The sequence below is a fragment of the Xanthomonas sp. genome (assembly GCF_017163755.1).
Lineage (GTDB): Bacteria > Pseudomonadota > Gammaproteobacteria > Xanthomonadales > Xanthomonadaceae > Xanthomonas_A.
The window spans coordinates 1-56,526 of sequence record NZ_JAFIWC010000030.1; the positions used below are offsets into that span (position 1 = coordinate 1).

Sequence of the window (56,526 nt, forward strand, 5' to 3'; positions counted from 1 at the left end):
CCGTAGCTCAGTTGGATAGAGTACCTGGCTACGAACCAGGCGGTCGGGAGTTCGAATCTCTCCGGGCGCACCAGTCAGATGAAAAACGACAAGCTCGGCTTGTCGTTTTTTTTTGCGTCTGCGCATGCGCGCCAGCACCGCGCGTTCGACCGGCGACGTTCGGCTGGCGATACGCATCGCCGCCGCTTCGCGCTGGACGAAACCGCGCGACTCGGGAATAATCGCGCCCCTGACGACGCGCCCGTAGCTCAGTTGGATAGAGTACCTGGCTACGAACCAGGCGGTCGGGAGTTCGAATCTCTCCGGGCGCACCAGTCACGAAGAACGACAAGCCCTGGCTTGTCGTTTTTTTTTGCCCATCGCTTGCGGCACGCGCTTTGCGGCCTCCGCGCGGCAGCGCCTGCGCATGCCGCCGGCGCACGCACTTGCGCTCACGCGGCGACGTTGCCGCCCGTCGCCGCATCGGCCGGCGACCGCTCGCCCCCGTCCAGCGTCATCACCGCGTAGCCGGCCGCACGCCAGGCCTCCAGCCCGCCGCGCAGCGGCACCACGTCGTCGTAGTGGTGCTGGCGCAGGCGCATGGCCAGCACCGCCGCGGAAACCTCGTTCGGGCAGGCGCAATAGATCACGATCTTGCGGTCGCGCGGCAACGCCTGGACGATGTCGTCGATACGCCGGTCGTCGACCGCGCGCGCGCCGGGAATCGCGAGCGGCTCCAGCGCGCGATAGCCGCTCGCACGGATATCCAGCACCACGGGCGTCGCCTCGCCCTGCATCAGCGCGTACAGTTCGTCCACGTCGATGCGCATCGCATCGAGCGACTTCAGCAGCGTGTGCCGCCGCCACCAGCGATAGCCCACATAGGCCGCCAGCAACGCGGCGGCCACCAGCATCGCGCGCGTCCCCATCACGCTCAGCAGATCCAGCAGCTGCTCGACCTGATCGGCGAACAGCAGCCCCAGCAGCAGCCCGGTGCCGGCCCACAGCAGCGCGCCCAGCGCGTCGTAGCGCAGGAACTGCGCCGTGCGCACATGCATCGCGCCAGCCATCGGCACCGACACCATCGACAGGCCCGGCACGAACTTGGCCACGGTCAGCACGCGCACGCCCCAGCGTCCGTAGAAGCGCTCGGTCTTCTTCATGCAGGTATCGCGCGACAACGACAACCGGCACAGCGACTGCAAGGTGCGGTTGCCGTAGCGGCGCCCGGCCAGGAACCAGACCAGGTCGCCGATCAGGCTCGCCAGCAGCGACACCGCCAGCGCGCACGACAGCGCCAGCCCGACCGAACCGGCATCGAGCAGCGCGTAGGTCGCGCCGACCAGGACCAGCGTCGGGATCGCCGGCACCGGCAGTCCCAGCGACAGCGCCAACACGTTGACGAACACCAGGCCCAAGCCGTAGCGCTCGATCAGTTCCTGCAAGGCCATGTCCGTGCCGCAAGTGAGGGGATGGCCATTATCCGCCCGCGCGCGGCGCAGCGGACGGCAGACCACGGGCCACCGACGGAACGCAGCCGCCCATCGGCCGCAAGGTTCCGCGCACCGCAAGCCGCCGCGCGCGGCGGTCAGCCCAACGCGGCCAGCAGCCGCGCGATCCAGGCATCGAAGACCCCGGGCCGGCGCATGCGCGCTCGCCACCACGCCAGCGCGGCGCCCTCCTCGCCGCTGCGCCAGGCCAGCTGGAACACCTCGTCGGCCTTCGGCTCCTCGACCGCCTTCTGCACCAGCCTGCCGTCGGCCAGCGCGGCGCGCGCGTACGGCTCGGGCAGGAAGCCGAAGCCCAGCCCGGCCAGCTGCAGGCGGTACTTGTTCGGCATGTCGGGCACGGTCAGGGTGTCCTGGCCGAACAGCAGGCCCACCGTGCGCGGCAGCAGCCGCCGCGCCGAATCGGCGACGGCGATGGCGCGGTGCTCGGCGAGCTGGGCGCGGCCGAGCGGCTCGGCCGCCTGCGCCAGCGGATGCGCGGGCGCGACCACGAACACGAACGGCAACGTGCCGAACGGCTCGGCGACATAGCCGCCACCGCTGGGACCCTCGCCCGCCGCGCCCACCAGCAGGTCCACGCGGCGGTCGAGCAAGGCCTCCCAGGTGCCGGACAGGGACTCCTGCAGCACCCGCAGCCGGGTCTGGTCGGTCACCGCATAGAACGCGGCGATGTCCTCGGCCAGGCAGTCCGGCGCGAACACCGAATCCAGGCCGAGCACGAACTCGGTTTCCCAGCCGGAGGCGACGCGGCGCACGCGCAGTTCCAGGTCGCCGGCGGCGCGAAGCAGGTGCCGCCCTTCGCGCAACAACTCGGCGCCGGCGGCGGTCAGCGCCACCTTCGGCCCCAGCCGCTCGAACAGCTGCACGCCCAGGTCCTGCTCGAGCTTGGCCACGGTGTAGGAGATCGTCGACGGCACCTTGTACAACGCCTTGCCGGCCGCGGAGAAGGAACCGCGGCGGTCGATGGCGTCGATGATCTGCAGCGCGTCGAGACTGATCTTGAGCATTCGATTTTTTCGATGATAGGAGCCGAATCTATCCGTTTTTCAAACCGGCGGCCAGCCTGGATACTTGCCGGCAACAGGAAGGCAGCGGCAAATCGATCGAACACCGCCGCGGCCGACCTTGTCGAAATGTTTGCACATCCATGCCATCACCAGGAGATTCCCATGCTTCAGATCCGCAAGAGCGATACCCGTGGCCGCGCCGAGCACGGCTGGCTGTCCTCGCGCCACACCTTCTCCTTCGGCCACTACCACGATGCTCGGCACATGGGCTTCGGCCCGCTGCGGGTGATCAACGAGGACCGCGTGCAGCCGGGCCAGGGTTTCGGCACCCATGCGCACCGCGACATGGAGATCATCTCCTACGTGCTGGACGGCGCGCTGGAGCACAAGGACAGCATGGGCAACGGCTCGGTGCTGCGCTACGGCGACGTGCAGCGCATGAGCGCCGGCGCCGGCGTCAGCCACAGCGAGTTCAACCATTCGGCCAGCGAGCCGGTGCACTTCCTGCAGATCTGGGTGATGCCGGAGCAGGCCGGTATCGAGCCCAGCTACGAGGAGAAGCATTTCGCCCCGGAAACCAAGCGCGGGCAGCTGCGCCTGATCGCCGCGCCGCGCGGCGAGGACGGCGCGGTGCTGATCCACCAAGACGCGCGCATCTATGCGGCGATCCTCGACGGCGACGCGCCGATCGTGCATGCCTTGGCGAACGGACGCGGCGCGTACGTGCAGGTGATCCGCGGCTCGCTGACGGTCGATGGCCAGGCGCTGCAGACCGGCGATGCGGCACAGATCGTCGACGCGGCGCAGCTCACGCTCGCCGATGCGAAGGATGCGGAGATCCTGCTGTTCGATCTGCCGCGCTGATCCGCCGCCGCGGACGCCGGCTGCAACGGAAAAACCCGCCTTTCCGGCGGGTTTTTCCACATGCACGATGCGGATCGGCCGATGCGACGGCCTGCGCACCAGGTGCGCACTGGCCGCTTCCCACTCGCCAACGCTCGCGCACATGGCATGGATCGACACAATGCAACGGCGCTGCAACGTGCCGGCATCACACTGGGCTGTGTTCTCCTCCTTCCCAGGAACACACGAAACATGATGTCCAAGCGTGTCCGAGCTGCGTCCGGCAAGCCCCTCGTTTCGATGCATCGACCACTGGCGGCCGGCATCGGCATCGCGCTGATGCTGGCGGCGGCCCAGGCCGCCGCGCAGGACGCCTCACCGGCAACGCAAGCCGCTCCCGCGGCGCAAGCGAGCGGTACCGGGCAGGCCGCGACGACGGCATCGGGCCGCAAGAGCGACGACGGCATCTTCTCGATGGACAAGCTCATCGTCACCGGCACCGGACAGGCGCAGAGCCAGTTCGAGGCGTCCTACGCCATCACCTCGATGAGCGCCGAGCAGATCGACAAGCTCGCCCCGCTGAGCCTGGCGAGCCTGGTCGGCTCGATGCCCGGCATCTACGCCGAATCCACCGGCGGCGAAGTGCAGAACGTCTATCGCATCCGCGGCATTCCCGACGAAGGCTCGTTCACCGTGATCCAGGAGGACGGGATTTCGCCGTACCCGGACAACAACGGCTACTTCTACAAGACCGAGGGCCTGGTGCGCCCGGACCTGATGACCGAATCGGTGGAGACGGTGCGCGGCGGGCCCTCGCCGGTGTTCGCCTCCAATGCCGCGGCGATCATCAACTTCGTCACCCGGCAAGGCGGCGACACGCCCGAAGGCGCGGTGCGCACCACCGTCGGCGACACCGGCCTGTACCGGCTGGACGGCTACTGGGCCGGCCCGGTCGGCAAGGACACCTACCTGGCCGCCGGCGGCTTCATCCGCCGCAACGATGGCTATCGCGACGTGGACTTCCCGGCCGACGAAGGCGGGCAGTTCCGCATGAACCTCACGCGCAAATTCGAAAACGGCAAGGTAACGTTCTCTTTCAAGCACCTGGACGACAAGAACGCGTTCTACATGCCGATCCCGCTGTACGACCCGCGCGACACCTCGGTGTCGCTGGACCCGCTGATCGACCGCTTCACCGGCACCCTGAGCACGTCCGCGCTGCGCCATGCGAGCATCGTCGCCAGCGATGCCGCCGGCCAGCCGTTCGCCGAAACCCGCGACCTGTCCGACGGCCGCCACATGAAGTTCAACCACGCCGGGGTGAACCTGGATCTGGCGCTGGACAGCGGCTGGAACCTGTCCAACAAGTTCGTCATCAACCGCCTGGACATGACCTTCGACGCGCTGTATTCCAGCAACGCGCCGCAGGATGCGCAGGCCTACGCCAACAGCCGCTTCGCCGCCGCGTCGCGCGCGTTTGCCGGCACCGCCTCGCTGCGCTACGTCTACACCGACGACGGCAGCGCGTTCGATCCGGCCAGCAGCAACGGCCTGGTCATCCAGGGCCAGTACCGGGCGATGAACGTGCGCGCTGATTCGTTTGCCGACGACCTGCGCATGACCCGCAGCTTCGACTGGGGCGGCGACAAGCACGACGTCACCCTCGGCCTGTACGGCGCGTATTACGCGCGCGCCTACGATTCGCGCTACCAGAGCTACCTGTTCGAGACGCGGCAGAACCCGCGCATGATCGACCTGGTGGCCTACGATGCCGCCGGCAACCGCGTCGGCGGCGTCACCCGGGACGGCGTGGTGATCTACGGCGCCGACCGCACCCAGGGCAAGGCCTATACCAGCATGCTGGCGCCATACATCGCCGACACCTGGCAGGTGACCGACAAGCTGCGCCTGGAAGGCGGCGTGCGCTACGAGCGCTACCGCTTCCGCGCGTGGAGCATGGACCGCGCGACCGGCAATCTCGACATGGCCGATACGCTGGCCGACGACGCCGCACGCGTGTTCACCGGCACGCGCACGCCGACCGCGCTCGATGTCGGCGTGACCAACTGGACCGCGGGGCTGAACTACGACCTCACCGACACCGTCGGCCTGTACGGGCGCGTGTCGCGCGCGCATCGCGCGCCTTCGGAAGGCGCCAACGCCGGCAACGTCAACATTCCGATGGCCGAGCAGTACGAGCTGGGCGCCAAGCTCAACTTCGATACCCTGGACGTGTTCGCCACGGCGTTCTACACCAAGTATTCGCCCTACAACATCAGCACCAGCGCGGTCGACCCGGCCACCGGCGCGGCCCAGTCCAAGGACTACCGCGGCAGCGTGACCAACCCCGGCATCGAACTGGCGGCGGTATGGACGCCGGCGTCCTGGCTGCGTTTCGATGCCAACCTGACCTACAACGACACGCAGGTGTCCAGCCTGTCGGAGGTCGTCAACAACGGCGCGGTGGCCAGGGTCGACGTCGACGGCAACCGCCCCAACCGCCAGCCCAAGCTCTACGGCAACGCCGGGCCGACGCTGTACTTCAGCACCGGCGCGCTGGACTGGGAGGCGTCGCTGCGCTACGCCTACGTCGGCAAGCGCTACGCGGACCTGGAGAACACCACCGAACTGGCCGCCTACCAGACGCTGGCGGCGAACCTGATGGCGCGCACCGGCCCATGGGACTTCCAGCTCGCGGTCGACAACCTGACCAACGAGTTCGCGCTGACCGAAGGCAATCCGCGCACCGACACCATTTCCGGCCAGGGCACCCGCGAGCCGATCTATGGCCGGCCGATCTTCGAGCGCAACACGCGGCTGGTGGTCACCTACCATTTCTGATCGGTCGCGCGGCCACGCCGTGCGCCGGCGTGGCCGCAGCGCCAAGGAGCTTCGATGAAACCGTATCGCCTTGCCTGGGCCGTGCTCGCCGCGGCCTGCTCGATGTCCCCCGACGCCTTGGCCTGGGGCCAGCGCGGACACGCGGCGATCGACCGCGCCGCGGTGCAGGCGTTGCCCGCCGACGGCCCGCTGTTCCTGCAGGCCTATGCCGACGTCATCGCCGACGGCGCCACCCTTCCCGATGGCTGGCGCAGCGAATCCGAGCCGTTCCTCAAGATCGAGGAGGATCCGAACCACGGCTGGTTCCGCGAGCAATTCGCGTTCATGCGGCATCCACCACGCTCGCGCTATGCGTTCGTGATCGCGCTGTACAAGGAACAGCAGCGCATCGCCGCGAGCGACCCGGAACGCGCCAAGCTGATGAACGTGCGTTGGACCGGCACCCTGCCCTACGCGGCGGTGGAAGGCTACGAACGCCTGGTCGCGACCATGCGCCAGATCCGTGCGCTGCGCGAGAAGGGCCAGGACAGCACCGAACTGGAGCGCACCTGCGCGTTCTACGTGAGCTGGTTCGGCCATTACATCGGCGACGGCGCGCAGCCGCAGCACGACAGCATCCATCACGATGGCTGGCAGGGCGACAACCCGCACGGCTACACCCGCGATCCCAAGGTGCATGGCCGCTACGAGTCCGAGTTCGTGGACCGCATCGAACTGGGCGCCGACGACCTGATGCGGCGCATGCCGGCGCTGGCGCGGCAGCAGGGCGACGTGTTCGAGCTGATCCTCGCCTACCTGGATGTCGGCACCAGCCGGGTCGAGAAGCTGTACCAGCTGGAGAAGGCAGGCGCGTTCACCGGCGCCGGCAGCCAGGCAGGCCGCGAGATGGTCTACCTGACCGCCGGAGACGGCGCCGCGATGCTGCGCGACCTGCTCTACCGCGCCTGGCAGGAAAGCGCCCGGCCCAGCCCGAAGGCCGGCTCGCCACGCACCACCGATCCCGGCCACCCCGGCTACGATCGCGAGACCGGCAGCGCCCCGGCCGCACGCTCGCCCGCACCCGCACAACGCTGAAGCCGCCGCGTGCCGCCTCGGCACGGCTGTTCCACGCGTTTCTCCTTACCGCTGGTCGCACCACGTCGCCGACACTGAAGTTGCCCAGCATGTGGGCGCCGGGCGCCGGGCGCCGGCAGCGGGTTGGCTGGAGCTTTCGAAGCCTTGGATCTCTCGTACCAAGGAAGGCCCCGCGCGCAAAACAAAAAGGGAGGCGCCGCGCGCCTCCCCACCATGAATTTATACAACGCAGGGGGACTTGCGGCAAGGCCCCCTGCGTGGCGCAGCATCGCCGGCCTGTCGAAACGGCAGGAACCGGAGCAACGATGATGGACGGGCAAACGTATTACCACGGCACAAAGGCCGACCTGAAGGTCGGCGAGCTGATCGAAGCGGGCTACGCCTCCAACTATGGCAACAGGAAACAGGCGACCTTCGTCTACCTGACCGCCACGCTCGATGCGGCCATCTGGGGCGCCGAGCTGGCCGTTGGCGAAGGTCGCGGCAGGATCTACATCGTGGCCCCTACCGGGCCGATCGAAGACGATCCGAACCTCACGGACAAGCGCTTCCCCGGCAACCCCACCCAGTCGTACCGCTGCCGGCAGCCATTGCGCATCCTGGGCGAGGTCGCCGATTGGAACGGCCACGCCCCTGAGCGGCTCAAGGAGATGCGGGACCATCTCGAGAACCTCGAGCGACTGGGCGTGGAGGCGATCGAATAGCGGCTAAGGTTCGGCCACTGGCACTCATCAAGCCGCGCCCAGGCGAGCAATGCATGGCCTCGACGCAGCGCATCCAGCATCACCGCCGGGGTGCCCGCAGCCATGGCAGCGGTTTTCCATTCGATGGTACGCCCGGCAAGCTCTCCAGGCGCGCCCATCTTCAACCGTCCAACGCTGGCCCTGAAAACGCCTGCGCTGACCGCGCCGCTGTTCCGTTCCACGCCACCGTCACCGTATGGAACCGCCCCAAGCTGGGCCGATGGGCGACGCTGACGACCGCGCAGCCAGGCATGCGCTCGACCAGGAGCGCATACAGCATCGCCTCGGCGTCCAGATCCAGCGCCGAGGTGGTCTCGTCCAGGAAAAGCACATCGGGCTTCCGCAGCAGGATCCGGGCGAATGCCAAGCGCTGCTGCTCGCCCGGAGACAAGCGTCGCATCCAGTGCTCCCGCCGCGGCAGCTCCGCGACCAAGCCTGCCAGCCCGACTGCGGACAAGGCCGCGACGGCATCGGGATACGCCAGCGAATCCTCCACCGCCGGATAGGCCAGGCAGGCGTGCAGCGTCCCGCTCGGCAAGTAGCTGCGCTGGGGCACGAACATCACCTTGCCCTGCGGCAACACGATGTCGCCCCTGCCGTGGCGCCAGAGGCCGGCCACGGCGCTGAGCAGCAGCGACTTCCCCGACCCCGAGGGGCCGTGAACCAGCACACGCTCTCCCGGGGCGATCTGCAGATGGCCGACATGGCCCAGCGGCTCGCCGTCCGGCAACGCGAGCGTGAGGTCGCGGATCTGCAGGGTATCGCCCTCGCCAACGCTGACGCGAATGCCGGTGGGGTCCTGGCCCTGGCTCCCTGTCGCCCGTTCGAACTCGACCAACCGCTGGAACACCGACCGCAGCAGCGCCAGGTCCTTGTAGCGATAGACGAACCAGGACAAGGCGCCGCGGACCCGGTTGAACAGGCTGTTGAGCTGCATCACCGTTCCTACCGTGATCTCGCCGGCGAAATAACGCGGGCCGGTGATGAGATAGGGCAGCACCATCGAGCTTTGCACGTAAAGCGCATTCATGGCCGTGATGCGCTTGGTATAGCCCATCACCCACCGCCAGTTGCTGCGTATCGCCCCGAATGCCTGCTTGAGACCGGCCGACTCCGCGGGCTCGCCGCGCATCATCGCGACCTGGGCGGCATGCTCGCGGACCCGCACCAGCAGGTGCCGGAAATCCGCTTCCCGGCGCTGCTGCTCGTAGTCCACCGCGACCAGCCCACGGCCGATCCACTCGATCAGCACCGACCCGGCGACGGCGTAGAGCACGGCCGCCCACAGCATGTACGCCGGAATATGGACATCGAACCCCGCCAGCGTAAAGGACAGCGCGCCGGACAAGCCCCAGATCATGGCGGCGAACGTAAAGAAGTCGACCGCATAGTGGAGCGCGCCCACCGACAGTCGAAGGGTATCGCTGGCCATGAGCCTGAGATCGTCGGCGATGCGCTGGTCGGGGTTGTCCACCAGGCCTTCGCTTTCGATGCGCCAGTAGGCCGTGCCACCGAGCCAACGATCAAGGTAGACCGTGGTCAGCCAGTGTCGCCAGCGCATCTCCAGGGCCTGCTCGAACCAGACCCTCGCGGTTCCGGCGCCCACGATACCGGCCACGATGAACACCAGTTCCAGCATCTGGCGCCAGAACGCGTCCAGATCCCGCTCCACCAGCGCATCGAAGAAGTTCTTCTGCCAGTACGTCTGCCGGACCCCGACGTAGGTCAGCAAGGCGTCCAGCCCGACGATCGTCGCAAGCAGGCCGTAGGCACGCCAACGGTCGTCGGACACCCAGTACGGTCGGACCAGGCACCAGACGTCCCGGGCGGTCAGCGTCATGGACCGGCAGCCCGGTCAAAAAGCGCTGCGCACGGTGACCATGACGTTCCGCGGCTCTCCCGGCGTGTTGTAGGTGTTCAGCCCGCCAACGCGTTCGTAGTAATGGCGATCGAAAACGTTGTTGACCGCCAGCGTCACCCGCAAGCGGTCGGTGAACCGATACCCGGCATGGGCGCTAGCGACCGCGTACCCGCCCTGCTCCCTCACCCCTTCCACCCCCGTGCCGACGGTGCCGCTGGATACCTGGGCGCCGCCGCCGAGGGACAGCCCGGCCAGCACGCCTTCCTCGAAACGGTAATGGGCGAACAGCTTGAACGAATGCCGCGGCTCGAAGAGGCTGAAGCGCGCGCCCTCCGGGAATGACTGATGCGCCACGTACCGTGTGCGCAGCTGGGTGTAGCCGGCGGTCAGCTGCAGATTGGGCAGCGGGCTGCCGCTCGCATCCAGTTCCCACCCCTTGACCTCCACCTCTCCGGCCTGGAGGAAAAAGCCGGGGTTGGACGGGTCCGGGTAGGAGCGGTTCACGTCCCGGGTCTTGAATACCGCGGCAGACAGGTTCAACGCGCCCCCGCGAAGGCTCGCCTTCGTCCCCAGTTCCATCTGTTTGCCAACGCGCGGATCGATGGCTTCGCCGGACACCTTGCGTTGCGTCTGCGGAATGAAGGTGTCGGCGTAACTGCCATAGGCGGTCAGACGCTCCGTGACGTGATAGACCGCACCCGCGTAAGGCGTGAACTCGCCATCGACCTTGGCGCCGTCGACCCAGCGGGTGAGCGGTTGCGGGGCGACCGACCGGTTCTTCACCGAGAACTCGCTCCACCGTCCTCCGGCCACGCCCGTGAGCCGGTCGGTCAGGGCCAGGCGCAGCTGGCCATAGGCGCCGCCTTGCCGGGTGATGGAGTTGAAGCCGGAGGTGTAAGCGATGGGAATGTTCTCGACGAGATCGGGGTCGGCGATCGGAACATTGCGTATCGGGGCGCCCTGGCCCGAGCGCGTCGTGCTCTCGTATTCCTCGACGTTGGCGCCGACCAGCGCCTGGTGCTCGCGCCCCCACATCATGAAAGGGCCTGCGGCGAATACGTCCAGGCCATGCCGGACTTCGCCGTTGTCGCTTTGTCGGCGCGCATAGCTGGCCACGGTTCCGGTGGCGGGGTTGACGCCGGTGGTCGGGTAGCTGTCCTTGTAGTACCAATCCAGCGTCTGGCGGCTCGCGCGCGCCTTGAGCGACCAGCCGCCCTCGAAGCCATGCTCCAGATCCAGGGACAGCGAATCCTTGTCCCACTTCTGGATGACCCAGTCTGGGTAGACGTAGGTGGAACGGGGCACGTCCAGGAACTGCTGGTTCGTGTACGCCGGCAAGCCCGAATACGGCATGACGTCGTCTTTCTGCTGCGTCGCCGACAGCGACAACGTGGTGTTGGCGCCCAGGTCGTAGTCCAGGGTGCCGTAGAACAGATGTTTGCTCGAATCGGCCTGGTCGTAGAAATATTCGCGACGGTGGGAGGACACGACCACACGGCTTCGCAACGAGCCGCCGTCGTTCAATGGGCCGCCCACGTCCACTTCGCCGCGGTAATTGGACCAGGAGCCCGCCGACACGGCCAACGAGCCGCCGAACGCGTCGCGCCCACGCTTGCGGACGAAATTGGCCACGCCCCCCGGTTGGCTGGAACCTTGGAAGATGCCGCCAGGCCCCCGCAGCACTTCCACCCTGTCGTAGATCGCCAGGTCGAACTGCTGGAACGCGGACAGGGCCCCGTATGCCGGAATGCCGTCATAGGACCCTTCCAGGTTGTAGCCGCGCGAACGGATCTGGCTGGTCGCGCCATCCCAGGGCGTGACCGTGACCCCGGTGACCTCGCGAAGCGCGCTTTCGACCGTGACCAGATTCTGGTCCTCGATACGCTGTCGCGTGATCACGCTGACCGAATTGGGGATGTCCAACACCGCGACGGGCGCTTTGCCGCCCCAGGTGACGACCGGGCTCGTGTAGGAACCGGTTCCCTCCGTGGTGCCCTCGCGCTTGCCGCGCACATTGACCGTGGAAAGCTCCGAGACGTCCCCTTGTTTCTCGTCCGGCTCCGGCTCTTGGGCGCCAACCTCGCCCGCGAATGTGAGCGCGGCGGAAAGCACGCCTAGTTGAAGGACCCCACCCTTTCCGGAGCGAAGGTGGAACCAGCCGATGCCGGAACGAAAACGGGTTTTGATCACGAAGGAGGCCGCAAGTTGGGTGGGTGCGCGAATTGGGTCGTGAGGCACCGCGCTTTGCCCATCCCTTGAGGGAACCCGTCTCAATTGTAACGTTATTTCATAACGTCAATCGACCAGCGTCTGCCTCCGGGACACGGCGTCACTGTTCGTCCGGCTCGTCCCAGGCGCGGATCCCTGCAGCGCTTGCCGTGTCGCGCCGGTGCGGCCGGACAACGCCACGTCAGCGATGGATGGCGTGGCCCGGATACGCACGCATCCGAAGGCTCAGGGCGCCGAGCAACCGACCCCAGGCCAGCAACAGGCGACGTGCACAACGGCGCGCCTCTCGGTTCGCAGTACATGCCCTTGTTTCCGAAACACGCCAAGGACCGAGCATCCGACCCAAGCGACAGCCAACTCCTTTCGAGGCCGCCGGCTGCACCAGCCCTGGCGACCATTATTGTTATGTTATAAAGTTACATAAGCCTGAGGCACTCCTTGCAATCACGGCATGTGCCGAACGCGTTGCAGCGATGCAGCGCGGTGCGCGAAGCGTCCAGGCGCTCGTAGACCCACTCGCCACTGCCGGCCTTTACTGAAGCCATGGAATCCGCATGACGACCAACCGCAACGCCCTCGCCGCCAGCATCGCCACCGCCCTGCTGGCCACCGCTCTGTTCCCGCAGCACGCGCGCGCCGAAACTTCGCCCGCGTCTGCCTCCACCCTGGACACCCTCCACGTCACCGGCATGGCCGAGGACGCCAGCAAGGTCGCCTCGCCGGTCAGCGTCATCGGCGGGGACAGGATCTTCCAGCAAGGTGGCGGCACCCTGGGCGAAGTGCTCGACGGGCTGCCCGGCGTGCGCGCCGACAATTTCGGCGCCGGCGCCGGCCGCCCAGTGATCCGCGGCCAGACCGCCCCGCGCGTCAAGGTGCTGTCGGACAGTTCCGCCGTCCTGGACGCATCGGACATCTCGCCGGACCACGCGGTCACCGTCGATCCGCTGCTGGGCGAACGCATCGAAGTGCTGCGCGGCCCGGCCACCTTGCTCTATGGCGGCGGCGCGATCGGCGGCGTGGTGAACGTGCTGGACAACCGGATCCCGAACCGGCTGCCGGACAACGGCCTGGAGGGACGCCTCCTGATCCGTGGCAACAGCGTGGCCGACGAGCGCGTCGGCGCCGCCGCCGTCACCGGCCAGGCGGGCGCCAACCTGGTGCTGCACGCCGAGGGCTCATACCGCGATACCGACGACTACCGCGCGCCGGACCTGGACGAATCGCGGGTGGACGGCACCTTCAGCCGTTCAAGCAATGGCAGCGTCGGCGCCGCGTGGGTCACCGACAACGGCTATGTCGGCCTGTCGTACTCCTACCGCGACGATCACTACGGCCTGCCCGGCCACAGCCACGAATACGAAGGTTGCCACCCGCACGGCAGCGCCTTGCACTGCGGCTCGCACGACCACGCCGACGGCGACGACCACGACCACGACCACGACCACGAACATGATGATGAGCACGTGGCCGCCATCGACCTGAAGAGCAAGCGCATCGACCTGCGCGGCGAATACCGCGATCCGTTTCCCGGCATCCGCCGCATCCGCTTCCGCGCCAACCACACCGACTACCGCCACGACGAACTGGAAGGCGCAGAGGTCACCACCACGTTCGCCAACAAGGGCTACGACAGCCGCGTCGAGCTCGAGCATGTGCCGCTGGGCGGCTGGACCGGCATCTTCGGCGTGCAGCACGCCGACGCCACGTTCAGCGCCTCCGGCGTGGAGGCGTTCCTGCCGACGGTGGACACCCGCTCCACCGGCCTGTTCCTGGTCGAGCACCTGGAAGTCAACGACCGGTGGCACTTCGAACTGGGCGGCCGCCACGAATGGCTGAGCCACCAGCCGCGCGACGACGCGCGGAATCGGCCGAAGTTCGACGACACCGCCAGTTCGTTCTCCGGCGCGGCGATCTGGTCGTTCCGTCCGGACCTTTCGCTCACCTTCTCGCTGTCCCGCTCCCAGCGCCTGCCGCATGCGCAGGAACTGTATGCGCGCGGCATCCACATGGCGACCAATACCTACGAATGCGGCCTGCTGCGCAGCGCGCTCACGTGCGGGGGCACCGCCAACGACGCCGGCTACGGCGAGGAGACCTCGAAGAATGCCGAGCTGATGCTGCGCAAGACCGAAGGACCGCTGACCTTCAGCCTCGGCGCGTTCGCCAACGACGTGGACGACTACATCTACGCGCGCACGCTGGACCAGTTCGAAGCCTTCCGGCTGATCAAATACACCCAGGCCGACGTGGAGTTCCGCGGCGTGGAAGCCGAACTCGGCTATCAGTTCAACGAGCGGCTGTCCGGCACCTTGTTCGGCGATCGCACGCGCGCACGCTTCGCCGATGGCGGCGGCGACGTGCCGCGCATTCCCGCCGCACGCTTCGGCGGCCGCGCCAACCTGGCCATGGGCCGGTTCGACGGCGAGCTGGAACTGTACCGTGTCAACCGCCAGACCCACATCGCCGACTATGAAACACGAACCCCGGCCTACGACATGCTCAACCTGACCGTGGCCTACGCGTTCGCCGGTGGCAGCAGCCGCGTATTCCTGCGCGGCAGCAACCTGCTGGACGAGCAGGTCTGGAACCATGCCTCGTTCCTGGCCGACACCGTGCCGCAACCGGGGCGCAACGTCAGCGTCGGCTTCAGCTACACGTTCTGAGCGGGGCTCACGGATGACGCTGTACGAGCGCGTCGGAGAACTCCACGGCCACCGGCCGTGGGGCTCCTTCCTGGATGCCGGGACCGGACCGTCTTCGATCCGCTGGCTGGAAACCCTGGCCACCGAACGCTGGACCGCCGTGACCGGCTCGCCGCAGATGCGCGAGAAAACCGCGCAGGCCATGGCCGCACCGCCGCGAGCGCAGGATCGGCTGGTGGTCGGGAACTGGATGGATCCGGAGCTGCTGGGCGGCGAGCGCTTCGACACGGTGCTGGCCGATTACCTGCTGGGCGCCGTCGAGGGCTTCGCGCCCTATTGGCAGGGCCAGCTGTTCGGGCGGCTTCGGCCGCTGGTCGCCAAGCGCCTGTACGTCATCGGCCTGCAGCCGTATATCCACGGGAGGCCCGATACGACTGCCGGGCGCATCGTCAACGAGATCGGTCGCCTGCGCGACGCCTGCCTGCTGCTGGCCGGCGACAGCCCCTACCGCGAATACCCTCTCGACTGGTCGCTGCGAAGCCTGGAGGCAGCCGGCTTCCGCATCGTGGACGCACGGCTGTTGCCGATCACCTACGGCCCGCGTTTCATCCACAGCCAGTTGGCCATGTGCATGCGCGCGATCGACAAGCTCCCCGACCGCGGCCTGGCCGTTGCCCTGCACCGGCATGCGGCCGACGTCCAGGCCCGTGCCCTGGCCACCTGCAAGCAACTCGGCGGGCTGCGTCACGGCGACGACTATCTCATCGTCGCCGAACCGAACTGATTCAGGCCTGCGCAGACGCGGCAAAGGGCTCTTTGCGCCGGCCGCCGCCGGATGCGGCCATTGGCGTCGATCTGCCCTGTCGGTTACTTCGGTGGGGCGACGGTCTGCGCGTAGGTGCCCACCGTTTCGCCTTTCGCCAGAACATGGCCCGCCACAGCGGCAAGCACCTCATCCCGGGTCGCGCCAGGCTTCACATCCAGCATCGTGTCGAGTGCAAGGACCTGGAAGTGATAATGGTGCGGAGGATCGCCCACCGGCGGATGCGGCCCGTAGTAGCCAACGGAACCCCGGCTCGTCACGCCCTGCATCACCCCGTCAGGTTCGGTCAGGCGCATCTGCTCCTGCAGGCCTTCGGGCAGCTGGGTGACCTTCGCGGGAATGTTCCAGGCGACCCAGTGGACGAACGGCGTGATCGGCTTGGCGTCGGGATCTTCCACGATCACGACATAGGACTTGGCGTTGGCAACCGCGTTCCATGACAGTGCCGGCGAGACGCCGTCCGCGTAGTCGCTGAAGCGCTTGTCCATCGCAGCGCCGCTCGCAAAGGCGGCGGCAGTGACGGCGAGCGCGCCCTTGGCGCTCGTTTCAGGGCGAGCCAGGGCAAGCGGCACGCCGTTGCCCTGGTTGACCTGCTTCTCGAGCGAGGCTGCCGGCGCTGGATCGGGTTGCGCAGGCGCAGCGCCTCGCGCAGGCGCGCCCGTCGCCGAGATGCGGTAGATGACGCCATTGGCGTCGTCGGAGACCAGCAGCGCACCGCTGGCCGTTTCTGCCAGACCTACTGGCCGCGCAAAGTGCTTCGTGCCGCCCTCGGTCAGGAATCCCGTAACGAACGGTTCGAACGAGACAGGCTTGCCGTTCTCGAACTTCAGTCGCACCACCTCGTAGCCGGATGCCGGCTTCCGATTCCACGACCCGCGGAAGGTGATGAAGGCATCGCCCCGGTAATCGGCCGGGAAGGACGCGCCACGATAGAAGTGAAACTGCATGGCGGCGGCATGGGCGGTGTAGCCCAGGACCATCGGTTCGCTGATGGCCGCCCACTGCTGCTTCGTCATCTCGCCCTGCGGCGTGCTCTGCGGGTTGGCCCCGTCCTTGCCCCAGATATGGGGCCAGCCGTATTGCTTGCCCTTGACGATGTGGTTGAGTTCCTCGGGCTGGACCTCATCGCCCAGAAAATCCATGCCCTGATCCATGCCCCACAGTTCACCGGTGGTGGGATCCCAGTCGAAGCCGATGGTGTTGCGCAGGCCGTTGGCGAAGATGGTGCGGGACTTGCCGTCCGGGGACATGCGCAGCAGCGTCGCGTGCTCGGGATTGGTTTCATTGCACGCGTTACAGGTCGAGCCGATGCTCAGATAGAGCATGCCGTCAGGACCGAACGCCATCGTCCGGTTCGGGTGCTGCCCGCCATCCGGCAGGTCGCCCACCAGCAGTTTGAGCGGCCCAAGGGTTCCGTCCTTCAGGATCGGGGCGACGAACAGTTCCTTGACCGTGACCAGGTAGAGCTGGCCGTCGCGGACAGCCAGTCCATGTGCACCGGATCTGTTGGCCACCACCTTGGGAGGCGCATCGGGCGTGCCGTCGTCGTTGGCATCCTTCAGGAGCAGGACGTCGCCCTGCTCGCGGCGGGAGACGTAGATATTGCCGCCGGGGGCCACCGCAATGATGCGCGCGTTCTTCAGCCCGGTTGCAAACGTCCTGATTTGAAAGCCTGCCGGAACCTTCAGCCCAGCGATTTGACTGGGCGTGGCGTCCACCTTGCCGGGTTTGAACGTGTGGACCTGCGCCGGCACGTCGGTGCCGTCCCCTTGCTGCGCGTGTGCGTGACCCACTAACAACCCGAGCAGTGCTACGGACAAGATGCTGCGCATGTCGCTCTCCCGATGCGTGAATACAGCTCTCAAGGCTCGCCCTGTTGGATCGTTGGGCGGCAGGAGCTTTTTGCACGAGGCTGCGTGATGGGAACAGCAAGAACGAACGCTGTGCGCCTCCCACCCCCAGCTTTTGCGCTTTGCGTGAACAGGACGTCGGGCAACTTGCGCTACAGCCAAGGGCTGCTCAACCAGTTCAGGAGCTATTCGCTGGATCCCGCCCGGCTTCTCCATACGGAGTTCCCTTCACGAGTTCCGCCCCACGATCACCGCCAAGCGTCACCCACCGCAACGTGCCCAAGAAGGGATCGCCCTCATCACCGCGCATCCGCCGAGCAAGACGTACCGGCCTTGCAGGACCAGTCGGCGGGACTGGACTCCGGTGGCAGGCGCGAAGCGCGTTCGCAGGTCCGCAGGAATGCGCAAACGAACGTACAAGCAGCCGGGCGTGCCGCGGGTGAGTGGTGCGCTACTCGCATGGAAGTGTCCAAGTGAGCGTCCAGGGCCAGGAAAGAAAAACGCCCGCAAATCGTTGATTTGCGGGCGCTTTTTGACAACTGGCGGAGTGAGAGGGACACAATTTAGAATCCTCTAACCCATTGATTCCGATCGTCTTTTCCCACCTGGACACCCGCAATTTGTGCCCAAGGGATGGTCCTGCCTCCGGGATCCTAGCCGAGGCGGCATGCAATGTGGATCCCCGCCGAAGCCGACCCGACGGTTCATGAGTTCGGCCCGACATAGTCCTGTCGCGGATAGCGAGACTGGCGCCTTTCAAAATGAACGGCCCCATTTCTGGACCACCACATGAATGCTCTGAGCTACGTCCCCATTCCCAGCACCTTGGCCTTCCTAGACAAGCTCAAGCGGCCCTCTAGGCCCCCGAGCGTGTTCGACAGGATTCAGCGCGGTGTCTTCAAAGTGACCTTGGTGCCTGCGGGCTTGATGCTCGTCGCGGCAGGTCTGGGCGCCCTCGGCTTGCTTTCTAAGGACGTCACTCGCTTCCTCACGATGTCCCCGCTCATCGCAGTTCTAGCTCTCTTTCTGGTATGGGCTATCAGCCAGATCGTTGAAATGCTGCTGGCACTGCGAACGGGCTACCGCCGTGCAGCCAACAGCGTGGATCAGGACATCGAGCAGGACGACGTCATCGTCCAGGAGCTGACCGGGTGCGATCCGTTCAAGTTGCGCGAGCGGTCCAGGCACATGGAAGCCAAGGCCAAGCGACTGACTCGCCGAGCCGGAATGGGATCTGTGATAGCCACAATCGGAGCACTTGTCATCAATTTCCAAACCTCAGCTGAAAAGGCTGAAATGCTTGCCCAACTAAAAGATTTGCCACCCTTCGTCTACGCTGGAAGCCTCGGCGTCCTGCTGGGAGCCGCAGCGCTGACGTTCTTCGCCTCCAAGTTGGAGCACATCGCTGCGCTCTTGGCCCTCGCAGCGGACAGGATCGACCGGAAATAGCAGCGCTTTCGATAGACCGTGACCGAAGCCTGTTTGCTCCACTGTTCCAGCTCTTCGTTGGCGGTGGTGACCTCAGCCTCACACGCCACCTCCTTCGAAGCCGCCGCCCGCGCAGCTCGCAGTTCCATGGTGAGCTGTCGCGCGTCGCATCGGCCAACAGCTGCGCGATGGACGGCGGTGGGGCCTTCTCCGTCTCGCTGCTCTGGCCTTTGCCAAATAAGCTGAACGGTCCGACCCCGGTCAGCCCATGGATCTCCAGACCCGGCACCGGCGTCACCAGTGCTTTCACCGGTGGCGCCCCCCACGCGGCTCCGGGCGCCCGAGGTCCACCCAATGGGGGCGCGGGAATCTTGCGATTCCGGAGCCCGCCATGACCGACATTTCGTTTCTCCTGTTTTTATCTGCCCCCCCTAGGATCTCGCTCCTGGCAAACCGCTGTGCCTACGGCTAGACACCCAGCTACGACCAAAGCCAACTTGCTCAAACTGATCTTATTCAGCACTTCGTGCTCCTGGCCGTTATGGTTTCAGCGCTAACACCGCTGAGGTGGCACGTCAGTTTTGTCAGACGCTCAGCCCAATCCCGCCAGATGCGCCGTTGCGCATTCTCTATATTTGCGCATGCATTTATGCCAGCACGAGTTGATGCTGATCGGTGGAATATTTATTGACAAACGGCATCGCATTCAAACCAGCATCATTATTTCTAAGTGGCGGCATTGGCATACCATTCTGTGTTTGGGCACGCGAATGAACTGCTCAATGGTGGGGAGAATCACTCGCCCAAAGCTGCGGCCAAGTTATGCATCGCGTCATCGCCTTCTCGGCCCAGACCGGGCTGGTTGACCGAGAAAACATAGTCGTCCTTCTCGCCGACCTTGTCGATGTGACATTGCGCGCATCGCGCAGTTGCATGTGGCGCTGAGAACGGCTTGTAGGGCGGCTCTTGGTGACCATACGAAAAGTATGCCCATCCACCGGCCTCCGCGGGGTAGCGTTTTGTGTCTTTCAACATCACAGCTACGCCAGTGTATCCGTGCTGGAATATGGCTTTACCAAACCATACGTTGCAAATATACGCTGGAGGACCGTCGCAGCTTTTCGGATCTGTACTCGTAAAACTAAATTCTTTAACGATCAAGGTTCCTTCCGGCCATTTTCCAGTTTTCATGAAGGTCCTGTACGCATTGGGTTCAATATAGACGTTGTGATATTCCGGAGTGTCTGTCAGCTTCTCGTCCAAAAGCGATAGGGCAATCGGCTCCCACGCCGTGTAAGCGTGCACCCAGGTTCGGTAGCCCTTGGGGACTGCTGCCTCGCCCTTTTTGTTGAACGACATCTTTGCGACAGGCAATGGTAGGCCGTTGGCATCCAAGTTCGAAGCGGTGGCAGGTGGTGAAGCCACAGCAGGCACTGGGTTCTCAGAACACCCACTCAAGAGCGCGACGCCTAGGAACAAGAGAACTGCGGCTGACATCTTCATAAGGCGTGCGCTCTCTATCGGAAAAGTGGCCCAATGCTCATGCGTTTATTTCAGATCGATCAAATAGCATCTGACACGCTGAGCACGATGGTGCCATTGAATTGCCGAACGTATTCCTTTCGGTTTCGGCATAACGCTATGCGCAATTAACACCAATCAGCTTCAGCGTTTGACGAATACTGTTCCGGCATTGATGCGAAGCGGGTATGGGGTGGATCTGGAAAAGCACCTGTCCTGGCACTCCAAACCGCTTATTCCTAAATTTCATTGCGCTAAGCGTGTATTTTTCCCTGATTCAACATGTGCTTGGCGCACACATTGTCCCCAATAGGAGGTGCTATATGAACGCGCTCTACAACCTGCAGCCTAAACTTGCCAATGTAGGCACGTTTGTTCTTCGTTACAGCCTAGTCCTGATCTTCCTCGGCTTTGGTTTGTTCAAGTTCACCGCCTATGAAGCCGCTGCCATTGCTCCTCTGATCGAAAACAGCCCCTTCTTCTCTTGGATCAATGCTCTGGGCAGGCAGGGCGCATCTAACCTGATTGGCACTATTGAAGTGATTACGGCAATTCTTATTGCCCTTCGCAAGCCGTTTCCCAAGCTATCGGCGGTAGGCAGCTTGATGGCCTCCTTTGCTTTGGTGGGAACCCTGAGCTTTCTCTTCACAACCCCAGGCATTGATCCAAAAACGACCACTGCGGGCTTCTTGTTCAAAGACCTTGTCCTGCTCGGTGCAGCGCTCTGGACAGCTTCCGAGGCCCTGCTCGGCGCCAAGCAGCGCGACAACCCGCTCTAGCCGCTCCCCTGCTCATTGACTGACATCCGGGCGGAGATACGATTCATGCACTATGGCGAATACAAACATCGCGACCCATCGCTGATTAGGGAAATAGTTGAAACTTTCCCGTTTGCGGCAGTAATGGTAAACGGCCCCCTCGGGCCTCGAGTGGCTTTAGCGCCGCTCACCTACCGAACCGGTGAGACTGAGAACGGCGCGATCCAATTTCACTTGGCATTGATCAACCCCATTACGCCTTCGATGACTGAGGGCACTCTCATTACAGTGTTGGTCCAGGGCCCTGGGTCTGGCATTTCGCCCAGCTGGTATGATAAGAGCTTCCCAACTGCGGGATCGGATCGCAGTCAGACGGCACCTACCTATAACTACCTGAGCCTGGTGCTGCAAGGCGAGCTGAGGCACATGGACGATGCGACGCTGCAAGCGCAGATCGCAACCCTTGTGCTGGCGCATGAGCCATCGAGCGGCTGGCAACTCGACGAGCTTGCACCCAATCTGTGGTCCGAATGGCGACGGCAGATACGCGGATTTCATTTTGAGATTGGCCAATTCGATCTCACCGCGAAAATAAGCCAAGGGGATTCCCCTGGAGATCGATCTGGCGTGGCCGCCGGCCTGCGTGATCGCGGCCTGCTAGACGATCAATCAATGGCTCGCATTGTCGAAAGATATGACGGAACGCCCGAATCGCTGAAAGCAGCAATACGTTCCTTGCATGTCAAATAGGTCCTTCTATTTGATAGTTCGGGACGATCGAGTGTTCCTACTCCGACGCAACGCGAAACAAAATCAATGTCTATATGAGCATGGATAGTAACTTCTTCAATCGACCAGATTCATCCCCAGAGGAGCCCGGTCCTCAGGCAGCCCGTGGTAGGGAAGGGCTGCGGAACTGTCGAGTAATCTGGTGATCGCGGTGCTTGCCACGGCCCTTGCTTTTTGGCTCGGCTATTCCGTTAACCAAAGCGGAACCTGTCTCGTTTCGGCGGCGCACGAAGTCGTTCATCATCGCCGCGCGCGACGAGTAGTGGGATTGACCGTTGCCTCCTTGGCAGCCGGGTTAGTTACCGTGCCCTTAGCCTGGTCGCCAGTTGGCACGATGTTGGCGGGCTCCACAGGCATCAGTCTTGCGCTGCTCTCGGGGGCAGTCGCTTTTGGGCTAGGAGCGCTAATCAATGATGCATGCCTACTGGGCTCTTTGGGGCGCTTGGGCAATGGAGAGTCCAGATTGCTAGCCCTGCCGCTAGGTCTAGCGACAGGCTTTCTACTGACGCTTGGCCTCTATAGGCCAAATTTTGAAGTCCAGCCGAGTGTCCTCAGCTCGCCAAGCCCGGTGAACCTCCTCGTTCTGGCAAGCTTTCTACTAGCGCTGGTCGTGCTCATCGCCTTTCTCCGTAGGAGCGCGCAGAAAGCAATGGGTGCGCGCACAGCGGCGATGAGCATGGTCGTTCTTGGCCTCTCCGGTGGCGCGCTCTATGCCCTTATGCCCGCGTGGGCTTATACAGACCTACTGCTTGCCCACCTACCCTTTGGCCTTGGCAAGACCAAGGATGTGGCTTTGGCCACTGTCCTAGCAGCCATCGCCGGCGCCATCTTCTCTGCATATCGCAAACGCACCTGGCGTCCTCGGGGAGCTTCCCTGCGTCAGCTGGGAAAAACGTTCACCGGAGGAGTCCTGATGGGTACCGGCGCCGCCTTGATCCCAGGCGGCAACGACAGCCTCATCCTAGCGGCCATTCCCGCACTTTCCTCCAGCGGCATCATCGCTTATCTAGTGATGTTTCTTGTCATTAGCTTGGCAATGATGTTAGCTCGGCCAAAGTCCGCTTCACACCTGGGTGTGGGCTAACAGACTCTGATAGAGCACCGTCACGGCTTGAGAGGCCGTGAGATGGGATTTCCCCGGCTATGCATAACTTCATGCCAAGCATTTCCCGTAGTGGAACTGGAATAAATAGACATACATTGATGCAAGTTGCGAACCTAATGCGCCGCTCTTTTCTCGCCTATTCGCCCTGCAACTCCGGAGGCAATATGGCGGTCGTTGCCACAAAGACGGCAAACGAATTCGTCAGATCGCACTTGATGAAGTTGTTGCTATGGGCTTGACTAGGACGACCGCAAGGGCCGAAAAAACGCCCGTATCTCTTCGGCCAACAGTTCGGGCTGCTCTAAAGCCGCAAAATGCCCACCCTTGGGCATGGAGGTCCATCGGCGGACTTCGAATACCCGCTCCACCCAGGACCGCGGCGGTGTCGGCAGCTCCTTGGGAAACAGTGCCATGCCCATTGGCGGCGTAACGCGCTCCCTCGCGGCGAACGCCAACGGCTCGGCCCGATTTTCCTTGTAGATCCGCAAGGTGGCATCCACGTTCCCGCTGAACCAATAGATCGAAATCTCGGTAAGAAGCTCGTCCAAGCTGAAAACGAGCTCGACATCGCCCTTGCAATCACTCCAACTGCGAAATTTCTCTGCGATCCACGCTGCTAATCCGACGGGTGAATCTGACAGGGAATACGCCAAGGTCAAAGGCTTGGTGCCCTGCTGGGCGGCGTAGGACCCCTCACTACCCACCCACGCCGCCGCCTTGGCCAGGAAGGCTTCTTCCTCCGCTGACGCCGGTGCGATGCCTACGCCCAGCGCAGGCTTGAAGCTGCCAGGAATGTAGTTCAGTTGTAGACCTATCAGACGCTCCGGATAAAGCCTGGCGAGCCAGGTCGAAACCCCGGCACCAATGTCTCCGCCCTGAGCGGCAAAGTTGTCATACCCAAGTCCGCTCATGAGCTCCGCCCACATCTGCGCTATGCGTTTCGAGCTCATTCCTGGTTGCGTCGGAGCCTGAGAAAACCCAAATCCCGGCAGCGAGGGCACCACGACGTCGAAGGCATCCTCAGCGCTTCCCCCATGCGCCGCCGGATCGGTGAGCAGGGGCAAGATCCTCTCAAACTCAAGGAATGACCCTGGCCACCCGTGAGTCATCACGAGCGGCAGCGGCTCCGGACCGTTGCCCCTTTGATGCACAAAATGCACATCCAGCCCATCAGCGTTTGCCAGAAACTGGGGCATGAGATTCAAACGTGCCTCGTGCTCTCGCCACTCGAAGCGGTGTCGCCAGTGATGCACCAGGCGCTGCATGAAGGCCAAGCTCGCTCCATCTTCCCAACTCGCGGCACTCATCGCATTAGGCAATCGAGTGGCGTCCAAACGCTGGTGCAACTGATGGATCTGCTCGTCAGCGATGGCAATCTTGAACGGTCGGAGATTCATCTCTATTCCTACGGAGGACGCGCAGGCGCTCCCCAATTCTGCGGAGCCATGGACAGCTGCGCCTTGGGAGAAGTGTCCCTTAGCCGCTAACCCAAGCAAGGCTAGCAAAGCTTGTCTCTCGCGCCGCGACAGAACACGTGCCGATCGAACCTCTAACTGGCCTGGGTAGAGCGAGCCCGCCTCGTTTCGGTGCGGAGCCGAACTATCCACATTCGGTATAACACGATTCGTATGAGCATGAATCGACTGGCACCAAGTTACATTCTGTGCTTGGGCCTCACCTACATGGCGCGATGCCGGCAGGTTAGGTTAATATCCACAACCTCGGGACTGACTAACTGTTAGGAAGCTCACGCAGACTGGTCGAGCGATTTCTTGTCGCTGCGGATCCCGAATCGCCGCCTGTATTCGCTCGGGGATAGGCCCACGAGTCGAACGAAGAGCCGCCTGAATGCGGCTACGTCGCTGTAGCCAATCGCCCATGCGATGCGGTCGATCGGGTCATTGGTGAACTGCAAATGCTCTCGCACTTTGCCGATCCTCAGATGCTGGACATACTCTGTGGGTGTCATATCGGTCGCCGCCTTGAAGCGGCGTAGAAATGTGCGCTGCTCCATACTGACTTCCCGTGCCAGATCTGGCACGGTGATAGAGCGGCCGGGGTCTGCCTGTAGCTTGTGCTGCACCTTCAAGATCGCTTCATCACCGTGAGTCAGCCGGGGAGCAAAAGTGCTGTAGTGCCGCTGCTCCCGTCCTGCAGGGTCAATCAGAAAGAACTGTGCTGCTTCGATCATGATGGTTGGACCGAGAATGCGGTCTATCAATCGCAGTCCTAAGTCTGTCCAAGCCATCATGCCGCCGGCGCTGAGTATGTCGCCGTCTTCAATGAGGACCTTTGACGCGTCAACTTTTGCATCCGGAAAACTCGCTTGAAGCTGATCTGCCTTGGACCAATGAGTAGTCATTGAGCGACCCGACATCAGGCCCGTCGCCGCCAACACGAAAGCGCCACAACCTGAGGAGGCTAGCGTCGCACCCTCTGCATGCCGCTCCACCAGCCACTTTGCAAACGGTGCGGCCTCCTCGTCATCCAAAATGCGATGCGTCGGACCCGGCGCTAATGCAGGGGCGATAAGAACGTCGGGGCTGCGGTCCGTTCCAGGGTGCGTGTCGTGGCAGCGAGTGATAGCGCCAGCACTATCCATTTTCCAGTGGGTCAGACGCAGAGGCGGCCCTCCCCGTGCCACCGAGAAGCCGCTGGCGACCCCCAGCAGGTCGGTCATTCCATGAACCATCGCCGGATGGTAACGCGGGTAAAGCAAGAGCCCCACCTCGACCGTATGGGCCGATGATCCCGTTCGGACGGCGTGGCGGCCTCTTGGACCAGCTGTAGTGTTCATGAGCCGATTGTCGTTTTTGGCGCGCATTTTGTCGGATGTAGCAGTTCCAAACCTATATCAACGGCGGCATGCTGAATGCCAGAGGCGCTTGTAATCACCAACGGCCCATCGAGCTGGCAGTAGCCGTTAAGCGGAATAATGATCCTCCTCAAACTATCAAAAAGAGAATTTGGCCGCTATACGAGGCTGTCATCGCAGTGAGTTTTAACCGCCCACTCGTCGCTGACAATTATAGCAGTTTTTGACAGGCACTGAGTAGGTTTATCTACCCTCCACAAAGGGGAGCTGTTCGCACTCAATTGGTGCGCTCCCGCGTGTCAGTAGATCACCTTGACCATTTCTTAGCATACGGAGCGGCAATGACACTGCGGATGGACGACCTGGCCGATTTGATTGCGCTGTCAGCGGTGGCTGAGCTGCGCAGCTTCACCCGCGCCGCTCTCAGACTCTCCATCTCTCAGTCCGCACTAAGCAGGACTATTCGCAGCCTAGAAGAAAGGTATGGAGTAACCCTGCTCGCTCGAACAACCCGTAGCGTGTCCGCCACAGAAGCGGGTCAAGCGCTTTTGGAAGCAGTTCGGCCTTCGCTCGAAGTTATTGAGGATCAGTTGTCGCACTTGGAGAGATGGCGCAAGCGCCCTGTCGGTCGTCTTCGGGTAAGTGCGGCTCGTCAAGCGGCGCTTACCGTGCTTTGGCCAGTTCTACCCAAGTTCCTAGCTGAGAACCCAGAGGTTGAGATCGAAATTTGCGCTGAGGGCGGCGCTGCCGATCTGGTAAGCAACCGTCTCGACGCCGGCATCCAATTCGGCATGGATATAGACAAGGACATGGTGGCAATCCCGATTGGAAGACCGATGCGAGCCGCAGTAGTCGCGGCCCCTTCCTATTTTGCATTGGGATCGATCCCGCTAACCCCATCTGAATTACTGGAACACCGATGCATCAACTATCGAATGACCGATAATGGACCCAGCCGGCCCTGGCGCTTTAGTTCAGATGGAATGCACAGAGACATAAAAGTGAACGGCGGGCTGATTTTCAATGATGATCAGCTTGTCGTGAACGCGGCCCTCGCCGGCATGGGTTTAGCGTATGTATTTGAAGACCAAGTGGCAGACTACATTCGTGAAGGTCGGCTCCAACGCGCACTGGAAGATTGGTGCGCGCCTTTCCCTGGCTACCATCTCTACTATCCCACGCGCCGCCAAGTTCGACCAGCCTTAAGGCGGCTGATTGACGTCCTGAAAGATGCCGAACGCACGAGTTCCGAATCAGACCCTACGCACCTAGTGAACGCTCATCCCATCGACGTGCCCGCCCGCGTCGTGGAGGCCGCAGCGAGCAATTAAAGCAGATCGCCCCAGTCAGGCACTTAGTCGCGATTCCTATACTCTGCCGGCAGCCAATCGTAGCCATCACCGTTACGGCGAAGATGGCCTATTCCCGGGAAAGGCAGATGGCCCACCGCGACCAATTGGCGTTCGTTAGTGGCCTGGGCAAATTGTTGGATGCGCTGATCGCGTGCTGCGTCCTGATCGACATCGAAAGTGATCGTGACGCTTGGTTTAGCGAATTGCACCTTGCCCACGTGCATGATGTCGCCCCAAAATTCGATACTTTCGTCGCCACTCTTGACTAGGTAGAAGCTATGGCCTGGCGTGTGTCCAGGCGTGGGGATCGCGGTGATGCCAGGCAGAATCTCAGTGCGGCCTTTAAAAGTTTTGACCTTTCCAGCGCGTAGGTAAGGGCCCACTGTCGCCAAAGCCTCTTTTACGAACTTTCCGACCGCCTCATTCTGGAGCTTGCTTTTGTCCAAAAAGTAGTCAACATCTTCCTTTGCCACGTGCACAGTTGCATTGGGAAAAAACATGCGCTCGGCACGCACAAGCCCTCCTGAGTGATCGGTATGAATGTGAGTGATCAAGATATCCGTGATTTGTTCCGGCTTATAGCCGGCCGCTTCAAGACTTGCCGGCAGTTTCCCGCCTACCGGGCCAAATAGCTCGCCAGCACCCGTGTCGACCAGCACGACACGCTCACCCGACGCAATTACATAGGTATTGATAGACGTTTCCAGCGGATTCTTCGCAAAGCCATCCTGTAGAAGCGTGTCCACTTCTTCGGGCTTGATGCCGCGTAGGAGCTGATGCAGATCCAGAGGCACCGTCCCGTCGCTCAGCGCACTAATTCGCAGACTTCCGACACTAAACCGATACACACCCGGCACTTGGGGGAGGGAGCGCAGATCGGTGGAGGGGGCCATGTCCCGCTTTGCATCGGCCTTAGCGATGCCACCCGCAGCCAATGCGGTCAACATAGCCAGAAAGAAAACGGCAATCTCTGAGCGGGCGAACGTCTTCATCTCGTATTCCTGGCAGCTAAATTAGGTCAGCGCAGTCGTGGCGCGTCGGAGCAAACTCAGTTCGGCGGCTCGGCCAAAGGCTTGTCGGTATCTACGATGTAGGTAACGAGGACCTTCATTGGAACCTTACCGGTATTGGTAGCGGCATGAGCCGTTTTAGGCGCGATCTTGAAGCTCTCGCCCGCCCGCAATGTGCGATCAGGCTCTCCACGCGTTTTGAGCAGGAACTCGCCCTCAAGCACATAGCCGACTTCGTAGTCTTCATGGATATGCAAACCCGCCGTGGCACCCGGAGCAATGTTGGCGATGCCCAAGATCTCATGCTTACCCGGCGCGTCTGCAAGAACGACCTTTTGCAGCTCCGTCCACTTGATACCTTCGATTCCGCCGGGATCCCGGTCCTGGGCGACTACTGTGCCTACGGCAACGCCTACAGCGACGATTAAAGCAACCTTGCTGATCTGTCGCACTTCATTCTCCTAGCCGTTAGCGGATTGAACGCGAGCGCTGCCCAGGTGGCATGCCACTCTTGTAAGACGCGGAGGCCAAGCCTGCCAGATCTGCCACTTCTCAGTTCCTTCATTTGCGGCATGCATCTATGTGCACACGCGATAATGCGGACATGTCGAGAAATGAGCTTGAATCGCGCTGCGTGGCGACCGCGACCATGCCTGGTTCACGGTCGAGGATTCCGGCCCCGGCATCGCCGAGGCAGCGCGTGAGCGCGTGTTCGAACGTTTCCACCGCGAGCTTGGCAGCGGCGTGGACGGCAGTGGGCTTGGCCTGGCAATCGTGCGCGAGGTGGTGAATGCGCACGCCGGCGCCATCGTGCTCGATGCCTCGCCGACCCTGGGCGCTGCGCGTCAGCGTCCGCCTGCCGCTATGAGCAAGATGAAAGAGAACATATTGCCAAACTCGACGTAGGCAATGTCGAACAACGGCGATCTGAGTTGATCGCACACTGGCATATCTCCGCTTCTTCCAATGCTCCAATTCCAACTGGGGCTTCCATCTTTGGGCGAGAACATCCAGGCAGCCACGGATTCAGGAGCGACGAGCCAGCACTTGATTTTGCTGCTTACCCGGCTTGCAAGCTTGCCGCTTCGTCGTTGACCAAGAGCAGCGGTTGCGCCGCAGCCGAGCCGATTGGCAGGCGGGATTCGGCGCCCGGGGTCACGACGATGCCAACGCCTTCGGACTGAACTCCGTCTCATAGCTCCTGCCGGTCTGACAGCTCGTGTCCCGTGTATTCCTCCCGCATCTCCCGATGGACCCCAGCCGCCTTCAGCGCGCCGATGACCGTATCCCGGAAGCTGTGGTGCCCCACCCTGCCGCCGCCGCGCGCCTTGATGCCCAGCTTGACCAGGTAGCGTGAAAACGCGTGCTGGGTCCGGCCTGCCGGGCCGTTCTTGGCATCGAAGCTGAGCTCGGGGAAGAGCTTCGTCTCGCCGGCCGCCCTCAGCCGCTCCACACGCTCCCACAGGCCCAGTTTGATGAGATCCCGGTGCACGGGGGTCTTCCGCTCGCTGGCGTCCGTTTTCAGGCTCTTGTCCTCGCCCATCCAGGTGAAGTGGAAGATCGGGATGCGTCCTCCTCCCTGCAGTCCTCCAGCTCCAGCCTGGCCACCTCGTTGGAGCGGGCGCCGGTGTAGAGCAGGATGAGCGGGAGCCACCGGGCAGCGTCGCCTTTCAACTGCTTGAAATTCTCCGGGTCGAGATGCGCTTGACCTGGTCGGGGGTGAACGCCTGCGAGCCATGGCTCTTCGCCCGCTGCTTCTTCAACGGAGGCGTGACCGGAGGCCGGGTTGTCGCCCTGCGGGTAGTGCCCAGCGGTCTGCGCCCACTTGATGAAGTCTGCGCAGGCCGAGAATCGGTTGGTGATGTAGGTGATGACCCGCTTCTGCGCGGTCTCGTGCAGGAACCATTCCGAGAGTCGGTCCGCGTCAGCACCTTCAGCAACACGGGACTCTTGCCCTTGCGCAGGCTCGCCACGAAGACCTCCAGGTCCTTCAGGGCCCGGGGTTTCTGAACGATGGTCTTGGCGGTGTTCTTGTCCTGGATGCTGACCAGATACTTGTCGCGGGCGTCGGCGAGGGTCAGGCCGGCGGGCCGGGCCTCGCCGATGGGCTTGACGACCCTGCGCGGCGGGAACGGTGCGGCGACGGCACGGGCACCGAATGCCGCGCGGCCAGTTGCCGGAACAGCGACAGGTCCTTGTCGTCGTTGATCTCCACCTGCCCGAACGAGGCCCCGCCTGGCAACTTCACTTCCTTGAGGATCAGTTCAAGCGCCGACGTGCCCTCCAGGCTCCTCAAGAGGCTCATCCAGCTCCTTCCCCATGCTGCCGTTCCTGATGATGGCTGCGAAGGCTCGAGCATAGCGCTGCTGCATCAGCAACGCGTAGCCAAGCGCCGTGCGATCGCACGTCGTGCCGGTGCTGCGCTTGACGACTTTGCGCCCGAAGCACGCCTGCAAATCGGCCGGAATGCGCAAACGAACGTAGTAGCGGCCGGTCTCGCCGCGCGTGAGGTAGTGCGCTACTCGCATGGAAGTGTCCAAGCGAGTGTCCAAGGTCGAGAAAAGAAAAGCGCCCGCAAATCGTTGATTTGCGGGCGTTTTTGACAACTGGCGGAGTGAGAGGGATTCGAACCCTCGATAGAGCTTTTGACCCTATACTCCCTTAGCAGGGGAGCCCCTTCAGCCGCTCGGGCATCACTCCGGATCTTGCTGCGCTGTTGCGGTCTTCCGCGACAGGCCGCGAAGGATACCGGTTTGTGGTGCCTCAGGTAAACCCTTTCAGCGTATTAGTCCGAAGAATTCTCGGTATGGCCGCCGGAACCGTGCGAGGTGGGTTCATCGCCGCGCTGGATGCGCTGGTAGATCTCTTCGCGATGCACCGCGACGTCCTTGGGCGCGGTGATACCGATACGCACTTGATTGCCTTTGACCCCAAGCACCGTCACGGTGACCGAATCGCCGATCATCAAGGTTTCGCCTACGCGGCGAGTCAGGATCAACATTTTTTGAATTCTCCAGAACCGGTGACTTCCCACCGGTACGGCGTCCCGGACAAGGGCGCCTCACGACCAAAGGGAAAAAGAAGATCGATGTTAAGGGAAGCCGCGCCCTGCCAGCAAGGCTAGGCGGCTTCAGTGTTCAGGGGAGATGTTGCTTGACCCAGGCGGCGACGCCTTCCAGGGCTAGGGCAAGGGCGGGCCCGTCCTCGCCACCACCCTGGGCGAGATCCGGGCGGCCGCCGCCCTTGCCCGATATCTGACTGGCGATATGGCTCAACAGTTCCCCCGCCTTGACCCGTCCCATTGGGCTGCCGTTCACGCCGGCCACCAGGGCGGCCTTGCCGCCGCTGGCCCCGGCCAGCACGATCACGCTGTCGCCCAGCTGCTGCTTCAGGCGGTCCATCGCCTCGCGCAGGGCCTTGGCGTCGAAGCCTTCCAGGCGTACCGCAAGCACCTTCACCCCGGCCACGTCGACCGCCGAGGCGCCCAGGTCGGCGGTGGCGCCGGAGGCCAGCTTGGCCTTCAGCGCCTCCAGTTCGCGTTCCAGGCGCTTGGACCTGTCGCCGAGTTGGCGGATCTTCTCGACCACGTCGCCGGCGCTGCCGCCGAGCAGCTCGGCAGCCTCGTGCAGCCTGGCCTCTTCGCCGGCCACATGGTCCAGCGCGCCCTGCCCGGTCACCGCCTCGATGCGGCGCACGCCGGCGGACACGCCGCCTTCGCTGGTGATCTTGAACAGGCCGATATCGCCGGTCCGCGACACGTGGGTGCCGCCGCACAGCTCGGTGGAGTAGTCGCCCATCTTCAGCACGCGCACGCGCTCGCCGTACTTCTCGCCGAACAGCGCCATGGCGCCGAAGTCCAGCGCCTCCTGCATGCCCATGTGGTGCACTTCCACGGCGTGGTTGGCGCGCACCTGCGCGTTGACCTTGCGTTCGACCAGCGCCAGTTCCTCGGCGCTCATCGGCTGAAAGTGCGAGAAGTCGAAGCGCAGCCGGTCCGGCGCGACCAGCGAGCCCTTCTGCTGCACATGGGTGCCGAGCACCTCGCGCAGCGCGGCGTGCAACAGGTGGGTCGCCGAGTGGTTGAGGATGGTGGCGCCGCGGCGATCGCTGTCGACCTGCGCCGACAGCACCGAGCCCAGGCGCAGCTGCCCGCTGCGCAGGCGACCGACGTGGCCGTGGAACTGGCCGGCGAACTTCTGCGTCTCGCCCACATCGAATTGCGTATCGTCGGCGCCGAGCTGGCCCAGGTCGCCGACCTGGCCGCCGGACTCGGCGTAGAACGGGGTGCGGTCGAGTATCACGATCGCCTCGTCGCCGGCCTCGACCGACTCCACCGGGCGCCCGTCCTTGAGCAGCGCGATCACCTTGAGCCCATCGGCCTGCAGCGCGTCGTAGCCCAGGAACACGGTCGGGGTCAGCTGCGCCACCAGATCCGCCGGCAGCGTGGTGCCGCCACCGAACTTGCCCGCCGCGCGCGCGGTCTCGCGCTGCCGCTCCATCGCCGTCTCGAAACCGCCCATGTCCACGTCCATGCCGCGTTCGCGGGCGATGTCGGCGGTCAGGTCGACCGGGAAGCCGTAGGTGTCGTACAGGCGGAACGCGTCGGCGCCAGGAATGGTGGCGCCGGTGCGCGCGGCGATCTCGTCGAAGATCTTCATGCCAGCGTCGAGGGTCTCGGCGAAGCGCTCCTCCTCGGCCTTCAATGCGCGCTCGACGGTGGACAGCGCCGCCGGCAGTTCCGGATACGCCTCGCCCATCAGCGACGACAGCGTGGCCGCCATCTTGTGGAAGAACGGCTGGCGCACGCCGAGCATCCAGCCATGGCGCAGCGCGCGGCGGATGATCCGGCGCAGCACGTAGCCGCGGCCTTCGTTGGACGGCAGCACGCCATCGACGATCAGGAACGAGCAGGCGCGGATATGGTCGGCGATCACGCGCAGCGACTTGTTCTCCAAGTCGGCCATGCCGGTCAGCTCGGAGGCGTGCCGGATCAGGGTCTGGAACAGGTCGATCTCGTAGTTGCTGTGCACATGCTGCAGGATCGCGGCCAGCCGCTCCAGGCCCATGCCGGTGTCCACGCACGGCGCCGGCAGCGGCACCAGGGTGCCGTCGGGCTGACGGTCGAACTGCATGAACACCAGGTTCCAGATCTCGATGAAGCGATCGCCGTCCTCGTCCGGCGAACCGGGAGGACCACCAGCCAGATGCTCGCCGTGGTCATAGAAGATCTCGGTGCACGGACCGCAGGGGCCGGTGTCGGCCATCTGCCAGAAGTTGTCCGACGCGTACGGCGCGCCCTTGTTGTCGCCGATGCGCACGATCCGCTCCGGCGGCACGCCGATCATGTCGCGCCACAGCTCGTAGGCCTGCTCGTCGGTGTGGTAGACCGTGACCAGCAGCCGCTCCTTGGGCAGCTTCCAGACCTCGGTCAGCAGCTCCCAGGCCCAGGCGATGGCGTCCTTCTTGAAGTAGTCGCCGAACGACCAGTTGCCGAGCATCTCGAAGAAGGTGTGGTGGCGCGCGGTATAGCCGACCGAATCCAGATCGTTGTGCTTGCCGCCGGCACGCAGGCAGCGCTGGACGTCGGCCGCGCGCACGTAGCTGCGCTTCTCCGCGCCCAGGAACACGTCCTTGAACTGCACCATGCCGGAATTGGTGAACAGCAGCGTCGGGTCGTTGCCCGGCACCAGCGGGGCGGACGGCACGATGGTATGGCCCTTCCCGGCAAAGAAATCGAGGAAGTCGCTGCGGATCTGGGAGGTGGAGAATTTGGCGGGTGAGTTCATGGGCTGGCTATGGACGAGCGGACGGGCCTCCGGGTGGACGCCCGACATGAGGGCGCACGCAAACCGGACAAGACAATCCGCCAAGGGTAGCAGGCCCGGCCCGCTCAGTCCTCAGGGTCGTAGCGCGTTGCGGCGCGGATGCTGTCGCCGTCGAAGCCGCGCCGCGCCAGCAGGTCGGCCGCCTTGCGCCGCTGCGGCAGGTCCGCCGGCCCGGCCTCGCCGAAACGGCGTTGCACCAGATCGCGGGCGTTCTCGGCCCAGTCGCCGTCGAAGGCCTCCATGGCCACCGCCACCGTTTCGCTGTCCAGCCCGTGGATGCCCAGTTCCGCACGGATATGCAGCGGGCCATAGCCGGTACTGGCACGGCTGCGCACCAGCAATTCGGCGAAACGGACGTCGTCCTGCCAGCCCTCGCCCGCCAGCCTGGCCACGGCGGCCTCGGCTTCGTCGCGCTCCACACCGCGCGCCAACAGCTTGTGGGTCAATTCCTTGCGCGAATGCTCGCGCCGGACCAGCAGGCCCAGCGCCCGTTGCAATGGGGTCTGTTCTTTCTGCCGGCGCCTGCGGCGCGGGCCCTGCGATGCTTCGTTGTCACTCATGGGGGATGACCGCCACGGTTCAATTGTGCCGTCCCTGGCACCTGCCCTCCTGGCTTGCATAGGACTACCGAGGGAGACGAGCGGCACTGACTCCACCGCTCCCCCGGTAGAAGACCGTTACGCGTCGATGTCCGCCTCTTCGGCTTCGGCGGCGCTGGGCGCGACTTCCGTGGGCTGGAACTTCTCGCGAAGCTCGCTTTCCAGCTTCGCCGCCACCTGCGGGTTGTCGCGCAGGTACTGGCGCGAATTGTCCTTGCCCTGGCCGATGCGCTCGCTGCCGTAGCTGTACCAGGCGCCCGCCTTCTCGACCAGCTTGGCTTCCACGCCCATGTCGATCAGTTCGCCCTCGCGGCTGATGCCTTCGCCGTAGAGGATCTCGGTGATGACCTGCTTGAAGGGAGGCGCCAGCTTGTTCTTGACCACCTTGATCTTGGTCTGGTTGCCGATGATCTCGTCGCCCTTCTTGATCGCGCCGATGCGGCGGATATCCAGGCGCACGGAGGCATAGAACTTCAGCGCATTGCCGCCGGTGGTCACTTCCGGGCTCTGGCCCGGCATCATCACGCCGATCTTCATGCGCAGCTGGTTGATGAACACCACCAGGGTGTTGGAGCGCTTGATGTTGCCGGTCAGCTTGCGCAGCGCCTGGCTCATCAGCCGGGCCTGCAGGCCCGGCAGCTGGTCGCCCATCTCGCCTTCGATCTCGGCCTTGGGAGTCAGCGCGGCGACCGAGTCGACCACCACGATGTCCACCGAACCCGAGCGCACCAGCATGTCGGCGATCTCCAGCGCCTGCTCGCCGGTATCCGGTTGCGACAGCAGCAGCTCGTCGACGTTGACGCCAAGCTTGCCCGCATAGATCGGGTCCAGCGCGTGCTCGGCATCGATGAACGCGGCGGTGCCGCCCTTCTTCTGGCACTCGGCGATGGCCTGCAGGGTCAGCGTGGTCTTGCCCGAGGATTCCGGGCCGTAGATCTCCACGACGCGTCCCTTCGGCAGGCCGCCGATGCCCAGCGCGATGTCCAGCATCAGCGAGCCGGTCGGAATCACCTCGACGGCTTCGATGATGCGATCGCCCATCCGCATCACCGAGCCCTTGCCGAACTGCTTCTCGATCTGGCTCAGGGCAGCGGCGAGCGCGCGCTTCTTGTTCTCGTCCATTTTGGTGTCCTTCGGAGGTGAGGGTGTTTTGCGGGGTAGGTTCAATTTAGCGGCCAGGTATCGCACAGGCTGAGACGGTGCGAGGCAAAGAAAAAATAATTCGTTCGAGGCGATGTACGGCAGCGGCGAATGGCGATGGAAAATGTCGGAAAAACCCGCTCGGCGCTGTGGCGAACCCCTTCAGCATCCGGTTCAGCGGTTGGGCCGCAGCAGGCCGCAGTACAGCCCTTCGATCGCGAAGTCCTGATCCGGCAGCACTTCGATCGGCGCGTAGTCGGGATTGCGCGGCAGCAGGCGGATGCGGTCCTTGCCGATCTTCAGCAGCTTGACCGTGACCTCGTCGTCGATCCGCGCCACCACGATCTGCCCGGAGCGCGCGTCGCGGGTTCGGTGTACGCCGATCAGGTCGCCGTCGAAGATGCCTTCGTCGCGCATCGAATCGCCCTGCACCTTCAGCAGGTAGTCCGGCGCCGGCGAGAAGAACACCCGGTCCAGCACCACGAAGTCGTCGGAGCCGATGTCCGCGCCGATCGGCACGCCGGCGGCGACCCGTCCCAGCACCGGCAGGCGCAAGATGTCCGCCGCCTCCACCATCGGCGCGGCAGGCGGCTGCGCGGCGCCGGCCACCAGGCGGATGCCGCGCGCCTGCCCGGGGACGCGGCGGATCGCGCCGGCCTGCTCCAGGGCCTCCAGGTGGTACTGGGCGGCGCGCACACCCTTGAACCCGAACGCGCGCGCGATTTCGGTCTGCGAAGGCGGCGCGCCGTCGTGCTCGATGCGCTCGGCGATCAGGTCGAGGATGGCTTGCTGGGTTTCGGTCAGTTCCATGGTTAGTAGTAATACTACTAAATTCCGGAACAGGCAAGCCTTGCGGCTTCGCGCGAGCGGAGTGCAGCGCTAGCGGCCGCTGCGCCAGATCGAGAACAGGATCCACACCCCCGACAGCGCGGCGCCGATGAAGCCGGCGACGCCGATCGCCAGCAGCCAGCGGCTGGAGATGCCGCCGACGCTGTTCATCACGATCGACGAGCCGATGATCAGCGCCGCGGTGACGATGCCGAGGGTGAGCCGGTTGGCGGCGCGATTGACCTGGTCGCCGAAGCCCTTCAGCGAGGTCGTCTCCACGTTCAGCTGCAGGCGCCCGCGCCGCGCCGCCTGCAGCAGCCTGCGCGCGTCGCGCGGCAGGTCGCCGAGCAGCTCCAGCGCGCCGAGCACGGTGCGGCGGCTGCGCCGGGCCATCGCCCGCGGCGCGAACCGCTGCAGCATCACCCGCTCCAGATACGGCCCGGCGGCGCCGGCCATGTCGAAGTCGGGATCGAGCTGGCGCCCCACCCCTTCCAGGGTCAGGAACGCCTTGATCATCAGCGCCAGGTCGGCCGGCAGCGCCAGCGCGTGCTCGCGCAGGATCGCGGTGACGTCGCCGAGCATCGCGCCCATGCGCAGTTCCTTCAGCGGCACCCCGCGGTACTGGTCGACGAAGCCGGCGATCTCCAGCTGCAGGCGCGCCTCGTCCACCTCCGCATCGCCGTTGGTCCATTCCAGCAGAACGTCGGTGACCGCCTCGGCATCCTGCGTCACCAGTCCGTGCAGCAGCTGCACCACCTGGTAGCGGCGCTGGTCGGAGATGCGCCCGACCATGCCGAAGTCGATCACCGCGATGCGCGCGCCGGGCAGGTAGAAGATGTTGCCCGGATGCGGATCGGCGTGGAAACAACCGTCCTCGAGCACCATCTTCAGCACGATGTCGGCGCCCACGCGCGCCAGCTGCCGCCGGTCCAGGCCGGCGGCGTCGACCGCGGCCAGGTCGCGCCCGCCGATGCCGGCGACGAAGTCCTGCACGTTGAGCGTCTCGCAGGTCCACTGCCAGTGCACGCGCGGGATCACGATCTCGTCGTGGCCTTCGAAGTTGGCGGCGATGCGCTCGGCGTTGCGGCACTCGCCGGCGAAGTCCAGCTCGCGCCGCAGCGACAGGGTGAACTGGTGCACCACCTCGGCCGGGTGGTAGCGCTTGAGGTCCGGCGCGCGCGCCTCGACGATCTCCGCCAGCCGCGCGAGCAGGCGCAGGTCGGCCTCGATGACCTCGCGGATGCCGGGACGGCGCACCTTCATCACCACCGGGGTGCCGTCTTCCAGCCAGGCGCGATGGGTCTGCGCGAGCGACGCGGCGGCCAGCGGGGTTTCGTCGATCTGCGCGAAGATCCCGTCCGGCGCCTCGCCCAGCGCGTCGACCAGCTGCGGCAGGATCTGCGCGTACGGCAGCGCCGGCGCCGAATTCTGCAGCTCGCTCAGTTCGGCGATCCAGTCCGGCGGCAGCAGGTCCACGCGCGTGGCCAGCACCTGGCCGAGCTTGACGAAGGTCGGCCCCAGGTCCTCCAGCGCGCGCCGCACCCGCTGCGGCGCCGACATGCGCAGCAGTTCCTCGGCGTTGTGCCAGTGCAGCAGGCGCCCGGCGCGCTCCAGCACGTCGGCCATGCCGATGCGCCGGACCACGTCGCCGAAACCGAAGCGGATCAGCACCGAGGCGATTTCCTGCAATCGCCCCAGGTCGCGAACGGTGCTCAGCGCCTCCCACATGGTGGCCGCCACCTAGTGCGCGCTGGCGCGGTGCGCAGCGCCGCTCACAGCAGTGCACCCAGGCCGTGCAGCGCCGCGGCGACGGTCTGCCGGCGCACCGCGTCGCGGTCGCCGTCGAACTGGAACAGCTGCGCGCTGGCGTAGCCGCCGCGACGCTTCCAGCCCACCCACACCGTGCCGACCGGCTTGTCGGGGCTGCCGCCGCCCGGGCCGGCGATGCCGGTGACCGCGACCGCGATGCTGGCGCCGGAGTTGACCAGCGCGCCGGACACCATCTCGATCACCGTCTCGCGGCTGACCGCGCCGTGCTGCTCCAGGGTCTGCGGACGCACCCCGAGCAGCGCCTGCTTGGCTTCGTAGCTGTAGGCGACCATGCCGCAGTCGAACCACTCCGAAGAGCCGGTGATGTCGGTCATCGCCTTGGCGATCCAGCCGCCGGTACAGCTCTCGGCGGTGACCAGGCGCTCGCGCGCGGTGCGCAGGCGCTCGCTCAGCGCGACGGCGAGCTGCAGAAGTTCCTGGTCGGTGGGGGCGGTCATGGCGCTGCTTCTGGAAAACCAATGCGCTTTGTAGCCGAATTCGCCGTGGCTGTCGCGCATGCACGGCAGCGCGGCGATGAGGCGCCGGCAGGCGCACCGGGCTACCTGAAAGGTGCGGGCAGGCGACGGGTCAACGGCCGCAGCATTTCGCGATCCGTCCACAGCCCCGGGAAGACTTCGAACTTCAGGTCGTCGCGATCGAGTCCAGTGTCGAAATAGCGGCACAACCTGTCGCTCACGTCTTCGCTGCCCCACATGTTGGTGAGCTCGCGCCTTTCGATGATGTCGCGATCTTTCGCAGGCTTCAGCTGCTTTCGAAGCGGCGGCACCAGGCTGTAGTCGGCTGCGCAATCCCTGCCGATATCGATCAGTTCGGCGCCTTTAAACGGGAAACCGCCCTCGAAGTTCACGTGCGGCCTCAACCAGTAGCGTTCATGGTCCGACAGGACCAAGGGGCGCGCCGGCGGCAGCTTGTCCACGGTGAGCCGCTGGACGACGTCCCGGCCGACGAAGCCGCTGAACAGGATTGGCGCCTCATCCAGTTCGGGGACGCTCCAGACGCCATCGCGGCTGCTCACGTCGTGGAACCGCATGATCGAGCTCCTGGCCATCCGGCCCACGGTATACAGCCCGTCGCGCAGCCTGAGGCTGACCCAGTCGCCCTCCTTCCAGGCCATGCGCTTGGCCACCAGGCGCGTGCCGGCTACTGCCAGTCCTCGGCCTCACGCGCCGGCAGCAACGCGCGGATCGGCGCGCCGTCGGCGCTGGCCGCCAGCCGCTCGGCCTCGGTGATCGGGATGTCCACCTCCAGCAGCCAGCCATGCTCGTCGGCCTGTTCGCTGCGGATCACCTGCAACTGGTGCAGCTGCGAGCGCAGCCGGCCCGATTCCGGTCCCAGCCGCAGGCTGCCCTGCACATGCTGCAGGCCCAGGCGCTGGCCGAGCACCGCCTGCAGGATGTCCAGGCCGCGTCCGTCGCGCGCCGAGATCCACACCCGTTCGCGGCGCGCCTGGTCGGGCACGCCGTCCTGCGCGTCGTGGCGCGCCTCGGCGCCTTCGATGCGGTCGATCTTGTTGAACACCAGCAGCTGCGGCAGGTCGCCCGCGCCCACCGCGTTCAGCACCTCGTCGACTTGCGCGATGCGTTCCTCGCGCAGCGGATCGGCGGCGTCGACCACGTGCAGCAGGAAGTCGGCCTCGCGCGCCTCGGACAGGGTCGAGCGGAACGCGGCGACCAGTTCGTGCGGCAGGTCGCGGACGAAGCCGACGGTGTCGGCCAGCATGGCGTTGCCGCCAGGCAGCGCGATGCGGCGCACGGTCGGGTCGAGCGTGGCGAACAGCTGGTCGGCGGCGTAGGCCTCCGCGCCGGTCATCGCATTGAACAGGGTCGACTTGCCGGCATTGGTGTAGCCGACCACCGCAATCCGCGGCAGTTCGCTGCGCACCCGTGCGCGGCGCATCTGGGTGTGCTGCACCTCGACCTTCTCCAGCCGCTTCTGCAGCTGCTCGACCCGCTTCTGCAGCAGGCGGCGGTCGGTTTCCAGCTGGGTTTCGCCGGGGCCGCGCAGGCCGATCGAGCCGCCGCGCTGGCGCTCCAGGTGGGTCCAGCCGCGGACCAGCCGCGTGGCCATGTGCCGCAGCTGCGCCAGCTCCACCTGCAGCTTGCCTTCGTGGCTGCGCGCGCGCTGGGCGAAGATGTCCAGGATCAGGCCGGTGCGGTCGATCACGCGCCGCTCTAGGTACTTCTCCAGGTTGCGTTCCTGGCCCGGGGTCAGCGCGTGATTGACCAGGATCAGGTCGGCGCCGGTGGCGTCGGCGGCGGCCTTGACCTCCTCCAGCTTGCCGCTGCCGATCAGCGTCGACGGGCTGGGCTTGTCGATGCGCGCGGTCAGTGTCGCGGCGATGCTCGCGCCGGCCGAGCGCGCCAGGTCGACGAACTCCTCCAGCACGTCTTCCTCGACCGGGCCGCCGGCATGGGTCTGGATCAGCAGCGCGTGTTCGCCGCGGCGGGAACGGTCAAACACCCGCGGCTCCGCCCTGCATCGTGTCGCTATTCGGCTTCGTCATCGCCTGCACTGCTACCCTCGTTCTGCTGCACATAGCCGCCGCCCGGCCCGACGCGCACGTTGCGCGCAGGCACCACGGTGGAAATGGCGTGCTTGTAGACCATCTGGCTGACAGTATTGCGCAACAGCACCACGAATTGGTCGAACGACTCGATCGTGCCCTGCAGCTTGATGCCGTTGACCAGATACACCGACACCGGAACCCGCTCGCGACGCAGCGCGTTCAGGAAAGGATCCTGTAAGGACTGTCCCTTGGACATGATTCACTCCCGTTTATAGTTTTTATGTGCCCGGGACGGCACTACCGCTCCCCTGCCGCGCCCCCGGACCGGTGATGTTACACAACCGCGGGCACCAGCACAGTGCGGCAGGTAGCCAATTCAGCCGAGGAAGGCCGAAACCGCCGCGTCGATGGCGTCGGCTTGGCGCTCGGGGTCGAACCAGCGCGCGTCGAGCTCGCCGCGCAGCCAGGTCAGCTGCCGCTTGGCCAGCTGGCGGGTGGCGAAGATCGCGCGGTCGCGGAACGTGGCCGCGTCGCTGGCGCCGTCCAGGTGCTCCCAGGCCTGCCGATAGCCGACCGCGCGCACCGCCGGCAGGTCCAGCGGCTGCGGCACCTGGCGCATCGCCGGCAAGGCCCGCAGCGCACGCACCTCGTCGAGGAAACCCTGCGCCAGCATCGCGTCGAAGCGCTGTTCGATGCGCCGGTGCAGCACGGCCCGGTCGGCCGGCGCCAGCACCAGCTTGAGCACCCGCAGCGGCAGCCGCGGCGGCCCGGGCAGGGCCTGCCATTCGCTGATCGGCCGTCCGCTGAGCCGGAACACTTCCAGCGCGCGCTGGATGCGCTGCGGGTCGCTGGGCCGGATCCTGCGCGCCGCCAGCGGGTCGACCTGCTGCAGTTGCGCATGCAGCGCCGCCCAGCCTTCGGCCTGCGCCTGCGCGGCGATCGCCGCGCGCAACTGCGGATCGGCCGGCGGCATCGGCGCCAGGCCTTCGAGCAGCGCCTGGAAGTACAGCCCGGTGCCGCCGGCCAGGATCGGCAGCCGGCCGCGCGCGACGATCGCATCGATCGCATCGCGCGCGTCGGCGGCGAACTCGGCGGCCGAATAGGTCTGCCACGGGTCGCGCAGGTCCAGCAGGTGATGCGGTACGCGCGCCAGCTGCGCCGGGTCCGGCTTGGCCGCGCCGATCGCCAGCCCGCGGTACACCAGCGCCGAGTCGACGCTGACGATCTCCCCGCCGCAGCGTTCGGCCAGCGCGATGGCGGCGGCGGTCTTGCCGGAAGCGGTCGGGCCCATCAGCGCGATCGCGCGCGGACGGCGGTCGGCCGGCATCAGTCCTCGTCCGGCCAGCGGATGGCCGGCGCCGCCGACGCCGCGCGCGGCACCGGCACCGCGTTCACCGCCTGCCATACCTTCAGCGCGTCCACCGTCGCGGCGACGTCGTGCACGCGCAGCAGCAGCGCGCCGCGCTGCGCCGCGAGCAGGTGCGCGGCGACCGAGCCGGCCACGCGTTCGGAAGGCATGTCGCGCCCGGTCAGCTCGCCGATGCTGCGCTTGCGCGACAGCCCGGCGAGCACCGGCACGCCCAGTTCGGTGAACCGCGCCAGCTGCGCGAGCAGCAGCAGGTTGTCGGCGGTGCCCTTGCCGAAGCCGAAGCCCGGATCGATCAGCAGCCGGCGCTTGTCGATCCCGGCCATCTCGGCGGCGAACAGGCGTTCGGCCAGGAAGCGGTGCACGCTGCCGACCACGTCGTCGTAGTGCGCTGCCTCGCCGGCGGCGTAGGCGTCGCCCGGCATGTGCATCAGCACCACCGGCACCTGCAGTCCGGCCGCCGCATCCAGCGCGCCCGGATGCCGCAGCGCCTGGATGTCGTTGATCATGCCGGCGCCGGCGGCGACCGCCGCGCGCATCACCTCCGGCTTGAAGGTGTCGATGCTCAACGGCAGCGAGGTCTGCGCCGCGAGCCGCTCGATCACCGGCAGTACGCGGCGCAGCTCCTCCTCCACCGGGACCGGCGCGGCGCCGGGGCGGGTCGATTCGCCGCCGATGTCGAGCAGGTCGGCGCCCTCGGCGGCCAGCTGCAGGCCATGCGCGACGGCCGCCTCGACCGTGGCGTGCGCGCCACCGTCGGAGAACGAGTCCGGGGTGACGTTGACGATGCCCATCACCTGCGGGCGGTCCAGGGTCAGGCGGCGTCCGCCGCAATCCAGCACGGGCGAAGTATCGAACATCAGCGGCCTCCCGGGCCTTTGCGCATCTTGAACACGCTGAGTATGGCGCCCAGCGCGATGCCGACGCCGATCCCGATCGCCAGCCGGTCCAGCACCACGCCCACCGCCACGCCGACCGCGGTGGCGATGACGATCTCCATGGTGAACGACGGCGGCGGATCGGGCTGGGACGACATGCAACGGCGGGGGCGAATGAAGGCGGCCATTGTCGCGCAGTCCGGCGGCCGCGTCGCGGGCTGCGCATGCGCGCATGCCGGTCCACCCGGCAACGGCCCTCGCCGTCGCTGCCGGGCTTCCGCCGAGCGCTTGCGGTCGGCGCAATGCCGTGTAGATGCCGCCGACGAACAGACGAGACACGCTCGCTACGCGGCGTGCTGCATCCATGCCCCTGGGAGCGGCACGGTTCGGCGCCACCTGCCGCCACAACGAGAAAAGCCAGGGATCGCTCCCTGGCTTCTCGTTTTGCGGATGCCGCGCGGTTACAGCTGTTCGGCCGGCCCGGCGATCGGCGGCAGCGGCCGCGAATTGCCCTTGTCGTTGCCGCCGTCCTTGCCGGACTTGTTCCAGCCCATCGGCGGCGGCGGCTCGCGGCCTTCCATGATCGCGTCGATCTGCGGCACGTCGATGGTCTCGTATTCCAGCAGCAGATTGGCCATCACGTGCAGCTTGTCCAGGTTCTCGGTCAGGATCTTCGTGGTCTTCGCATAGGCCTTGTCGAGGATCGAACGCACCACCTCGTCGATGCGCCGCGCGGTGTCGTCGGAGACGCTCTTGTGCTGCGTGACCGAACGGCCCAGGAACACCTCGTCGTCCTCCTCGCCGTAGGCGATCGGGCCCAGCTCGTCGGACAGGCCCCACTTGGTGACCATGTTGCGCGCCATCTTGGTCGCGCGCTCGATGTCGTTGGAGGCGCCGGTGGTGACCTTGTCGTTGCCGAAGATCAGCTCCTCGGCGACGCGGCCGCCGTACAGCGAGCACAGCTGCGATTCGATCGCGACCTTGTTCATGCTGTACTTGTCGCCTTCCGGCAGGTACATGGTCACGCCCAGCGCACGGCCGCGCGGGATGATCGTGACCTTGTAGACCGGATCGTGCTCGGGCACGACGCGGCCGACGATCGCATGGCCGGCCTCGTGGTAGGCGGTCAGCGTCTTCTCGTCCTCGCTCATCGCCATCGAGCGGCGCTCGGCGCCCATCAGGATCTTGTCGCGAGCGCGATCGAAATGGTCCATGCGGACCTCCTTGACCGTTTCGCGCGCGGCGAACAGCGCCGCCTCGTTGCACAGGTTGGCCAGGTCGGCGCCGGAGAAACCCGGGGTGCCGCGCGCGATGACCATCGGCTCGACGTCGTCGGCCAGCGGCAGCTTGCGCATGTGCACCTTCAGGATCTGCTCGCGGCCGCGCACGTCCGGCAGGCCGACCACCACCTGGCGGTCGAAGCGGCCCGGACGCAGCAGCGCCGGGTCCAGCACGTCCGGACGGTTGGTCGCGGCGATCACGATCACGCCCTCGCCGCCCTCGAAGCCGTCCATCTCCACCAGCAGCTGGTTCAGGGTCTGCTCGCGCTCGTCGTGGCCGCCGCCCAGGCCGGCGCCGCGATGGCGGCCGACCGCGTCGATCTCGTCGATGAAGATGATGCACGGCGCGTGCTTCTTGGCCTGCTCGAACATGTCGCGCACGCGGCTGGCGCCGACGCCGACGAACATCTCGACGAAGTCCGAACCGGAGATGCTGAAGAACGGCACCTTGGCCTCGCCGGCGATGGCCTTGGCCAGCAGCGTCTTGCCGGTGCCGGGCGGGCCGACCATCAGCACGCCGCGCGGGATCTTGCCGCCGAGCTTGGTGAACTTGGTCGGGTCGCGCAGGAAGTCGACCAGCTCGCTGACTTCCTCCTTGGCTTCGTCGCAGCCGGCCACGTCGGCGAAGGTGATCTTGATCTGGTCCTCGCCCTGCAGCTTGGCGCGCGACTTGCCGAAGGACATCGCGCCCTTGGCGCCGCCGCCGCCGCCCTGCATCTGGCGCATGATGAACAGCCAGAAGCCGATGATCAGAATGACCGGCAGGAAGTTGATCACCAGCGACCAGAAGCCCGGGCCGTTGGCCGGCTTCTGACGGATCATCTCGACCTTCTTGTTGTACAGCACGTCGACCAGCTTGTCGTCGCGCGGGCCGTAGACCACGCCTTCGCTGCCGTCGGCACGCTTGAAGCGGATCGCGTTGACCGAAAAGCCGCTCTCGTCGGTGTATTCGACCGACTTGATGCGGTTGTTGTCCACGTCCTGCAGGAACTGGGTGTAGGTCACCTGGTCGCTGGCGGCGCCGCCGGCCAGGCGCGGCGAGAAGCTCTGGAACACCACCATCAGTACGACGGCGACGACTACCCACAGCAATAGATTCTTGGTCAAGTCGTTCATCCTCATTGGCTCCGGTGTCCCTTCAACTCATTCTCGATGCGATATGCGACGGGGGCAGCTTACTTGATCTGGGTGCGCTTGCCCTGTCCCAGGACATAGACTTCCGGCGAGCGCTTGCGCGACGCGGCCGGCTTGCGGATCGACACCTTGTCATAGCGGCGGCGCAGCTGGCGAATGTAGTCGTCGGAGCCCACGCCCTGGAACAGCTTGATCAGGAACGCCCCGCCCGGCTTCAGGTGCCGGTCGGCGAACTCCATCGCCAGTTCCGCCAGGTGCATCATCCGCGGTTGGTCGACCGCATCCATGCCGCTTTTATTGGGGGCCATATCCGACAGCACAAGGTCTACCGGCTGATCGCCGAGCATCGCCTCGAACTGGGATAGCACCGCGTCCTCCCTGAAGTCGCCGTGAAGGAACTCCACGCCGGCCAGCGGCGGCATCTCCAGGATGTCCAGCGCCAGCACCCGGCCGCGCTCGCCCATCGACTTGCGGATCTGCTGCGACCAGCCGCCCGGCGCGGCGCCCAGGTCGACCACGACCATGTCCGGGCGCAGCAGCCGGTCGCGCTGCAGCAGCTCCTCCAGCTTGTAGGCCGCGCGCGAACGCATGCCTTCGGCCTGGGCCTTCTTGACGAAGGGATCGGCGAAATGCTCTTTGAGCCAGCGCTGGCTGCTTTTGCTGCGGGTGACCATGGGATCGGAGGCGTGATGGGCGACCATGATACCCTGATCACCCTTCTCCACCGCGTTCCCGCCTGCATGTCCATTAGCCTTACCTCGTCCCAGAACCGCTTCCTGCGCGGCCTGGCGCACGATCTCAAACCGCTGCTGCAGATCGGCAGCAAGGGCGTGACGCCGGCGTTCCTGGCCGAACTGGACGAGGTGCTGGAACGCCACGAACTGGTCAAGGTGAAGGTCGGCGGCGACGACCGCGAGGCCCGCGACGCGGCGATCGCCGCGCTGGTGGAGCAGTCGGCCAGCGCGCTGGTGCAGCGCATCGGCCACACCGCGATCCTGTACCGCCCGGCCAAGGAAGACCGCCAGATCGTGCTGCCGCGCGGCTGACGCTCCCGGAGGCGACGATGCAGCTGACCCAGGACCTTCCCGACTACGCCTACACCCTGCGCATGGCCGACGGCCGCCAGGCCAAGGTGAACGACCGCGTACTGACCCGGAGTTTCGTGCTCACGCCCGACACCCTGGTCGAGACCTGGGACGCGGCGCCGGCCGCCGAGCTGCGCCCGGACCACCTGCAGCCGTTGCTGGAGCTGAATCCGGCGCTGGTGATCCTGGGCACCGGCCAGCAGCAGGTGTTCCCGCCGGCCGCCGCGCTCGCCGCCTGCCTGACCCGCGGCATCGGCATCGAGGTGATGACCAACGCCGCCGCCGCGCGCACCTACAACGTGCTGGCCGCCGAAGGCCGCCGCGTGGTGGTCGGGTTACTGCTCGAGCCGTGATCGGCCGGCGGCCGGGTATCGCGCCGCGCCTTGGTCTGCTTCTTGCGTTCAGGCGACGGCCTCACAGTGACCGCGCGACACGCAGCTTCGCCCGCTCGGCTCCATACGCCACGCCGTACGACTGGGCTGAAGTGCTTCATCCCGTGAACCGTTAGCCGAGTCGTACGCGGCGATCGCCTGTTGCAGCGGACGCTTGCGGCCCACCGGAGCGCATGCGCCGCGCCGCGCCGGATCTGCCGCTCGCCGGCGCCGGTTACTTGTTCGGCAGGTACAGCAGCGGGTCGACCGGCTTGCCGTTGTAGCGGATCTCGAAGTGCAGCATGTCGCGCGCGGCGCCGCTGCGGCCCATCTCGGCGATCTGCTCGCCGGCCTTCACGTTCTGGCCTTCGTTGACCAGCCGCTTGCGGTTGTGGCCATAGGCCGACAGCCATTGCTCGTTGTGCTTGATGATGATCAGCTCGCCGTAGCCGACCAGGCCGGCGCCGGAATACACGACCACGCCATCGGCGGCGGCGCGTACCGCCTGACCGTTGCTGCCGGCGATATCCACGCCCTGCTTGGTCGCCTCGCCGCCGACGAAGCGGCCTACCACCACGCCTTCGGCCGGCCAGCGCCAGCTGAAACCGCTGCTGACCGGCGGCGTGGGCGCCGCCGGGGTCGGACGCGCGCTGGCACCGGTGCTCGGCGGCGCCGGCACGGGCGCGGTGCCGCCGCGCGGCGCGGTGGACGCGCTGCCGCCGCTGGCGCCGGGCGGATACAGCTTGAGCGATTGCCCCGGGTAGATCGTGTACGGCGGCGCCAGGCGGTTCCAGGCCGCCAGGTCCTGCGGATTGACGTTGTTGTTGCGCGCGATGGCGTAGAGCGTGTCGCCGCGGCGCACGGTGACGCTGGCCCCGGGCTTGCCCGCCGAGGCGCGCGGCGCCGTCGACGCGCCCGGCGCGCCGGAGGTACGCACCACGGTGGCGCTGCTGCACGCGCCCAACGCCACTGCCGCCAGCAAAGCCACGCAGCAGCGCAAGGCGCTGCCCATTCCCCGATCGCCGCCGCTCATCCGAATTTCGCTCTCCATATCACCCATACCACCAGCAGCGCCAGGATCGCCATTGCGACCCAGCCGAGCGGTTCGATCCAACGGCGCAGCGCCGCTTCCGCGCGCGGGCCGCCGAGACGGATCGCGCCGGCCACCAGATACACGCGCTTGCCGCGCCCCACCAGCATGCTCGCCAGGAACGGTAGCAGCGGTATTCCCACGATGCCTGAGGCCCAGGTAAATATCTTCAGCGGGATCGGCGTGAATCCGGCCAGCACCAGCAGCCAGAACGCGCGCCAGGGCGACTCGGCTACCACTTCGCGCAAATGGCTCACCTGCGCGTCGATCTTCTGCGTCCAGCCCAGCCATTCGATCAGCGGCTGCACCGCGGCGAAGGCGAAGTGGCCGAGCATGTAGCCGACCAGCGCGCCGGCCAGCGAGCCCATCAGGCTGAGCGTGGCGAACCACAGCGCGCGCCGCGGCTGCGCCAGCGACATCGGCGCCAGCATCACCTCCGGCGGTACCGGGAACACGATCGCCTCGGCGAAGCTGAGCCCGGTCAGGAACGCCGGCGCGCGGCGGTGCCGCGACCAGGCGATGGCGCGCTCGTACAACGGCCCGAATATCTTCATCCCATGCGGCTCCGGCGGTTCAATCCAGCATGCCCGACAGCAACGGGACGAAGGTCACCGGCGCCAGGACGTCTTGTTCGATCTGCCCGTCGGCGTCGCGCAGCAACCGCACCAGCGACTGCGACGACGGGCCGCCGACCGGCGCCACCAGGCAGCCGCCCGGCGCCAGTTGCGCGACCAGCGCATCGACCAGCGCCGGCGCCGCGGCGGTGACCACGATCGCATCGTAGGGGCCGTGCTCGGCCCAGCCGATGCGGCCGTCGTCGTGCTTGCTGCGCACGTTCATGCCGAGCTGGCGAAAACGCTTGCGCGCCTGCCGCAACAGGTCGCCGATGCGCTCGACGGTATAGACCTCCAGCCCCAGCGCGGCGAGGATCGCGGCCTGGTAGCCGGACCCGGTGCCCACTTCCAGCACCTTCTTCGGCGCGCGTTCGAGCACGGTCTCGGTCATCCGCGCCACCACCCACGGCTGCGAGATGGTCTGGCCGTGGCCGATCGGCAGTGCAGTGTCCTCGTAGGCGCGCGATGCCAGCGCCTCATCGATGAACAGATGCCGCGGCACGGTGCGCACCGCGTTGAGCACGGATTCGTCGCGGATGCCCGACTCGCGCAGGCGCTCGACCAGACGGTCGCGCACGCGCTGCGAGGTCATGCCGATCCCGATCGCTTCTGGTTGCAGGCGCAGCCTCGGCGTCATGCCGGGTTGTCCAGCGCCGCGGTGAGGCCGCCGACCCAGCTGGCGACCTTTTCCAGCGCCTGGTAGCGGGTCAGGTCGACCTGGATCGGGGTGATGGAGATGAAGCCGGTACGCACCGCGTGGAAATCGGTGCCGGGGCCGGCGTCCTGCTCCGGGCCGGCCGGGCCGATCCAGTACACCGTGCCGCCGCGCGGATCGCGCTGCGGCAGGCACGGCTCGGAACGGTGGCGATTGCCCAGGCGGGTGACCTCGAAGCCCTTGACCTCGCCCCACGGCAGGTCCGGCACGTTGACGTTGAGGATGGTGTCGGCCGGCAGCGGATCGGCCTTCAGCCGCGCCACGATCTCCACCGCCGCACGCGCCGCGGTCTGGAAGTGCTTGGGCTCGTGGTTGTGGGTGACCAGCGACATCGCCACCGCCGGCAGGCCCAGGAAGCGGCCTTCCATCGCCGCCGACACGGTGCCGGAATAGATCACGTCGTCGCCGAGGTTGGCCGAGTTGTTGATCCCGGACACGACGATGTCCGGCTCGTATTCGAGCATGCCGGTCAGCGCCAGGTGCACGCAGTCGGTCGGCGTGCCGGCGACGCTGCAGGTGTTGTGGTCGATGCGCTTGAGCCGGATCGGCAGGTCCAGGGTCAGCGAATTGCTGGCGCCGGAACGGTCGCGGTCGGGCGCAACCACGGTGACTTCGTGGCCGGCGCTGCGCAACTGCTCGGCAAGCATCTTGATGCCGGGGGCGTCGACGCCGTCGTCATTGGAAACCAGTACGCGCATGGTGCTCCTCGGAAACCCCGCCATGATACCGGATGCGTCCGTCCGGGTCGCTGACAGGAAGGTTGCGTGACGGCGGTGACCGGTTAGGCTGTACCCATGTCGCATCCCGAAGACGAAGATCCCGGCGCGTTGTTCCGCGCGGCCATCGGCGAGGTCAAGCCGATCCGCAGCGTGCCGGCGCCGACCAATGCCAAGCCGCGGCCCAAGCCGCGCGCGCGCATGGCCGAGCGCGACGACGCCGAGGCGCAGAGCGAGTTCCAGCGCCTGCTTCGCGATGCCTCGCCGCTGGAAGCCGGCGATGTGGCCAGCTATCGCCGCGAGAACGTGCCGGCACGCGTGTTCCAGCGCCTGCGCCGCGGCCAGTTCTCCGCGCAGGACGAGCTCGACCTGCACGGCGCCACCGCCGCGCAGGCCGAGGCCATGCTGCGCCAGTTCATTGCCGAGGCGCACGCGCACGAATTCGGCTGCGTGCGCGTGGTCCATGGCAAGGGTCTGCAGTCCGGCGGCATCCCGTTGCTGAAGAACCTGGTCGACCGCCTGCTGCGCCAGCGCAACGACGTGCTGGCGTTCCACTCGGCCCCTCCCACGCAAGGCGGCACCGGGGCGATGCTGGTGCTGCTGGCGCGACGCTGAACGGGTGGTACGGCCGCATGCGGCGGCGGAGCGAGGCGGCGCAGGGTCGAGCATGTGGGAGCCCCGCCCATCATCATGGCGAGGCCCACGCAAGCGGCGTCCCGGCGACACATCCGGCATGCCGTTCCTGTGCCGGGAGCTAGACTTCGGGGGATTCCATGCCACCGCCTGAAGTATTGAGGCAAGCGGCGACCAGGGCAGCGCCAGGAACTCGGACCATCCGCCGCGGAGATTCCGGCGAGGCCGTCGCGACCGAGGTCGCTCCTACAGGTTTGGTTGCCTGCAAACGCACCGAGCAAAAAAGTTCCTAGGCGTCGCCCGGCGCAGCGCGCGTCGCCGACTACTCCCCCGCGACACGTTCGGCCGGCCGGCCGTGCTCGGCGTCGCCGACCTCGCCCAGTTCATGCAGCATCGCGGTGGCGTAGCTGCCGGGCGGCAGCGCGAAGCTCAGCTCCAGCGCATCGCCCCGAGCGTCCAGCCAGCGCCACTGCAGGTCGGTGGCGCGCAGGCGCGTCGCGCGCCGTTCCTGCTTCAGTCCGGCCTGTTCCAGGCCCTCGCGCAGCGCCAGCGCGGACGCATCGGACAGCGCGGACAGCTCCAGTTGCTGCGCCTGCGCTGCGCTGCGCAGTTCGCCCGCGCCCCACAGCGGCGCCGATGGATGGATGTCGAAGCGATTCAGGCGCTCGGCCAGCGCGTCGGACCACGGCTCGGGACCGAACACGCTGCGGCTGCCATCGAGCACCCATACCTCGCCCTCCAGCGCACGGTCCCAGCTGCCGCCGGCGACGCGCGCGGACAGCACCCGGTTGAACAGTTCCGAACGTGCCGCCGACAGCAGCAGCGAGCGCTGCTCGCGCTTGACCCGGCGCCCGCCGAACATCGCCAGCGCCGCGGCGACGTTGCCGCCGTCGCGCCCGAAACGCTGCTCGCCGAACCAGTTGGGCATGCCGCGCGCGGCGACCTGCGCCAGGCGCGCCTCGATGGCCTCGCGTTCGCCGCGCACCTGGCGCAGCACCAGCACGAAACGGTTACCGGCCAGCGCGCCGCGCGGCAGCTTGCGGTTGTGCCAGTGCGACTGCAGCACCTGCAGCGCTTCGTCGTCCAGCGTGGACGGCTCCGGCGCCACGCGCTTGGGCAGATGCACCGAAAAGCGCTGGGTGGTGACGGCGTGGCGGTCCTTCATGCCGGCGTAGCCGATGCCCATTTCCGCCACGCCCGCCCATTGCGCCAGGCGCCGCGCGACCGCCGCGGTGTTCATGCCGCGCTTGCGCACGGTCAGCAGCAGGTGCTCGCCTTCGCCCGTCGGCTCGAACGCCGGCAGCTCGTCGACCTGGAAATCCTCCGCCGCGCTGCGCATGCGCGCCTGCAGCACCGGCTCGCCGAAGGCGCGCGGCAGTTCGCTCACAGCGCCACCAGCAGCGCCACCGCCTGCGCGGCGATGCCTTCGCCGCGGCCGGTGAAGCCGAGCTTTTCGCTGGTGGTGGCCTTGACGCTGACCCGGTCGATATCGATCTGCAGCGCCTCGGCCAGGCGTTCGCGCATCGCCAGCGCGTGCGGTCCCACCTTGGGCCGCTCGCAGATCACGGTGACGTCGGCGTTGCCGAGCTGCCAGCCGCGTTCGCGCAGCAGCGCATCGCAGTGGCGCAGGAACTGCACGCTGTCGGCGCCCTTCCAGCGCGGGTCGGACGGCGGGAAATGCACGCCGATATCGCCCAGCGCCAGCGCGCCAAGCATCGCATCGCACAGCGCGTGGATGACCACGTCGCCGTCGCTGTGCGCCAGTACGCCGCATTCGTGCGGCACGCGCACCCCGCCAAGCATCACATGGTCGCCCTCGCCGAAGGCGTGGACGTCGTAACCCTGGCCGATGCGGAAGGGAGGAAAGTCAGGCATGGGCATCGAAGGATCGCAGGAAGGAAAAGAAGGGGCGTGCGCGCCGCGACGGCGCGGCATCCGCAGTGCAGCGCAGCCGGTTCACGGCTGCCGCGCGCGCAGGAACAGCTCGAACTCGAACCGCGCCAGATCCGCCGGCGTGGTGACCTTGAAATTGTCCTCGGCGCCTTCCACCAGCAACGGACGCAGTCCCAGGCGCTCCATCGCCATCGCATCGTCGGTGACCTCCACGCCGGCCGCCGCGGCCTGCTGCAGCGCGCGGCTGAGCTGCATGCGCCGGAACAGCTGCGGGGTCAGCGCACGCCACAGGCGCTCGCGCGGTTCGGTGGCATCGATGCCGCCATCGTCGCCGGCGCGCTTGAGCGTGTCGCGCACCGGCGCGGCCAGGATCGCGCCGACCGGATCGCCGCGCCCGGTTTCCAGCAGCCGGTCCAGGTCGGCCAGCGCCAGGTTCGGGCGCGCCGCATCGTGGACCAGCACGAAGTCGTCCGGTTTCACCGTGTCCGGCAGCGCGTCCAGCGCCGCCAGCACCGACGCGGCGCGGCTGGCGCCGCCGACGCAGGTCAGCAGCGGCTTGCCGGCCAGCTCGGTCCAGCCGGGCCAGTCGGCGTCGTCGGCGCCGACCGCGACCATCGCCCCGGCCACCGCCGGATGCGCGAGCAGCGCAAGCAGCGCATGCGCGATCAGCGGCTGTCCGCCGGCCTGCAGGTACTGCTTGGGCGTGGGGCTGCCGAAACGGGTGCCGCGGCCGGCGGCGGGAACGACCGCCCATACCGTGGCCATCAGGGCTGCTCGCTCGGCGGCGCCGGCTCGGACACCGGCGCCGGCGCGGCATCGGCCGCCGCCGACACCGGCGGTACCGGCGCGTCCTCGACCACGCGATAGAACTTCTCGCCCGGCTTGATCATGCCCAGTTCGCTGCGCGCGCGCTCCTCGATCGCCGCCTCGCCGTCCTTGAGGTCCTTGACCTCGGCGGCGAGCGCGGCGTTGCGCTGGCGCAGGCCTTCGTTGTCGCGCTTTTGATGTTCCACCTGGCTTTCCAGCACCATCACCTCGCCGGAATTGCCCGGACCGAGCCAGAAACGGTACTGCAGCCATGCCAGCAGTACCGCCAGCACCAGCAGCAGCCAGCGCCAGTTGCGCACGGCTTACCGCTTGAGCGAGACGAACGCGTTGCGTCCCGCGTAGCGCGCACCGCTGCCGAGCGCTTCCTCGATCCGCAACAGCTGGTTGTACTTGGCCACGCGGTCGCTGCGGCACAGCGAGCCGGTCTTGATCTGGGTGGCGGTGGTGGCCACGGCGATATCGGCGATGGTGGTGTCTTCGGTTTCGCCGGAGCGGTGCGAGACGATGGCGGCGTAGCCGGCCTTGTCGGCCATCGCGATCGCTTCCAGGGTCTCGGTCAGCGTGCCGATCTGGTTGACCTTGATCAGGATCGCGTTGGCGGTGCCCGATTCGATGCCCTGCTTGAAGATCTTCGGGTTGGTGACGAACAGGTCGTCGCCGACCAGCTGCACCTTTTTGCCCAGGCGCTCGGTGAGCAGCTTCCAGCCGGCCCAGTCGTCCTCGGCCAGGCCGTCCTCGATCGACACGATCGGGTACTGCGCGGCCCAGTCGGCGAGGAAGTCGACGAACTGCTCGCTGGTCAGGCGCTTGCCCTCGCCCACCAGGTGGTACTTGCCGTTGTCGTAGAACTCGCTGGACGCCACGTCCAGCCCAAGCAGCACGTCCTCGCCGGCGGTGTAGCCGGCCTTGCCGATCGCCTCGAGGATGGTGTCCAGCGCCTCGACGTTGCTGCGGAAGTCCGGCGCGAAACCGCCTTCGTCGCCGACCGCGGTGGACAGGCCGTGGCCCTTCAGCACCGCCTTGAGCGCGTGGAAGATCTCGGTGCCGGCGCGCAGCGCCTCGGAGAACGACGGCGCGCCGACCGGCAGCACCATGAACTCCTGGAAATCGACGTTGTTGTCGGCATGCGCGCCGCCGTTGATGATGTTCATCATCGGCACCGGCAGCGCCACGTTGGCCTCGTTGCCCGCCGCCAGGTACTGCCACAGCGCCTGCTTGCGCGAGGCGGCCACCGCGTGCGCGTTGGCCAGCGAAACCCCGAGCAGCGCGTTGGCGCCGAGGCGGCTCTTGTTCTCGGTGCCGTCCAGGTCGATCAGGCGCCGGTCCAGGCCCTGCTGGTCGGCCGCATCGAAGCCCTGCAGCGCCGAGGCGATGGCGCCGTTGACGTTCTCGACCGCCTTGCGCACGCCCTTGCCCAGGTAGCGGGTCTTGTCGCCGTCGCGCAGCTCGACCGCTTCCTTGGTGCCGGTGGAGGCGCCGGAGGGAACCGCGGCGCGCCCGTACGAACCGTCCTGCAGGGTGACTTCGGCTTCCAGGGTGGGATTGCCGCGGCTGTCGAGGATTTCGCGGGCGTGGATCTTGGCGATAGAGGTCATGGTTGGCTTTCGAAGTTGTGGTGGAGGCGAAGGCGCTGTTGTCGCTGCATGGAAGCGGCCGAATCGTCGGCGACCCCGGACATCCAGTCGACAAGCCGGATTGAGCGGCCGTCGGCTAACTTTACTTTATTGCGAACACGATCGCGTTGCCGCCGACCAGGCCCGGGTCGGCAGCCAAGTGCTGCAAGGCGAAGGCGCTGGCCGTCGCTGTCGGGCCAGGACCCGTCGTAGGTGGCGATTTCGCCCGACGCGGCAGGCGCGCGCCGCGATAGATTTCGATCAACCGATAGCGCGAGCGCTGCGTCCATCGTTTCCGCCCTGGCGGTGGCGGTACCGGTTCGCAGGAATCGATCCGCGCCAGGAGCACCGCGTCGGCGTCGTAGAAAGCCCGCGTCTCGTTCTCCAGGAACCGGTCCGGCGGCCCGACCGAGCAGGCCGCCGCCGGCAGCGCCAACGCCGCGGCCGGCGGCGACCAAGGATCAGACCTGGTCTTCCACAAAGCCGTTGCGCTTGGTGATCGAATCCAGCGCCATCAGCGTCTCCAGCAGCGCTTCCATCTTGTCCAGCGGCCAGGCGTTGGGACCGTCGGACAGCGCCTTGGACGGATCCGGGTGGGTCTCGGCGAACACGCCGGCCACGCCCACCGCCACCGCCGCGCGCGCCAGCACCGGCACGAACTCGCGCTGGCCGCCGGAGGTGCTGCCCTGCCCGCCCGGCAACTGCACCGAGTGGGTGGCGTCGAACACCACCGGGCATCCGGTCTGGCGCATCACGCTGAGCGAGCGCATGTCGCTGACCAGGTTGTTGTAGCCGAACGAGGCGCCGCGCTCGCAGACCATGATCTGCTCGTTGCCGGTGGACTTAGCCTTGTCGACGACCGGCTTCATGTCCCACGGCGACAGGAACTGGCCCTTCTTGATGTTGACCGGCTTGCCGGCGGCGCAGACGTTGCGGATGAAATCGGTCTGCCGCACCAGGAACGCCGGCGTCTGCAGCACATCGACCACCGCGGCCACTTCGTTCATCGGCGTGTATTCGTGCACGTCGGTCAGCACCGGCACGCCGATCTGCCGCTTCACCGCTTCCAGCACCTTCAGCCCTTCCTCCAGGCCCGGGCCGCGGAAGCTGGTGCCGGAGGTGCGGTTGGCCTTGTCGAAACTCGACTTGAAGATGAAGTTGATCCCGAGCTTGCCGGTGATCTCCTTGAGCCTGCCGGCCACGTCCAGCTGCAGCTGCATCGACTCGATCACGCACGGGCCGGCGATCAGGAACAGCGGCTGGTCCAGCCCCACATCGAATCCACACAGTTTCATCAGGTCACCTATTGGGTTGAGCCCCTCTCCGGATGGGAGAGAGGTGGGCGCGAAGCCCTGCGGAATTCAAGCCCCTCTCCCACCGGGAGAGGGGTTGGGGTGAGGGTGC

At 66.0% G+C, this 56,526-nt stretch carries 53 protein-coding genes, 2 tRNA genes and 1 pseudogene; 16 read left to right on the forward strand and 40 right to left on the reverse strand.

What is annotated here, in order from left to right:
- The first annotated feature begins 237 nt into the window (after positions 1-237).
- Positions 238-314: transfer RNA gene (locus JR065_RS17715), tRNA-Arg, on the forward strand.
- A gap of 117 nt (positions 315-431) precedes the next feature.
- Here JR065_RS17715 and JR065_RS17720 read toward each other — a convergent pair.
- Together JR065_RS17720 and JR065_RS17725 are read right to left on the reverse strand one after the other, a co-directional pair.
- On the reverse strand, positions 432-1,424 hold the full coding sequence (locus JR065_RS17720; RefSeq protein ID WP_206235688.1) for a DedA family protein/thiosulfate sulfurtransferase GlpE: 993 nt from the start codon (positions 1,422-1,424) through the stop codon (positions 432-434).
- A 143-nt stretch (positions 1,425-1,567) separates the two neighbouring features.
- Positions 1,568-2,494: a LysR substrate-binding domain-containing protein gene (locus JR065_RS17725; protein WP_206235689.1), complete on the reverse strand. Its 927-nt coding sequence runs from the start codon at positions 2,492-2,494 to the stop codon at positions 1,568-1,570.
- 162 nt (positions 2,495-2,656) lie between these two features.
- On the opposite strand from JR065_RS17725, the gene JR065_RS17730 reads away from it, so the two are divergent.
- From JR065_RS17730 to arr, 4 genes are all read left to right on the forward strand, one after another.
- Positions 2,657-3,358, forward strand: coding sequence for a pirin family protein (locus tag JR065_RS17730; protein WP_206235690.1), 702 nt, complete (start codon positions 2,657-2,659; stop codon positions 3,356-3,358).
- 279 nt (positions 3,359-3,637) lie between these two features.
- Entirely contained in the window at positions 3,638-6,178 is a 2,541-nt protein-coding gene (locus JR065_RS17735) for a TonB-dependent receptor (protein ID WP_241093724.1), read from the forward strand.
- Between the two features lie 54 nt (positions 6,179-6,232).
- Complete coding sequence (locus JR065_RS17740; RefSeq protein ID WP_206235691.1) at positions 6,233-7,252, forward strand: nuclease; 1,020 nt, start codon at positions 6,233-6,235, stop codon at positions 7,250-7,252.
- A gap of 305 nt (positions 7,253-7,557) precedes the next feature.
- Positions 7,558-7,956: an NAD(+)--rifampin ADP-ribosyltransferase gene (gene arr / locus JR065_RS17745; RefSeq protein ID WP_206235692.1), complete on the forward strand. Its 399-nt coding sequence runs from the start codon at positions 7,558-7,560 to the stop codon at positions 7,954-7,956.
- Positions 7,957-8,116: 160 nt separating this feature from the next.
- Here the strand turns inward: arr and JR065_RS17750 are convergent, their stop codons facing one another.
- Entirely contained in the window at positions 8,117-9,835 is a 1,719-nt protein-coding gene (locus tag JR065_RS17750) for an ABC transporter ATP-binding protein/permease (protein WP_206235693.1), read from the reverse strand.
- Positions 9,836-9,850: 15 nt separating this feature from the next.
- Positions 9,851-12,046: a TonB-dependent siderophore receptor gene (locus JR065_RS17755; protein WP_206235694.1), complete on the reverse strand. Its 2,196-nt coding sequence runs from the start codon at positions 12,044-12,046 to the stop codon at positions 9,851-9,853.
- A gap of 593 nt (positions 12,047-12,639) precedes the next feature.
- On the opposite strand from JR065_RS17755, the gene JR065_RS17760 reads away from it, so the two are divergent.
- Positions 12,640-14,748 carry a TonB-dependent receptor domain-containing protein gene (locus JR065_RS17760; RefSeq protein WP_206235695.1) on the forward strand — a complete coding sequence of 703 codons (2,109 nt, stop codon included), beginning with the start codon at positions 12,640-12,642 and terminating at the stop codon, positions 14,746-14,748.
- Between the two features lie 13 nt (positions 14,749-14,761).
- Complete coding sequence (locus JR065_RS17765) at positions 14,762-15,511, forward strand: class I SAM-dependent methyltransferase (RefSeq protein ID WP_206235696.1); 750 nt, start codon at positions 14,762-14,764, stop codon at positions 15,509-15,511.
- An 83-nt stretch (positions 15,512-15,594) separates the two neighbouring features.
- On the opposite strand, the gene JR065_RS17770 is transcribed toward JR065_RS17765, so the two are convergent.
- On the reverse strand, positions 15,595-17,382 hold the full coding sequence (locus JR065_RS17770; RefSeq protein WP_206235697.1) for a YbhB/YbcL family Raf kinase inhibitor-like protein: 1,788 nt from the start codon (positions 17,380-17,382) through the stop codon (positions 15,595-15,597).
- Between the two features lie 807 nt (positions 17,383-18,189).
- Between JR065_RS17770 and JR065_RS17775 the strand changes: the two genes are divergently transcribed.
- Positions 18,190-18,849: a hypothetical protein gene (locus JR065_RS17775; RefSeq protein ID WP_206235698.1), complete on the forward strand. Its 660-nt coding sequence runs from the start codon at positions 18,190-18,192 to the stop codon at positions 18,847-18,849.
- Positions 18,850-19,623: 774 nt separating this feature from the next.
- Here JR065_RS17775 and JR065_RS17780 read toward each other — a convergent pair.
- The gene (locus JR065_RS17780) at positions 19,624-20,187 is read right to left on the reverse strand and encodes a cytochrome P460 family protein (protein WP_206235699.1); all 564 of its coding nucleotides are present in this window, start codon (positions 20,185-20,187) and stop codon (positions 19,624-19,626) included.
- A gap of 485 nt (positions 20,188-20,672) precedes the next feature.
- Between JR065_RS17780 and JR065_RS17785 the strand changes: the two genes are divergently transcribed.
- The 3 genes from JR065_RS17785 to JR065_RS17795 all read left to right on the forward strand — a co-directional run bounded on the left by JR065_RS17785 (position 20,673) and on the right by JR065_RS17795 (position 22,980).
- Positions 20,673-21,128: a YkgB family protein gene (locus JR065_RS17785; RefSeq protein ID WP_206235701.1), complete on the forward strand. Its 456-nt coding sequence runs from the start codon at positions 20,673-20,675 to the stop codon at positions 21,126-21,128.
- A gap of 45 nt (positions 21,129-21,173) precedes the next feature.
- Positions 21,174-21,857, forward strand: a complete 684-nt coding sequence (locus JR065_RS17790) for an FMN-binding negative transcriptional regulator (RefSeq protein ID WP_206235702.1) — start codon at positions 21,174-21,176, stop codon at positions 21,855-21,857.
- Positions 21,858-22,047: 190 nt separating this feature from the next.
- Entirely contained in the window at positions 22,048-22,980 is a 933-nt protein-coding gene (locus tag JR065_RS17795) for a YeeE/YedE thiosulfate transporter family protein (protein WP_343237298.1), read from the forward strand.
- Between the two features lie 260 nt (positions 22,981-23,240).
- On the opposite strand, the gene JR065_RS17800 is transcribed toward JR065_RS17795, so the two are convergent.
- A complete protein-coding gene (locus JR065_RS17800; RefSeq protein ID WP_206235704.1) occupies positions 23,241-24,398 on the reverse strand; it encodes an epoxide hydrolase family protein in 1,158 nt (385 codons plus the stop codon).
- Between the two features lie 350 nt (positions 24,399-24,748).
- Entirely contained in the window at positions 24,749-25,681 is a 933-nt protein-coding gene (locus tag JR065_RS17805; protein ID WP_241093725.1) for a GlxA family transcriptional regulator, read from the reverse strand.
- Between the two features lie 488 nt (positions 25,682-26,169).
- On the opposite strand from JR065_RS17805, the gene JR065_RS17810 reads away from it, so the two are divergent.
- Positions 26,170-27,147: a LysR family transcriptional regulator gene (locus tag JR065_RS17810; protein ID WP_206235706.1), complete on the forward strand. Its 978-nt coding sequence runs from the start codon at positions 26,170-26,172 to the stop codon at positions 27,145-27,147.
- Between the two features lie 23 nt (positions 27,148-27,170).
- Here JR065_RS17810 and JR065_RS17815 read toward each other — a convergent pair whose 3' ends face one another.
- Together JR065_RS17815 and JR065_RS21825 are read right to left on the reverse strand one after the other, a co-directional pair.
- Positions 27,171-28,160, reverse strand: coding sequence for an MBL fold metallo-hydrolase (locus JR065_RS17815; protein ID WP_206235707.1), 990 nt, complete (start codon positions 28,158-28,160; stop codon positions 27,171-27,173).
- 56 nt (positions 28,161-28,216) lie between these two features.
- A complete protein-coding gene (locus JR065_RS21825) occupies positions 28,217-28,630 on the reverse strand; it encodes a cupin domain-containing protein (RefSeq protein WP_206235708.1) in 414 nt (137 codons plus the stop codon).
- A 211-nt stretch (positions 28,631-28,841) separates the two neighbouring features.
- Between JR065_RS21825 and JR065_RS17825 the strand changes: the two are divergent.
- Positions 28,842-29,084: pseudogene (locus JR065_RS17825) on the forward strand (sensor histidine kinase); the annotation flags it as partial.
- A gap of 286 nt (positions 29,085-29,370) precedes the next feature.
- Here the strand turns inward: JR065_RS17825 and JR065_RS21585 are convergent.
- From JR065_RS21585 to rlmE, 19 genes are all read right to left on the reverse strand, one after another.
- A complete protein-coding gene (locus JR065_RS21585) occupies positions 29,371-29,721 on the reverse strand; it encodes a hypothetical protein (protein ID WP_241093726.1) in 351 nt (116 codons plus the stop codon).
- 534 nt (positions 29,722-30,255) lie between these two features.
- The gene (locus JR065_RS21590; RefSeq protein ID WP_241093727.1) at positions 30,256-30,483 is read right to left on the reverse strand and encodes a hypothetical protein; all 228 of its coding nucleotides are present in this window, start codon (positions 30,481-30,483) and stop codon (positions 30,256-30,258) included.
- On the reverse strand, positions 30,443-30,718 hold the full coding sequence (locus tag JR065_RS21595; protein ID WP_241093728.1) for a DUF6538 domain-containing protein: 276 nt from the start codon (positions 30,716-30,718) through the stop codon (positions 30,443-30,445). Before JR065_RS21595 ends, JR065_RS21590 begins: the two co-directional genes overlap by 41 nt.
- Before the next feature lie 67 nt (positions 30,719-30,785).
- Positions 30,786-30,878, reverse strand: a tRNA-Ser gene (locus tag JR065_RS17835).
- A gap of 85 nt (positions 30,879-30,963) precedes the next feature.
- Positions 30,964-31,179 (reverse strand): carbon storage regulator CsrA, encoded by a 216-nt coding sequence (gene csrA / locus JR065_RS17840; protein ID WP_206235709.1) that lies wholly within the window; start codon positions 31,177-31,179, stop codon positions 30,964-30,966.
- A gap of 136 nt (positions 31,180-31,315) precedes the next feature.
- Positions 31,316-33,964: an alanine--tRNA ligase gene (alaS, locus tag JR065_RS17845; protein ID WP_206235711.1), complete on the reverse strand. Its 2,649-nt coding sequence runs from the start codon at positions 33,962-33,964 to the stop codon at positions 31,316-31,318.
- A 104-nt stretch (positions 33,965-34,068) separates the two neighbouring features.
- Positions 34,069-34,563 (reverse strand): recombination regulator RecX, encoded by a 495-nt coding sequence (recX, locus tag JR065_RS17850; RefSeq protein WP_206235712.1) that lies wholly within the window; start codon positions 34,561-34,563, stop codon positions 34,069-34,071.
- A 117-nt stretch (positions 34,564-34,680) separates the two neighbouring features.
- Positions 34,681-35,724: a recombinase RecA gene (gene recA, locus JR065_RS17855; RefSeq protein ID WP_206235713.1), complete on the reverse strand. Its 1,044-nt coding sequence runs from the start codon at positions 35,722-35,724 to the stop codon at positions 34,681-34,683.
- A gap of 192 nt (positions 35,725-35,916) precedes the next feature.
- On the reverse strand, positions 35,917-36,552 hold the full coding sequence (lexA, locus tag JR065_RS17860) for a transcriptional repressor LexA (RefSeq protein ID WP_206235714.1): 636 nt from the start codon (positions 36,550-36,552) through the stop codon (positions 35,917-35,919).
- A gap of 69 nt (positions 36,553-36,621) precedes the next feature.
- The gene (locus JR065_RS17865) at positions 36,622-38,298 is read right to left on the reverse strand and encodes an ABC1 kinase family protein (protein WP_206235716.1); all 1,677 of its coding nucleotides are present in this window, start codon (positions 38,296-38,298) and stop codon (positions 36,622-36,624) included.
- A gap of 44 nt (positions 38,299-38,342) precedes the next feature.
- Positions 38,343-38,837 carry a CinA family protein gene (locus JR065_RS17870; RefSeq protein ID WP_206235717.1) on the reverse strand — a complete coding sequence of 165 codons (495 nt, stop codon included), beginning with the start codon at positions 38,835-38,837 and terminating at the stop codon, positions 38,343-38,345.
- Positions 38,838-38,938: 101 nt separating this feature from the next.
- A complete protein-coding gene (locus JR065_RS17875; protein ID WP_206235719.1) occupies positions 38,939-39,526 on the reverse strand; it encodes a hypothetical protein in 588 nt (195 codons plus the stop codon).
- Positions 39,527-39,540: 14 nt separating this feature from the next.
- A complete protein-coding gene (gene hflX, locus JR065_RS17880; RefSeq protein WP_206235721.1) occupies positions 39,541-40,860 on the reverse strand; it encodes a ribosome rescue GTPase HflX in 1,320 nt (439 codons plus the stop codon).
- Between the two features lie 26 nt (positions 40,861-40,886).
- Positions 40,887-41,162 carry an RNA chaperone Hfq gene (gene hfq / locus JR065_RS17885; protein WP_206235723.1) on the reverse strand — a complete coding sequence of 92 codons (276 nt, stop codon included), beginning with the start codon at positions 41,160-41,162 and terminating at the stop codon, positions 40,887-40,889.
- Positions 41,163-41,282: 120 nt separating this feature from the next.
- Complete coding sequence (miaA, locus tag JR065_RS17890; RefSeq protein WP_206235724.1) at positions 41,283-42,233, reverse strand: tRNA (adenosine(37)-N6)-dimethylallyltransferase MiaA; 951 nt, start codon at positions 42,231-42,233, stop codon at positions 41,283-41,285.
- Entirely contained in the window at positions 42,233-43,132 is a 900-nt protein-coding gene (folP, locus tag JR065_RS17895; RefSeq protein WP_206235726.1) for a dihydropteroate synthase, read from the reverse strand. Before folP ends, miaA begins: the two co-directional genes overlap by 1 nt.
- Positions 43,132-43,308 (reverse strand): hypothetical protein, encoded by a 177-nt coding sequence (locus tag JR065_RS17900; protein WP_206235727.1) that lies wholly within the window; start codon positions 43,306-43,308, stop codon positions 43,132-43,134. Before JR065_RS17900 ends, folP begins: the two co-directional genes overlap by 1 nt.
- 303 nt (positions 43,309-43,611) lie before the next feature.
- Positions 43,612-45,546 (reverse strand): ATP-dependent zinc metalloprotease FtsH, encoded by a 1,935-nt coding sequence (gene ftsH / locus JR065_RS17905; RefSeq protein WP_206235728.1) that lies wholly within the window; start codon positions 45,544-45,546, stop codon positions 43,612-43,614.
- Positions 45,547-45,605: 59 nt separating this feature from the next.
- Positions 45,606-46,238 carry a 23S rRNA (uridine(2552)-2'-O)-methyltransferase RlmE gene (gene rlmE, locus JR065_RS17910; RefSeq protein WP_206235747.1) on the reverse strand — a complete coding sequence of 211 codons (633 nt, stop codon included), beginning with the start codon at positions 46,236-46,238 and terminating at the stop codon, positions 45,606-45,608.
- 66 nt (positions 46,239-46,304) lie between these two features.
- Here rlmE and yhbY point away from each other — a divergent pair, with 66 nt between their 5' ends.
- Together yhbY and JR065_RS17920 are read left to right on the forward strand one after the other, a co-directional pair.
- Positions 46,305-46,610, forward strand: coding sequence for a ribosome assembly RNA-binding protein YhbY (gene yhbY, locus JR065_RS17915; protein WP_206235729.1), 306 nt, complete (start codon positions 46,305-46,307; stop codon positions 46,608-46,610).
- A gap of 17 nt (positions 46,611-46,627) precedes the next feature.
- A complete protein-coding gene (locus tag JR065_RS17920) occupies positions 46,628-47,002 on the forward strand; it encodes an Mth938-like domain-containing protein (RefSeq protein ID WP_206235730.1) in 375 nt (124 codons plus the stop codon).
- A 253-nt stretch (positions 47,003-47,255) separates the two neighbouring features.
- Here JR065_RS17920 and JR065_RS17925 read toward each other — a convergent pair whose 3' ends face one another.
- The 4 genes from JR065_RS17925 to surE are packed head-to-tail and all read right to left on the reverse strand — an operon-like array spanning position 47,256 to position 50,137.
- Positions 47,256-48,071 carry a peptidoglycan DD-metalloendopeptidase family protein gene (locus JR065_RS17925; protein WP_429001884.1) on the reverse strand — a complete coding sequence of 272 codons (816 nt, stop codon included), beginning with the start codon at positions 48,069-48,071 and terminating at the stop codon, positions 47,256-47,258.
- Positions 48,050-48,664, reverse strand: a complete 615-nt coding sequence (locus JR065_RS17930) for a YqaA family protein (protein WP_206235731.1) — start codon at positions 48,662-48,664, stop codon at positions 48,050-48,052. The genes JR065_RS17925 and JR065_RS17930 overlap by 22 nt, the downstream gene beginning before the upstream one ends.
- Positions 48,665-48,683: 19 nt before the next feature.
- On the reverse strand, positions 48,684-49,361 hold the full coding sequence (locus tag JR065_RS17935) for a protein-L-isoaspartate(D-aspartate) O-methyltransferase (protein WP_206235732.1): 678 nt from the start codon (positions 49,359-49,361) through the stop codon (positions 48,684-48,686).
- Positions 49,358-50,137: a 5'/3'-nucleotidase SurE gene (surE, locus tag JR065_RS17940; RefSeq protein WP_206235733.1), complete on the reverse strand. Its 780-nt coding sequence runs from the start codon at positions 50,135-50,137 to the stop codon at positions 49,358-49,360. The genes JR065_RS17935 and surE overlap by 4 nt, the downstream gene beginning before the upstream one ends.
- 96 nt (positions 50,138-50,233) lie before the next feature.
- On the opposite strand from surE, the gene JR065_RS17945 reads away from it, so the two are divergent.
- Entirely contained in the window at positions 50,234-50,770 is a 537-nt protein-coding gene (locus JR065_RS17945; protein WP_206235734.1) for a Smr/MutS family protein, read from the forward strand.
- A 340-nt stretch (positions 50,771-51,110) separates the two neighbouring features.
- Here the strand turns inward: JR065_RS17945 and truD are convergent, their stop codons facing one another.
- The 7 genes from truD to kdsA all read right to left on the reverse strand — a co-directional run bounded on the left by truD (position 51,111) and on the right by kdsA (position 56,417).
- On the reverse strand, positions 51,111-52,175 hold the full coding sequence (gene truD / locus JR065_RS17950; RefSeq protein ID WP_206235735.1) for a tRNA pseudouridine(13) synthase TruD: 1,065 nt from the start codon (positions 52,173-52,175) through the stop codon (positions 51,111-51,113).
- Complete coding sequence (ispF, locus tag JR065_RS17955; RefSeq protein WP_429001885.1) at positions 52,172-52,669, reverse strand: 2-C-methyl-D-erythritol 2,4-cyclodiphosphate synthase; 498 nt, start codon at positions 52,667-52,669, stop codon at positions 52,172-52,174. The genes truD and ispF overlap by 4 nt, the downstream gene beginning before the upstream one ends.
- 75 nt (positions 52,670-52,744) lie before the next feature.
- Positions 52,745-53,446 carry a 2-C-methyl-D-erythritol 4-phosphate cytidylyltransferase gene (gene ispD / locus JR065_RS17960; RefSeq protein WP_429001886.1) on the reverse strand — a complete coding sequence of 234 codons (702 nt, stop codon included), beginning with the start codon at positions 53,444-53,446 and terminating at the stop codon, positions 52,745-52,747.
- The gene (ftsB, locus tag JR065_RS17965; protein ID WP_206235738.1) at positions 53,446-53,808 is read right to left on the reverse strand and encodes a cell division protein FtsB; all 363 of its coding nucleotides are present in this window, start codon (positions 53,806-53,808) and stop codon (positions 53,446-53,448) included. Before ftsB ends, ispD begins: the two co-directional genes overlap by 1 nt.
- Positions 53,809-53,811: 3 nt before the next feature.
- Positions 53,812-55,104, reverse strand: coding sequence for a phosphopyruvate hydratase (gene eno / locus JR065_RS17970; protein ID WP_206235739.1), 1,293 nt, complete (start codon positions 55,102-55,104; stop codon positions 53,812-53,814).
- 121 nt (positions 55,105-55,225) lie between these two features.
- Positions 55,226-55,558, reverse strand: coding sequence for a hypothetical protein (locus tag JR065_RS17975; protein ID WP_206235740.1), 333 nt, complete (start codon positions 55,556-55,558; stop codon positions 55,226-55,228).
- 25 nt (positions 55,559-55,583) lie between these two features.
- Positions 55,584-56,417: a 3-deoxy-8-phosphooctulonate synthase gene (gene kdsA / locus JR065_RS17980; protein WP_206235741.1), complete on the reverse strand. Its 834-nt coding sequence runs from the start codon at positions 56,415-56,417 to the stop codon at positions 55,584-55,586.
- Positions 56,418-56,526: the final 109 nt, after the last annotated feature.

What these genes read in the sequence shown, in the direction of transcription:
- JR065_RS17725 (WP_206235689.1), bottom strand. Translation starts at nt 2,494, where the DNA reads ATGCTCAAGATCAGTCTCGACGCGCTGCAGATCATCGACGCCATCGAC.
- JR065_RS17730 (WP_206235690.1), top strand. Translation starts at nt 2,657, where the DNA reads ATGCTTCAGATCCGCAAGAGCGATACCCGTGGCCGCGCCGAGCACGGC.
- JR065_RS17735 (WP_241093724.1), top strand. Translation starts at nt 3,638, where the DNA reads ATGCATCGACCACTGGCGGCCGGCATCGGCATCGCGCTGATGCTGGCG.
- JR065_RS17740 (WP_206235691.1), top strand. Translation starts at nt 6,233, where the DNA reads ATGAAACCGTATCGCCTTGCCTGGGCCGTGCTCGCCGCGGCCTGCTCG.
- arr (WP_206235692.1), top strand. Translation starts at nt 7,558, where the DNA reads ATGATGGACGGGCAAACGTATTACCACGGCACAAAGGCCGACCTGAAG.
- JR065_RS17750 (WP_206235693.1), bottom strand. Translation starts at nt 9,835, where the DNA reads ATGACGCTGACCGCCCGGGACGTCTGGTGCCTGGTCCGACCGTACTGG.
- JR065_RS17760 (WP_206235695.1), top strand. Translation starts at nt 12,640, where the DNA reads ATGACGACCAACCGCAACGCCCTCGCCGCCAGCATCGCCACCGCCCTG.
- JR065_RS17765 (WP_206235696.1), top strand. Translation starts at nt 14,762, where the DNA reads ATGACGCTGTACGAGCGCGTCGGAGAACTCCACGGCCACCGGCCGTGG.
- JR065_RS17770 (WP_206235697.1), bottom strand. Translation starts at nt 17,382, where the DNA reads ATGCGCAGCATCTTGTCCGTAGCACTGCTCGGGTTGTTAGTGGGTCAC.
- JR065_RS17775 (WP_206235698.1), top strand. Translation starts at nt 18,190, where the DNA reads ATGAATGCTCTGAGCTACGTCCCCATTCCCAGCACCTTGGCCTTCCTA.
- JR065_RS17780 (WP_206235699.1), bottom strand. Translation starts at nt 20,187, where the DNA reads ATGTCGTTCAACAAAAAGGGCGAGGCAGCAGTCCCCAAGGGCTACCGA.
- JR065_RS17785 (WP_206235701.1), top strand. Translation starts at nt 20,673, where the DNA reads ATGAACGCGCTCTACAACCTGCAGCCTAAACTTGCCAATGTAGGCACG.
- JR065_RS17790 (WP_206235702.1), top strand. Translation starts at nt 21,174, where the DNA reads ATGCACTATGGCGAATACAAACATCGCGACCCATCGCTGATTAGGGAA.
- JR065_RS17800 (WP_206235704.1), bottom strand. Translation starts at nt 24,398, where the DNA reads ATGAATCTCCGACCGTTCAAGATTGCCATCGCTGACGAGCAGATCCAT.
- JR065_RS17805 (WP_241093725.1), bottom strand. Translation starts at nt 25,681, where the DNA reads ATGACCGACCTGCTGGGGGTCGCCAGCGGCTTCTCGGTGGCACGGGGA.
- JR065_RS17810 (WP_206235706.1), top strand. Translation starts at nt 26,170, where the DNA reads ATGGACGACCTGGCCGATTTGATTGCGCTGTCAGCGGTGGCTGAGCTG.
- JR065_RS17815 (WP_206235707.1), bottom strand. Translation starts at nt 28,160, where the DNA reads ATGAAGACGTTCGCCCGCTCAGAGATTGCCGTTTTCTTTCTGGCTATG.
- JR065_RS21585 (WP_241093726.1), bottom strand. Translation starts at nt 29,721, where the DNA reads ATGGGCGAGGACAAGAGCCTGAAAACGGACGCCAGCGAGCGGAAGACC.
- JR065_RS21590 (WP_241093727.1), bottom strand. Translation starts at nt 30,483, where the DNA reads ATGAGCCTCTTGAGGAGCCTGGAGGGCACGTCGGCGCTTGAACTGATC.
- csrA (WP_206235709.1), bottom strand. Translation starts at nt 31,179, where the DNA reads ATGTTGATCCTGACTCGCCGCGTAGGCGAAACCTTGATGATCGGCGAT.
- alaS (WP_206235711.1), bottom strand. Translation starts at nt 33,964, where the DNA reads ATGAACTCACCCGCCAAATTCTCCACCTCCCAGATCCGCAGCGACTTC.
- recX (WP_206235712.1), bottom strand. Translation starts at nt 34,563, where the DNA reads ATGAGTGACAACGAAGCATCGCAGGGCCCGCGCCGCAGGCGCCGGCAG.
- recA (WP_206235713.1), bottom strand. Translation starts at nt 35,724, where the DNA reads ATGGACGAGAACAAGAAGCGCGCGCTCGCCGCTGCCCTGAGCCAGATC.
- lexA (WP_206235714.1), bottom strand. Translation starts at nt 36,552, where the DNA reads ATGGAACTGACCGAAACCCAGCAAGCCATCCTCGACCTGATCGCCGAG.
- JR065_RS17865 (WP_206235716.1), bottom strand. Translation starts at nt 38,298, where the DNA reads ATGTGGGAGGCGCTGAGCACCGTTCGCGACCTGGGGCGATTGCAGGAA.
- JR065_RS17870 (WP_206235717.1), bottom strand. Translation starts at nt 38,837, where the DNA reads ATGACCGCCCCCACCGACCAGGAACTTCTGCAGCTCGCCGTCGCGCTG.
- hfq (WP_206235723.1), bottom strand. Translation starts at nt 41,162, where the DNA reads ATGTCCAAGGGACAGTCCTTACAGGATCCTTTCCTGAACGCGCTGCGT.
- miaA (WP_206235724.1), bottom strand. Translation starts at nt 42,233, where the DNA reads ATGCCGGCCGACCGCCGTCCGCGCGCGATCGCGCTGATGGGCCCGACC.
- folP (WP_206235726.1), bottom strand. Translation starts at nt 43,132, where the DNA reads ATGTTCGATACTTCGCCCGTGCTGGATTGCGGCGGACGCCGCCTGACC.
- JR065_RS17900 (WP_206235727.1), bottom strand. Translation starts at nt 43,308, where the DNA reads ATGTCGTCCCAGCCCGATCCGCCGCCGTCGTTCACCATGGAGATCGTC.
- ftsH (WP_206235728.1), bottom strand. Translation starts at nt 45,546, where the DNA reads ATGAACGACTTGACCAAGAATCTATTGCTGTGGGTAGTCGTCGCCGTC.
- rlmE (WP_206235747.1), bottom strand. Translation starts at nt 46,238, where the DNA reads ATGGTCACCCGCAGCAAAAGCAGCCAGCGCTGGCTCAAAGAGCATTTC.
- yhbY (WP_206235729.1), top strand. Translation starts at nt 46,305, where the DNA reads ATGTCCATTAGCCTTACCTCGTCCCAGAACCGCTTCCTGCGCGGCCTG.
- JR065_RS17920 (WP_206235730.1), top strand. Translation starts at nt 46,628, where the DNA reads ATGCAGCTGACCCAGGACCTTCCCGACTACGCCTACACCCTGCGCATG.
- JR065_RS17925 (WP_429001884.1), bottom strand. Translation starts at nt 48,071, where the DNA reads ATGGAGAGCGAAATTCGGATGAGCGGCGGCGATCGGGGAATGGGCAGC.
- JR065_RS17930 (WP_206235731.1), bottom strand. Translation starts at nt 48,664, where the DNA reads ATGAAGATATTCGGGCCGTTGTACGAGCGCGCCATCGCCTGGTCGCGG.
- JR065_RS17935 (WP_206235732.1), bottom strand. Translation starts at nt 49,361, where the DNA reads ATGACGCCGAGGCTGCGCCTGCAACCAGAAGCGATCGGGATCGGCATG.
- surE (WP_206235733.1), bottom strand. Translation starts at nt 50,137, where the DNA reads ATGCGCGTACTGGTTTCCAATGACGACGGCGTCGACGCCCCCGGCATC.
- JR065_RS17945 (WP_206235734.1), top strand. Translation starts at nt 50,234, where the DNA reads ATGTCGCATCCCGAAGACGAAGATCCCGGCGCGTTGTTCCGCGCGGCC.
- ispF (WP_429001885.1), bottom strand. Translation starts at nt 52,669, where the DNA reads ATGCCCATGCCTGACTTTCCTCCCTTCCGCATCGGCCAGGGTTACGAC.
- ispD (WP_429001886.1), bottom strand. Translation starts at nt 53,446, where the DNA reads ATGGCCACGGTATGGGCGGTCGTTCCCGCCGCCGGCCGCGGCACCCGT.
- eno (WP_206235739.1), bottom strand. Translation starts at nt 55,104, where the DNA reads ATGACCTCTATCGCCAAGATCCACGCCCGCGAAATCCTCGACAGCCGC.
- kdsA (WP_206235741.1), bottom strand. Translation starts at nt 56,417, where the DNA reads ATGAAACTGTGTGGATTCGATGTGGGGCTGGACCAGCCGCTGTTCCTG.